We start from the raw sequence: 57671 nt of genomic DNA, 5'->3' as shown, positions 1-57671 counted from the left end.
CTATAGGGCTAAATGGCGCCTTAGCGCCATAAGCGGCCGCCAAGTGTATGTAATTCTCCGATTGACGAGATATAAGCGGGCCGTGAGTTCTTTCGGTGTCTGTGCCCCGCTAGCACACGGCGGGCTTTTCGCGTGCGAACTGCCGGAATTTCCCGGCCAACTAAAAGTCAAACATGAACGACAACGACAAAGTAATATTCGAAGACAATACGGCAACAAGGCTGGAACGATCCAGACACTGGCGACTAAAGAAGCATCACGCTCACTCAGCTCGGCAATCCGCACGTGACCTCACAAGGCGGTACGGCAACTGGGATGTTACACCGGAAAAGTGCGCTGACGCGACCCATTCAAGTCTGGATGGCCGCTATTGCCGTGCGCGTCGCGTTGCAGCTTCATGTTAAAATATCGGCGTGGATTCGCGATGCAGCCTTTCACCCTGCCCCTCTAAACACTTAAGCAGACCAGCTCATGGACCCGCTTGACAGCCCCAATTCCAGGCCAGCGCTGGCAGCGCAGTCATCACCGCAAGGAATTGCGACTGATCTTGTTGCCGTGCTGGTCGCCGTGACCTCGGGTGAGCCTCGTGTTCTCACGATCCAGGATCAGCGCGCCCTGCCCTCCGGGCCTTTCGAACTCGCCCATCGCTCGCTGCAATCGGGGCTGCGTGCCTGGGTCGAACGGCAGACACGGTTGCCGCTCGGTTATGTCGAACAGCTTTACACCTTTGCCGATCGCGATCGCGCTGGCGCCACTGGGCAGCATGTCATCTCGATCAGCTATCTTGGCCTGACACGAGAACAACCGGCGTTCGGCGAACACGAGGCCAGATGGCGCGGCTGGTATGATTATTTCCCCTGGGAGGATCATCGTGACGGCCCACCGCCGCTGATGGAGAAGACCCTGCAGCCAGGGCTCAAAGCCTGGGCTTCTGCAGCATCTGATCGGGCGGCGCAGCGCGCTCGTCGGCAACGCACCGCAATGCTCTTCGGTTTCGAGGAGCACAGCTGGAACGAGGAACTGGTTCTGCAGAGGTACGAACTTTTATATGAGGCGAGACTGATCCCGGAGGCGACACGCGGAAATTCCTCAGCATCCACGTCGACCCGTGCGGCTTCGAACGCGCCGGGTCACCCCATGATCTTGGACCATCGCCGGATTCTGGCCACCGGAATTGCAAGACTTAGGGCCAAGATCAAATACCATCCTGTCGTATTTGAATTGATGCCGGACACATTCACGCTGCTGCAATTGCAACGCTGTGTTGAGGCGCTGGCCGGACGGCAAGTGCACAAGCCGAATTTCCGCCGCCTGATCGAGCAGCAGGAACTCGTTGAGGAAACTGGCGAAACCAGCCAGGACACCGGCGGACGTCCTGCAAAACTCTTCCGCTTCCGCCGTGCCGTCCTTGCGGAACGCGCCATCGCCGGAACCAAACTTCCCGTCTCGGGGGCTTGACAATCCTTATACTCGATTACAGTATAACATATGCTCAACGAGAGTATATATCATGCTGTCGATACCTGAACTGCGTCCTTCGGAACAACTCTATGCGAAAGTGCGCCACGCGATCCCCGCGATCGAATGGTCGATGCTGTCAAAAGATATCGACGCGATCATCGCGTTGAAGAAGAGCCGCAACGCGGTCATCCTTGCCCACAATTATCAGACACCGGACATCTTCCACTGCGTCGCGGACATAGTCGGCGACAGTCTCGCACTGGCGCGTGAAGCAATGCACGTGGAAGCAGACGTCATCGTTCTCGCCGGCGTTCACTTCATGGCCGAGACGGCCAAATTACTCAATCCGTCGAAGACCGTGCTGATTCCCGATCGCGGCGCCGGCTGCTCGCTTGCGGATTCTATCACGCCCGAGGACGTGAGGCTGCTGCGGCAGAATTATCCCGGCGTCCCGATCGTGACCTATGTGAACACCTCGCCAGCGGTGAAAGCCGAGTCGGATATCTGCTGCACCTCGGGCAATGCCAAGGCGGTGATCGAGTCGCTTGGCGTTGAACGCGTGATCATGCTGCCGGACGAATATCTGGCCAGGAATATTGCCGCCGAGACCAAAGTCAAGGTGATTACCTGGACTGGTCATTGCGAGGTGCACGAGCGCTTCAGCGCCGAAGAGGTGCGTCAATTGCGCGAGAACCACCCTGGTGTCGTCGTACTGGCGCACCCGGAATGCCCGCCGGACGTCCTGGCGGAGGCCGATTTCGCCGGCTCGACGGCCGCCATGTCGTCCTACGTCGCAAGCAAGCGACCACCGCGCGTCGTGCTTCTGACGGAATGCTCGATGAGCGACAATGTCGCCATCCAGTATCCGGACCTCGAATTCATTCGTCCGTGCAATCTTTGTCCGCACATGAAGACGATCACGCTCGGCAACATCCGTCACGCGTTGGAGACGATGCAGCACGAGGTCACGATCGACGACAGTGTTGCAGCGCGCGCACGCCTCGCGGTCGAGCGAATGCTGGCCGTCACATGACAGCGTTGCACGATACGGACGGCGCTCCCGTCATCATCGGCGGCGGCATCGCAGGCCTCATGACAGCCCTGGCGCTCGCGCCGCAGCCCGTATTGCTCCTGACCGGCGCGCCGCTGGGCTCGGAATCGTCGAGCGCGCTCGCGCAAGGCGGTATCGCTGCTGGTATCGGGGCAGATGATATTACTTCGCTGCATCTGGCAGACACACTCGCTGCCGGTGATGGCTTGTGCGACGAAGCCATCGCAGCCTCAATCCTCGCCGCAGCGCCCGCCGCAATTGAACAGTTGGCGCGGCTCGGCGTCATTTTCGATCGGGATGCCAGTGGCCAGATCGTCCTCGGCCTCGAGGCCGCGCATTCGCGCCGCCGGATCATCCATGCCGGGGGTGATGCAACAGGCCGGGACGTTATTCGAGCTCTGGTCCGCAGGGTTCGCGAGACGCCTTCGATCACGGTGATCGAGGGAGCCACGGCACAGCGCCTGGTCGTCGAGGACAATGCAGTGGTGGGTCTTCTTGGCCATACCGGCCCGGGACCCGTGCTCTTTGCCGCCGATCGCGTCGTCATCGCGACCGGTGGCATCGGAGGTCTGTTTCTGCATGGGACAAATCCGGCTGGATCCTTTGGCCAGGGCCTCGCGCTCGCAGCACGCGCCGGCGCCGTCATGGCCGATCTTGAATTTATCCAATTCCATCCGACGGCGCTCGACAGCAAGTCCTCTCCACTGAAGCTCATTAGTGAGGCCGTACGCGGAGAAGGCGCGATCCTGGTCGATGGGAATGGCGATCGCTTCATGGCGGGTGTCCCCGGCGCGGAGCTTGCGTCCCGCGATATCGTTGCACGTGCCGTCTGGCGGCACATCGCGGCGGGGCATCGGGTTTTTCTCGACGCAAGGCGCGTGAAGGGAATCGACTTTGCGCAGCGTTTCCCGGCCATCACGGCACTTTGTCGCGATGCAGGAATCGATCCGGTTACGCAGCCAATCCCAGTCCGTCCCGCTGCGCACTACCACATGGGCGGCATACTCGTCGACCGGACCGGGCGGAGCTCCGTCGACGGTCTGTGGGCCTGCGGCGAAGCAGCCTGCACTGGTCTGCACGGCGCAAATCGGCTCGCCAGTAATTCACTCCTCGAGGCGGCCGTGTGTGGCGGCTGGGTTGCCGAGAATATTGCCGCAACGACCTCCACCCGGCGACGTCCGCCAATGTTGCCCGGTGGAGTAACAGACAGCGACCCAAGTTCGGTGCGCCCTATTCTGTCGCGTGCCGCAGGCGTGTTGCGCGATGGCGAAGGCCTGCGTGCCGCCGCCCGCGCGCTCTATCCCCTCGCGATCTCGCAGCAAGCTGCAAGCGATCCCGCAATTGTCGGCCTGATGATCGTGATCGCTGCCTTGCGCCGCCAAGAAAGCCGCGGCGCGCATGCACGCACGGACTTCCCGAAGCACACGAGTCTGGCACAGCGTTCGACGCTGCGCCTTGATGACGCGCTTCAAGCCGCGCGAAACGACATCCCGGAACTCGTCGTCTAACCCAAAGGATCGCCATGACGCCCTCACCGCTCCCCCATGTCATGATCGAGCCATTGGTTCGCATGGCGTTGCTTGAAGATCTCGGGCGAGCCGGCGATCTCACGACCGATGCGATCGTGCCAGCCGGCCGACGCGCCACGACACTTCTTGTTGCGCGCCAGCCCGGCGTGGTGGCCGGGCTCGACCTCGCTCGACTGGCCTTTCAACTGATTGATCCCGCGATCGAGATGCATATCGAGCGCAACGACGGCGCAGTCCTGGCGCCCGGCGACGTGATCGCCACGATCACCGGCCCCGCGCGAGGTATTTTGACCGCTGAACGGGTCGCATTGAATTTCCTGTGCCGCCTGAGCGGAATCGCGACGGCGACTGCCTCTGTGGTTGCAGCGGTCCGAGACTACCAGACGAAAATTGTCTGCACGCGCAAGACAACGCCAGGGCTGCGCGCCATCGAAAAATATGCGATCCGCGTTGGCGGTGGCAGCAATCATCGGTTCGGCCTCGACGATGCCGTGCTCATCAAGGACAATCACGTCGCCATCGCCGGCAGCGTAACCGAGGCGTTGAAGCGGGCGAAAACCGGTGTCGGGCATCTGGTCAAGATCGAACTCGAAGTCGATACGCTCGATCAGCTGCGCGAAGCGCTCGATCACGGTGTAGACGCCGTGCTTCTCGACAATATGGATGCAGCGACGCTCACGGAAGCTGTCGCGATGGTCGCAGGTCGGGCGGTAACCGAAGCCTCCGGCCGCATCACGCCCGCGACAGCGCCACGCATCGCTGCGACCGGCGTCGATCTGATCTCAATCGGATGGCTCACCCATAGCGTCGGCGTTCTCGACATCGGGCTCGATTTCAAACCGGACGATTTGAAGATGTGAGTCAGGCTATTGATGTTGTTGTGATCGAACTCAATATCACCAGAACGCCTCAGCAATTATCCCGATTGCAACTTTTCCCGCTAGCTTCGTCGATCCCGCGCCGCGTGGCCTTCGTCCTCTAGCCAGAGTCTCTCGGGAGACCAAAAGCACCAGATCTTTTCACTGTTCCGCGGTAAAATGCACGTCCGATCGGTAAAGGCATCGTCACGTTCTAACTTCGCGTGGCAATGTTTCTCAACGCCTGAGCATTGAGAAGGACAAGTGTACGATTCTTGACCAGAACCCAGCCGCGATCGGCCCAGGTGGATATGATTTTATTTGCGCGCTCCCGCGAAATGCCCACCATCTCGCTGACGCTCTGTTGCGTCATATTCACCACAAGGGATCCATCCCTTTGCACATTCGGCTCCGCAAATTTTATGACGATATGGGCAAGACGAGCCTCCAGGCCGTGAAGAATTACCTCTTCCAGATGCTCGCTTGTCCATCTCAGGCGGGCGCATAACAAGTCAATGAACTTTGCAGCCAAAGCCGGCTCGGTTCTAACCAGGGGGATCAGATCGCGCCGCGCAATTCCCCAGATCTCACAATCGCTATTCGCGATTGCATCAGTTGTTCGGTCGAGGCCATCCAAAACAGCAATCTCACCAAATGTCTGACCGGCACTGATCAGATTTAACACCGCGCTCTTACCGTCAGGAGAGGATGCACACATCCTCACCGAGCCTTCCACAACTCCGAACAGGCACGTCCCAGGGTCTCCGCGTCGAAAAATGTAGTCTCCCCGTTCGAAGGTCTGGAAAGACGCGCGATGAAACAGCTGGGCAACCGTCTCGGGCGCGAGGTCGCTGAAGATCGCGTTCATGCGCATTGCTGCCTGACGGCTCGCTGAGCTCGCTGCCTTCGTTTTCGACACCGCGATGTCCCCTGTGCTCCGCACCGGTCCAAAATTAAGGTCTGTTTGGACGTCCGCACCGATCGAGCCGGCCAGCCCCAATCCGTACAGCCAATGGTGAGCCGGGACCTGGCGCCTTTGTGTCTCCTGTTTTCGCGATGCGCTGTACGTCCGGACGATCGCAAGCAAGCTGCGCGATCATCAATTCCGAGATCAATCGCGTCACCTGCGGAGCTGCGACACTTGTCCCATTCATCGTCACAACGGATCCGCTACGCGTACCGGCGGCAAGTAGATTCCTGTGCACTGGCGACTCGTCTCCAACTGCCGACACATCGGGGCTTCGGATGGGGGACGTGCCATCTGATGTCGCGCGCCCTCCGGCCCCCGAATACTCGCTGACGGCCTTGTCGCTGCGAAGATATGCACCCACGACGATTGCGTGCGTCCCTGTCGCCAATGCGTTGATTGTACTTTCCCTCCGGACCGGGCTGGAGCCCTTGTCATCTTGCTCCAGTCGCCCGGCAGGATCGAAGCGCACGTAATTCTCGTCTTCAAGCCGAGATTGCCGCCCTGACAACGGATAGCCAAATGGCGTGTCGCCGCGCTGAACCCAGACATCGACTGTCGTGGCTGCTCCCTTGTTTTTGAGTTCGATCAACCACGTCCCGGACGGCGCAGTCAGCGAGGGCATTGCGAGATCAGCCGTGGGCGCCATAGCAAGGAATATCTGCGATCGCTCCCCGACTGCAGTATAGTATTTCCCGAAAAACCGGAGCTGGCCTGATATGCGCCACTGCCAGTTCTGGTTAGCCCCAATCCAAGGACTGCGCTGGTTGGTCGGGGTGGTAATCCTTATGGCGATTTCGGGTTGGGACTTCTCTGTTGCCTGTTTGGGCAGCCAGAGCTCCATAAAGCTGTTGGCCTTATCGTCGGGCTGCACGCGCCACCGCAAGCGCTTGGGCGACTGGCCAGGGACTGATGCCTGAGACAGTTCGACCAAGGCATGACATCGCGCCAGATAGTGATTTCCGGCTGGCAGAACGACCCTGAGCGGTGCGGTGCGTGACGCTATCAACTGATCGATCGCAGCTTCCAGCTGTGACGTGCCATCGTGCGGGCCGGCAATGGTCCCATAACTCAGATTGATGACCACAGGGATCGGACCCGTTCCTTCGGCCACCGAAATCTGATCCGCACGACTGAGTACATAAGAGATGGCGGCGTAGACATTCGGAGTCAGGAATGCGCCCGACGTCTCCTCTGTCACCCACTTCGGCAATTGAACGCCGATGATATAGGGAAGGCTGGGATCTTCGGGAGCCGCATGCTTTGGATCGAGCCCACAGGCGATGTCCATGACGTGTGTACCGTGCTTGGCGCGGCGAGCAGCCAGCTTCTGGCCGGCCAACCGATAGAACTCATCCTCATCCAGCAATCCAGTATGCGTGCAGGACGCCAGAAACTGATTGATCTCGTTCTCCTGCAGCTCCCGCCCCCAGCCGAATCCGGCCGGCCGGCCTGTATTTGTGTGATCGTCCTGGTTCCAGAAATACTTCACCCGCGATCGGCCATCCTGAAAGCGGAATCTCTCATGGGCGAACGCCAATCCGTCATCGATGATCGCGACAATTGCCCGCCGCGACGGACTCGTGGCAAGCAACTGCTGCTCGATCGGTTCAGTCTTCTCGAACAGATTCGTCGTCGGCGTTCCAAGCTCGATTCGATTGATCGAGGACAGCAGGGGCGCAAACTGTTTGGCGTCACCGCGCGATACCTTGCCGGAAACAAATGCGGAAAGAGCCTCACGTCTCGCAATCGCCATACAGCATGTTAGATCGGCACCTCTCAGCGAGGGTGGCGCCTCCTGATAGACCGCGGGAATTCGAATGAACTGATCCAGCCCCGAGCGCACAACGGAACGGGCAAGGGCTTCCACTGGTCCATCAAGCTCCAACAAGACCCAGAACCACTCACCCGGGAGATAAGCGAACTCGGTCAGCACTGCCCATTCGAGATAAGGTGAAATCCGCTTCCGTCCTTCTGCCATAACGCACACCTCGCGAATGCGATTGCCCTACCGTCATGCCCTAGCAGCTAGCTCACCTCTGCAAACGCCGCGTCCCACAGCCACTTCAAAATCGGCGATACAGCCGGTGGCGTGGAGGGGAGCAGATCAACATAGGGCGGATCGATCAGTGGACTCAGCCTTTCCTGCCCGGTTGCAGGATCATAGAAATTGTGAAAATCGAAGTCCTGAGTAGTACCGTATCGGCCGCCGTCGAAACGCCATGCGTCGAAGCTCGGCCCACCTGTCGTCGCCCGCAAAATGAAATAGCGGGCAAGCGACAGTCCGAGCACCTGCCCGGCCGCAGTGTCGACCGGGAAATGGACACCCGCCACTGTGCGGTTCACTGCGATCCGCGCCGCCTGTCGCATCAACTGCTCACCAAGTTTAGGCTCGCGCCCGTACAGCTCCCACAGGATGCGCGCAATCATGTGATTTTCGGTGGAATGACCGCTCGGAAATGTCCCGTGGCCCGGCGTCAGAATGATCGGTTGAACCTGAGACGACAGTTCATACGGTCGCCAGCACGCCAGAGCATGCTTGATGCGCATTTCCACCGCGGTTGCAAACCGAAGAGCAGCATCGAGCAGCTCGATCGTCTTCTTGGTACGATCCGGATGGAGGTTCACGACCGAACTCCAGAACGCATATTGAGGGCCGAGCTGGGTCACGATTTCCGAAACACGATCCTCGCGAAGATCGGAATATTGATCCAGAAAATCCAGCTGGCCTTTGAAAGTCTCGGCCGGCGGGCGGATCAAAGTCGCAATCCGGCTCGATTTCGCTTTGGGAGAGGGATCGGCCGCCGTGGTTTGAACGTGGAATTGCCAGACCGTGACCGAATTTTCGCTCGGCGTCCGGGAGATGTTCTTACCCTGATCCTTGTAGCTGAATGTCTCTGAGTGACTTGTAAAATGGAGGTACGACAGCAGTTCGAAGTCTATGACGGCCGCCCGCACCCATGGCTCCCAAAGCGCCAGGTTCTGCTTGTCGTCCAGCCCACGTGGCGACCGATTGACGGTCTGACCGAGCCAGCTTCCGACGATACCGTCGCGGTGCTTGACGAGTGCATCGGCAACCAGCGGCGACCCGTAACTGCCGTAGGGCCCAACTCCAGCACCGCCCGCGCCTCCGGCACCTCCCGCTCCCCCAGCACCACCGGCGCCGCCTGCGCCCCCCGCGCCTCCTGCACCGCCTTCAGGACCCATCGTGCACATGTTTTTGCTCCCGTTCTGCTAATTCGGTACACCAGCTCCCTGCAATGCGCTCGACCAGATGCGGCCGGTTTCATATCCCCCACTGGGGTGACGCTCGCGATATTTCGCGATCGTCAAGCCCGGCTCGAGTTTCAACAACTCGGTCACCGTCTTCCGCGCCTCTTGCTGAAGGCCGAGCTGCCATTGCGCGATCGCCAGCGCGCGAAACGTGGATGTATGCGTGCGATTGGCGCGCAACGAACGGTTGGCAAGATCGATGGCGCGCTTGTATTGCCCGGCAGAGAGAGCAGCCGTTGCGGCCAGGGAATCGTAGAAGTATCTGTGAGGATCCAGCGGCGACAGTTTCAGCGCGTGCTCGGTGTGCTCGACTGCCGACTTTCCTGCATCCTTGAAGGCGAGAAGCGTTCCCTTTAGCAGCCACGCCATCGCATCGTTGGGATTGACGCGCAGCGCGAGGTCATACTGCTCCTGCGCGACGTCAAATTGTTTCAGCAGATTGGTGTGAGCAAAGCCCATAACCACCAGCGCGAGGGAACAGCGCGGATCGGCACTCAGTGCTCGCCGCCCGCAATCGAGCGCCAGTTGCGTATCCGCACTCCAGTCATCGGTCCATCCCTGCTGGACCCGCAATATGTGCCACTTGGCCATCCATGCCCATGGCACGGCCTGCCGGGGCATACGCTCGGTCAAGACCTGGAGCATCTGGCGCGACCTGTCAAAATCCTGCACCGAAAGGCGATGCATGAGCGCGATCGCCCCCATCAACAGCGTGTAGCTCTCGACGGTCGGGAGTGATTGCGACTGTGCACGTTCAAGCTCGCGCGCCATGATCGCCAAGCTGACCGCCGTCACAATACCCGCGACGGCACCATCCTTTCCGTTGATCAAAGCTGTCGCGCTACAAACGAACGAGTCAGACCAAACGATTGTCAAATTCGACGAAGATGCCAGTTCGAGGTTTACCCGTAGCTTACTTCCGGCCTTGCGGTAAGAGCCCGACAGAACGTAGTTCGCCGTCAAATAGCTACTGATCTCCTCGACCGAATTATCCCGCCCGCGAAAGACAGAAGTCGACAGGCGCGAGATGACGTTCAGTTCCGATGAACGCGAAAGCGCGGATATGATTTCGTCGGCGAGCACTTCGCCAATGACCCGATGTTCCGGACCATCATCCAGCCCAGTAAAAGGCACGACCGCGACAGTGGCGCGCAACTTCGGCATTGATACAGCACCTGGCTCGATCACGGGTCGCGGCCCTGGTGGGCCGACACGATACGCTCGAACGGGTTCATGCACATGTTTAAGGTAACAAGCTCCCAAATCCTCGACGTCGGCATCCAATACAGGCACGAGTTGATCGCGAACATCGGCCGATACAACAATTTCCCCCGGTCCGGCTAAACCTGTGAGCCGGGCTGCAAGGTTAACGTCAGCCCCGTAAACATCGTGCTCGTCAGCAAGAAGATGACCGACGTGAGCTCCTTCACGTACGAGGATATACTGATCTTGCGGAACGCCTTCATTGATAACCGCACACGCATTCTGGACTGCAAAGGCAGCTTTCACTGCGAGGGGAGATTGAGGGAATTCCATCAGGAGCCCATCCCCAAGGCTCTTTACAAGCCGCCCCTCGAACCGCGGCAGGATATCTTCATCTACCGTTTTAACGAGTTTACGCCATCGCTGTACTGTGCTGGCCTCGTTCTCTTCCATCAGTCGCACAGACTCGACCACGTCCACGAAGAGCAGTGTGCGCACCACCCATTCCGGATTCTCGAATGCGAGTGAAGCGCTTGATCTAGCCATCAGCCACGCTAGTCACTGTTCTGATCTGCACTCTTGTGCACTAATGCGCACAAACTCAGTATCACGGGCGGATCGCACTCAATTTTTCCCGCAAGAACTTGTTAGCTAGACTTGAACAACGGCGATTTCAGGACGCCGCACCTGACGGCTAGATTGCAACCACGTCGCCACGCGACTCGACTTTGATACGCCAGCCGTTGTCTTCAATACCTGCCGCCGGACCGAATTGTGCTATCCCGATCATAGACCAGGAGTTCTTCAGCCGGCAACTACGACCTACGCGTAGCGATGGCGCCTCCGCCCCTGGGGATGGATGCATATCGTTAAAGCCTGAAACGATTTGCTTCACGATGGCGGGGACTGCGGCGGTCTGCCCAACCATGATCGCACAGATGAGGACGACGCAAATCACTCCGGCCCTGATCATCAAGCGGTGGTATAATCGACGATAGGATTGCTCCAGTTCATCTTCCGATGCACTCATGATCGCCTCCAGATGAGGCACATAGCCTTACTGCTTCCCGCTGGAGGTGGATGTGACGAGCGTCACATCTCGAGATAATTTTGTCTGATTGCCGATGCTCTTGTCCCGGCCTCGCCGCCCCTTGAACCAAAAGATGGCGTATCAGGCTACGCGTGGCTTCGAGGAAGCGTAGCGTACTCTTGGTCGTAGCTGGCGTAGGATTCCTTGAGCGTCGCCAGATTGAGCAGCATCGTCGCGACCAGCGCGTTCGAGCTATCGAAGACTTCAGTGCGCACCCACAGGCTCTCGGTGCGTTTACTGCCGGACATCGCGACGACCTTGCGGTCTATGCGGTAGTCTTCTCCAACGAACAGCGGACCGCAGAGCAACCGGATTTCCTGATCAGCGAACAGGCCAACTGCCGGCCCCTTGACCGGCAGACGATCCTTCTTGCTGCCGTGCTGAAATAACACGCTGAGCATTTCCATCGGAATGATCGCGCGTCCCCATGGCGAGTTGCCTGCGCTCTCGGGCACGTAATATGGCGACGGCTCGGTGATGACCTTGAGCTTTTGTTCAAGCGAGAATGGATAGAGCTCGCCCATGTTCTGATCGAAATCCATCCGAACCGTCTGCGATGCGGTGGTCATGCCGAGCTTGATGTCGCGCAGGATTACGGCATCACTCAGCGGCTTCAGTTCGGTCAGCCGTATGTCGAGGGCAGAGGCTGGCGCATCGCGGCCAATTGAGGCACTGCCGCGCAACACTTCGGTGCCATCACGCTTCACCATCCTGATCGTGCAATAATGCCCGCCATCAATCGGCTTTTCGACAACGGCCTGTACCTCCTCGCCCTCAAAGGCGGCAGCACGGTAATGCGCCGAGATACAGCCCGTCTCAAACCAGTCCTTGCCCCACAGTCGTTCACAGAGCGGTGCAAACTGGCTGAAATGGGTCGGGCCCTCGATGGTCCCGCCCTTGAAGCCGAGCTTCTGCGCGGTGGCATCGTCGTGGATGGATGCGTGAGAGTCGTAAGTCTGCGCATGGAGCATCTGTCGGGGTTGTCGCCACGGGCCGATCAGTGCATTTCCGGCGTCCTCAATCGCCGTATCGAATGCTTTTGATATCATTGGAAACTCCTCCGGGAATGTGAGCCGTCGGTTCGTTGTGGCTACCAGGTATCGACACAGGGGCGCTTGCGACCCTCGCGTTGCGGCGGCTTCGGCACGGAACGCAGACCCGCCATCACCCAGCGCCGCGTTTCGGCGGGGTCGATGACATTATCGATCTCAAACACCGACGCGATCGAGGTCGCCTTGCCGTTGGCATAGAGCTCAGCGACCTTATTCTTGTAATAGGTCTCGCGCTCCACCGGATCGACGATCGCCTCCATTTCCTTGCGGAAGCCGAGCCGCACGTAGCCTTCCAGCCCCATGCCGCCGAATTCTCCGGTTGGCCACGCCGCCGTGAAGAACGAGGCGTGGAAACCGCCGCCGATCATCGACTGCGCGCCGAGTCCATAGCCCTTGCGCAGCACGATGCCGAACAACGGCACCGTGATGCTCGCGCCGGTGACGAACATGCGCGCGACATGGCGCACGATCGCGGTCTTCTCCGCCTCCGGCCCGACCATGAAGCCCGGCGTATCGCAGAGCGACACGATCGAAATGTCGAATGCATCGCAAAGCTGCAGAAAGCGCGCCGCCTTGTCTCCGGCCGCGGCGTCGATGGCACCACCGAGATGTTTCGGATTATTGGCAATCAGGCCGAATGGCTTGCCCTCGATACGAATGAATGCGGTGATCATGCCGACGCCGAAATCGCGCCGGATTTCGAGCACGGAGTCCTCATCAGCGATCAGATCGATCACCGCGCGGATGTCATAGACGCGCAGCCGGTTCTCCGGGATCGCACGTCGCAGCAGCCGCTGATCGGGCGCACGCCATTCCGCCACAGCACCCTGGAAGTAGGACAGATATTTCTGCGCAGCACGTGTCGCTTCCTCCTCGTCCTCGACCAGAATATCGACGACGCCGTTCGGCGACTGGAACGACACCGGGCCGACTTCGGCCGGATGATAGACGCCGAGGCCCCCGCCTTCTATCATCGCAGGACCACCCATGCCGATCGAGGCGTTCTTCGTGGCGATGATAACGTCACAACAACCGAGCATCGCAGCGTTACCCGCGAAGCAATAGCCGGACACCACACCGACCACCGGGACGAGACCCGAAAGTTTGGCGAATTGCACGAAAGATGGCCCGTCGAGACCCGTCATGCCGAGCCGGTCGGTATCGCCGGGACGACCGCCGCCGCCTTCGGCATAGAACACTAGCGGCATTTTCCACTGCTCGACCAGCGACAGCATGCGGTCGATCTTCTTGTGGTTCATATGACCCTGGGTGCCGGCCAGCACGGTATAGTCATAGGAGATCACCATACAGCGTGCTTCGTGCTCGCCGAACTTCGCAGCATTGACCGTGGCCGTACCGGCGACCAGACCATCGGCCGGCGTGTTCTTGATGAGATCATCGACCGCGCGGCGGCGCCGCTGGCCGGCAATGGCGAGGCTGCCGTATTCCATGAAGGAGCCATCATCGACCAGTTGCGCAATATTCTCGCGCGCGGTGCGCTGATTGGTCTTGCGCCGGCGCTCGACCGACGATGGCCGATTTTCGTCCAACGTGTTGCCCTGACGGGCAATCATTTCAGCGAGGTCCGGCCGGATGTGGTCGAGATCGATCTCCGCTTCCTCGGTCGTGAGGTCGGCCGCCACGTCCTGCGGTTCGATATACAGAATGGGCTCGCCCTGCATCAACGTGACGCCATCGGATGCCGCGATCCGGGTCACGCGACCGCCCTGCTCCGCAGTCACCAGATGCTCCATCTTCATGGATTCGATGATGGCGAGTTGCTGGCCGGGCCTGACAACATCGCCTTCGGCCACCGGAATGGACACGACCGTGCCCTGCAGCGGCGCCGCGACCGGGATCGATCCTTCCGGCGCGGGCTGTACGACGCCGGCGGAGGTCCGTGCATCACCGGTTGATCCGCTGGCGGCGAATAGCGGCTTGCCCGCTGTCAGTGTGGCAGCGACCAGATCGGCGACGTTGCGATCGATGAAGCTGGTGTTGATCCGATTGGCCTGGAAATCGGCGTTGGCCAGGATCGCCCGCATCAACGGGATATTGGTGGCGACGCCCTCGATGCGGAATTCGCGTAACGCCCGCGTGCCCTTGGCTATGGCGTCGGACCATTTCGACGACGGCGTGTGGACGATCACCTTGGCCAGCAACGAGTCGAAGGCCGCACTGGTCTTGTAACCGGCATAACCGAACGTATCGACACGCACACCCGGGCCTGACGGTGGCTCGAAAATCGCGAGCGTGCCGCCGGTCGGCTTGGTGGCGCCGGTGGCATCCATGATCTCCATATTGATGCGGAGCTGCATGGCGAAGCCGCGCGGACTCGGCACCGAGGCCTGATCGAGACCGAGCGACGCCAGCGTGGCGCCACCGGCAACGGCGAGCTGCGACCGCACCAGATCGACCGACAGCACTTCCTCGGTCACGGTGTGTTCGACTTGCAGCCGCGGATTGGCCTCGATAAAGGCGAAGGCGCCGTCGCCCTCGCCGGCTTCGCCATCGACTAGGAATTCGAACGTGCCGAGGCTGTCATACTTCGCCTCCGCCGCAAGATTTTTGGCGGCTTCAACGATGCGGCTGCGCAATTTGTGTGACAGCGACGGACTCGGCGCAACTTCGACCAGCTTCTGATTGCGGCGCTGGATCGTGCATTCACGCTCCCAGAGCTGGCTGATATCGCCGTGACGATCGCCGATGATCTGCACTTCGATATGACGGGCATTGCGAATAAGACGCTCGACATAGACGCCGTCGCTGCCGAAGGCCGCCTTGGCCTCAGACTGACAACGCGCATAGGCGTCGTCGAGATCTGCGGCGCGTTCGACCACGCGCATGCCGCGGCCGCCGCCGCCAGCCATGGCCTTGATCATCACGGCGGCATTGCTCCCGAGCGATGTGAAGAACGCTTTCACCTCATCAAGCGTCGAGGGGCCCGTGGTGCCCGCGATGATCGGCACACCACAGCGCTTGGCGAGTTGCTTGGCCGCAACCTTGTCGCCAAACAGCTGCAATGCCGCGGGTGACGGGCCGACAAAGGTGATGCCCTCTTCGGCGCAGCGGCGGGCCAGATCGGCGTTCTCGCTGAGAAAGCCGTAGCCCGGATGCAGCGCATCACAGCCGGTGGCTTTCGCTGCACCAATCACACCTTCGATGTCGAGATAAGCACGCGCACCACGGCCGGGGATTTCCGTGGACTCGTCGGCGATCCGTACATGCAGCGACAGCGCGTCATCGGCTGGATATATGGCAACGGTGGCAAGGCCAGCGTCCGCCGCGGCGCGCGCGATACGAATGGCGATCTCGCCGCGATTGGCAATCAGCAACTTGCGAAAGGGCATCAAAACTCTCCGTGAACAACAGACGCGATCCGGGGTGGCATCATCCACACCCAGGGCCATGTAACGTTTCGATTTACTGCGGCGCGTTTGCGTCGAGTTCCTGCTTCTTCACCTTGCCGGTGGCAGTCATCGGCAGCGCGTCGATGATGCGAATCTCAGGCACCTTGTAGACGGCCATCCGTTCGGCACACCACGCCTGCAGTTCCGCTGGCGTGATGGTGCCTCTCTCTTCCGGCTTGAGCTGGATGAAGGCGACCGGCACTTGCCCCTTGCTAGCGTCTTCGCGACCGACCACGCCCGATCCGAGAACCTTCGGATGCTGACCGAGCAGCGCCTCGATCTCCGGCGGGAATACGCTCATACCCTTGACCTTCAGCATCTCTTTGCGACGACCGAGGAAATGCAAGAAGCCGTCGGTATCGATGGTGCCGATATCGCCGGTGCGCAGCCAGCCGTCGATCAACGACTCCGCTGTTGCTTCCGGCTTATTCCAGTAGCTCTTCAGCAGCGACGGCGTGCGAACGCGAATCTCGCCCTCGCCGCCGAGCGGCACGAGTTCACCTGTCTCGAAATCGGTGATCTTGAACTCCGCGCCGGGCACCGGGAGCCCAACGAAGATCGGCTGCGACAGCAGATCGAAATCATCATCCTGGAAACCCGCCGTGAGGGTATTGGATGTATGGGTCTCGGTCATTCCCCACGAGGCTTCGGTCAGGATCGTGCCGGTGAGATCCTTCCAGCGCTTGCGATAGGCCGGATTGAGCTTCTTCACGAAGGATACGACACGCACCTGATTAAGCGACGACAGGTCGAATTCCCCGAACCGCGGATGATCCATCAGCTCGACGGCGCCATCCACCGGCATCGCAGTGACATTGACCTTGTAGCGATCGATTGCCGACAGTGCCCCGATCGCATCCCAGCGCGCCAGCAGGACAAGCGTTGCGCCCGTAAACATCGGGAAGATCAGGCCGAAATTCTCGCCGGCAATCCAGAACTCCGGGAAGAACGACAGAAAGACGCTGTCTTCATTGGCCACGACAGAGATGCCGTGATTGGCGGCGGCCGTATAGACCATATCGCGCTGGGTGTGCACGCAGCCCTTCGGCATGCCGGTGGTGCCACCGGTGTAATTCAGCGCAGCGATATCATCGAGCCCGGCGGGCGGCAGCGGCTTTGGCGCGGGCAGCGCAGCCAGCGCCGGCAGCAGATCGGTCGCACCGGATATGGCAATGCGCGGCGCACTGATCGAGTCTGGAACGGGAATGGTCGGCTTGGCCGGAAGCACATCCGCAAAACTGGTAACGATCACCTCGCGCAGCTTGGACTCGCTCCGCACCCGGTCGACCACAGGCGCCAATTGATCCAGCGCCACGATGACCTCGGCGTCGGTATCATTCAACTCGTAGGACAATTCGAACGCGCGTGACAGCGGGCTCACTGGCACATGAATGGCGCCGAGCTTGAGGATGCCGAAGAACACGATATGGAATTGCGGGCAGTTCGGCAGGAACACCGCGACACGGTCACCCTTGCGGACGCCCTTCTCCATCAGCAACGCTGCGAAGCGATCACTCTGCGCGTCGAGTTCGGCATAGGTGGTGACGTGACCATAAAAGATCACCGCAGGCTTTTCAGGATTACGCTTGGCCCACGCGCGCAAATATTCGGTTAGCGCGATTTCGCCATGCAGATATTGCGGCTTGTTCGGCGTGCCCTTCGGCCAGGCCTTAGCCCACAGCTCGTGCAGCTTGGCGAGATATTCAGTTTCTTTGGCGTTTGCGGTCATCACCGTCTTCCTTGTTCTTGGTCTTGGTCAGTTGCGTTTCATCGTCGGATCGAGCGCGACGCGCAGCGATTCACCCAGCGTGTTGAAGGCCAGTGCGGTGAACAGGATCGCGAGGCCGGGCGGATACATCTGCTCGGGCGCGATTTCCATGTTCTGATAGGCGCGCGCCAGCATCGAACCCCAGCTCGGATCCGGCGGCTGGATGCCAAGGCCGAGGAAGCTGAGGCTCGCTTCCGCCAGGAGCGCCGCGGCCAGCAACAGCGTGACCTGCACGATGACGGGCTGGATCGCGTTCGGCAGCACGTGACGCCACAGGATCCGTGGCGTTGATCCACCGAAGCAACGCGCGGCATCGACATAAAGCTCATTACGCACCACCAGCGTGCGCGCACGGACGAGGCGCGCAAGCTGCGGCGAAAACACGATGCCAACCGAGATCATGCCGTTGGTGAGGCCGATGCCGAGCGCACCTGTCACGGCGATCGCCAGCACGATGGCCGGGAACGACAGGAAGCTGTCGATAACACGGCTGATCACCGTATCGACCCAGCCGCCAAGATAGCCGGCGAGAATGCCGACCGGCACGCCGATCAGAACGGCGATTGTGACCGCAAGGAAGCTCGCATAGAGCGACGCCATACCGCCATAGATCAGGCGGCTGAGCGTATCGCGACCGAGATCGTCGGCGCCCAGCCAATGTTGAGTCGACATGGTCGCCAGCGCCGCGTCGAGATCCTGTGCGGCCGGCGCGTATGGCGAGATCCACGGGCCGAGGACCGAGATCACGAACAGCGCGACGAGGAAAGTCAGGCTGAAAGCACCGCGTAGATCACTGACGAACCAGCGTACAAAACCCGAGAAAGGTCCCGGCCGACGCTCGGGAGCCATCACAGCATCCGTCATGATGAAATCCTCGGATCGAGGACGCTGTACAGAATGTCTGTGAGCAGATTGAGCATGACGACAATCAGGACCATGGTGAACACCACGCCCTGCACCACCGGGAAATCGCGGTTCATCGCGCCGTTGACGATCAACCCGCCCATGCCGGGAATCGCGAACACGGCCTCGACCACGACGGTCGCCGCGAGCAAGCGGTTCGCGAGCAGGCTGACGACGGTGAGCAGATTGACGCTGACATTCTTCAAACCATGACGCCACAGGATCGACGATGGCGGCAAACCCTTGGCGTGCAGCGTGCGAACCTGTTGCGACGACAGTATCTCGACGAGTGACGACCGCAATTGCCGCGCCACCTCGGCAATGCCGCCGGACGCGAGCGCCACCGCCGGCAGGATGGCATGACTGAGCGACGCCCACGGATCTTTCATGAGCGATACCGCACCCGTGGCCGGCAGCCAATTGAGCTGCAGCGAGAAGAACGCCACCAGCAGCATGCCGAGCCAGAAATTCGGCACGGCGACACCGAGCGAGGCAATCGCCATGACGAAGCCGTCGATCCACGAGCCGGGCTTGGTTGCCGCGGCAATGCCCAAGGGGATACCGACCAACATCGCCATGAACAGCGCGAGTGCGACGATCAGCAGCGTATGCGGCAGGCAGCGCTGGATCGAGGTCAGCACCGCTTCGTTGGAAATCAGCGAGCTGGAGAGATCGCCATGCGCTGCCTTCCAGAGCCATGAGCCATATTGCAGCAGGAACGGCTGGTTCAGGCCATAGAGCTCGCGGATTTCGGCGATCCGCTGCTCCGACGCATTGTCGCCAGCAAGCGTCACCGCAACATCGCCCGGCACCAGCTTGAGCAGGCCGAACACGATGAAGGTCGACAGCACCACCACCGGGATTGCCTGCAGCAGGCGACGACCGATGATGCGGAGACGTCCGGAATTCAACATGCGCAATTCACACCAGTTAAGGGCGCCGCGATCACCGCGGCGCCGGTTGCTGTGTCCGATGGATTAGCCGAGCGAGATGTTTTCGAATTTCGGCTTGCCGAGCAGATTGGGCTTGAAGCCCTTCACCTTGGCGGACAGCGCATCGAGTTCAAACTGGAATGCGAGCGGTGCCGACAGGGCGTTCTCCACCGTAAATTTCTGGATCTTGGCGAACACATCGGCGCGCTTGGCGAGATCTTCGCTGACACGGCTCTCCTGGATCAACTTCGACAACTCCGGCTCGCCGCTACGGCCCGCATTGTAATAGGCGCCTTTGTCAAAGCTCAGCCCGTAGGTCATGCTCGGATCAGGACGCCCGGTCCATGCCGAGACAAGAAGGTCGAACTTCTTCTCGGTGGCGAAGAACTGCGCGCTGATTTCGGCAATGGTGCCGCGGGTGAATTTCAGGCGGATGCCAGCCTTGCCGAGCTGATCCTGGATCACCTCGCCACGCCGCACGGAATCCTGATCCATATAGCCGCCTATGGTCAGTTCGAGACCATCCTTGTAGCCGGCCTCGGCGAGCAGCTGCTTCGCTTTCTCCGTGTTGGTGGGATACATCCCCGCGACGTCCTTGTTGAACGCCCAGTGCGAGCTCGGCAGCGTCATGCGCGCCGGTTCGCCAAGGCCGTTGAGCGCCGCCTTGACGAAAGCATCGCGGTCGAGCGCGAAGTTGATCGCCTGACGGACCTTCACGTTGTCGAGCGGTGCGCGGCCGTAATTGAAGTAGACCTGAATACAATACAACGTCGGCGAGCTGACGGTTTCCAGATTCTTGGCGCGCTCGATCACCGGCTTCAATCGCGCCGGCAGCTGGAACGCCATATCGTTCTGGCCAGCGACGACCGAACGCAAGGCGGTAGCATTTTCCGGGATGATGTTGAATTCGATGCCGTCCAGATAGGGCCGCCCCTGGCGCCAGTACTGATCATGGCGGGTGACGACGATGATCTCGTTGTCGTTCCAGCGTACGAATTTCCACGGCCCGGCGCCGACCGGCTTGCGGTCGGTCTCATTGCCGAGCGCCTTGATATTGGTCGGCGAAACCATCATGCCAGCACGGTCCGACAGAATGGCCGGCAGCGCGGTGTCGGGATTCTTCAGCTTCAGCGTCACCTGCAGCGGACCGGTGACCTCGACCGCATCCACACTGGATAGATCGGGCTTGACGTTGGAGCGCTGGTCGGTGCGGTTGCGCTCGAGGTTGAATTTGACGGCCTCAGCATCCATCGGTGTGCCATCGTGGAATTTGATGCCGGCGCTGATGTCGAGCACCATGGTCTTCGGATCGGAGAACGCCCATTTCGCCATCCCCGGCTTCGGTTTCAGAGTCTCGTAGTCCCACTCCACCAGCGTGTCATACATGGTCCAGAGGATGCTGTGGTCGGAGCCGGCGCCGCCGGTGGCGGGATCGAGCGACGACGGATTGGCCGGCGCGGCGACCTTCAGCACGCCGCCCTTCTTGGCCTCTAGCGCCCAGGCCGGCAGGCCGAGCGCGCCGGTGGCTGCAGCGCCGCCCATCAGCGCCAGCATGTCACGGCGGCGCAATGTTTTCTCGCCCAGATCAATTGTCTTCATTTGAAAATCCTCCCGATGATTATGATGCGCGTTGCGCTTTTTGATTGTCTGGTGGTGGCCCGTCCGCCGTGGCGAAATGACAGGCCACGCGGTGTCCCGGCTTGACGTCGCGCCAGGCTGGCACTTCTTTGGCGCAACGCGGTTGCACCGACGGGCAGCGCGTGCGGAAGCGGCAACCCGATGGCGGCGCCACCGGGCTCGGAATTTCACCTTCGAGAATGATGCGGCGGTCGACCCGCAAATGCGACGGCAACGGCAACGGCTCGGCCGACAACAGCGCACGCGTATAGGGATGCAGTGGCCGCTCGACCACATCCTCGGCCGGACCGAGCTCCATCAGCTTGCCGAGATAGGTGACGGCGATGCGGTCGGAGATGTGCGAGACCACCGAGATGTCATGGGTGATGAACACATAAGTCAGACCGAATTCGCGCTGCAGATCGGCAAACAGATTGAGCACGTCGCCGCGGATGGAGACGTCGAGCGCCGCCACCACCTCGTCGCAAACGATGACCTTGGGCCGTAACGTCAGCACGCGCGCGATGTTAACGCGCTGCTTCTGGCCGCCGGACAGCTGATGCGGATAGCGATCGGCGGCTTCGGCGGCGAGGCCGACGCGCTCCAGCACCTCGATGCCACGACGGTGGCGCGAGGCATGATCGCCCTCGCCCATGATCTCCAGCGGCTCGACCACGCTGTCGATGATGGTCATGCGCGGATTAAGCGCGGCATTCGGATCCTGGAAGATGATCTGGTAATCGCGGCGGTGCTTACGGAATGCGCTGGTGCTGAGGGCAGCCAGATCGGTGCCGTCATGCAGGATCTGGCCATGACTCGGCGGCAGCAGCGACACCAGCGCACGGCCGAGTGTGGTCTTGCCCGAGCCGGACTCACCGATAATGCCGAAGGTCTCGCCAGCGCGAACCTCGAAATTCATGCCGTCGATCGCCTTGACGGTGTCGCGGCTATCGCGGGTCGGAAACAGGATCCGCAAGTCGCGCACTGCGAGAATGCCGCTGTCGCTATTATGGTTCTGCGCGGAAGACATCAATTCACCGCCCCCGGCAGCACGAGTTCGGGAGCACGCCAGCAGCGTGCAGTACGACCGCTTTTGATCTCGATCATCGGCTGACTCCGCTCGCAGCCCGCCACGGCATGCGTGCAACGTGATCGGAAGCGGCAGCCGGCCGGCATCGCATTGGGCGACGGTACGCGGCCGGGGATCGAGGCCAGCACACCGCGGCGCGGGCTGAGGCTAGGCAGCGAGCGCAGCAGTCCGGATGTATAGGGATGACGCGGCCGCGTCAGCACGTCGTCCACCGGCGCGTCCTCGACGACCTCACCGGCATACATGGTGATCATGCGGGTGCAGGTTTCGGCGACGACGCCGAGATCATGGGTAATGAAGATCAATGCCGTGCCGGTGCGCTCGCTCAACGAACGCAAAAGATCGGTGATCTGCGCCTGCACCGTGACATCGAGCGCCGTGGTCGGCTCGTCGGCGACCAGCAGCTTCGGCTTGCAGATCAACGCCATCGCGATCATCACGCGCTGGCGCATACCGCCCGAGAGTTGATGCGGATATTCGTCGCAGCGGCGTTCCGGCGCGGGGATACCGACTTCACGCAACGCAGCGATGGCGCGCTCGCGCCCCTCCGCGCGACTGACCGGAAAATGGATGCGATAAGCTTCGCTGATCTGGTCGCCAACCGTGAAGACAGGATCAAGCGCGCTCATAGGCTCCTGGAAGATCATCGCGATCTCACGGCCGCGCACGGCCCGCATGCGACGCGGCGACAGCGTGGCCAGGTTGGTCCCGTTGAACAGGATATCCCCCTGGATTCGCGCCGATTGCGGCGGCAGCAGGCGCAGCAGCGACAAACCAGTGACGGTCTTGCCGCATCCGCTCTCACCAACCAAACCAACGCGCTCGCCCGGCGCTATGGCGAAATTTACGTTCCGGGTGATCGGCAATGCGCCGCGCGCCGTCGCGAATGACAGCGAGAGATCGCGTACTTCCAGCAGCGGTTGTGGCGAAACGCCCGCATCGAGCATTCCGGCAACGCGTGCTGACGTGGGAGAGGAGATGTCGATCGCACCCGTCATCGCGCTTCGCCAGCCAGCACACAACCAATGACGCCGCGCATCATCCACTGCTGCAGGGTTTTCCGGTGCTGCACTTGCACATACGGATGAAAGCCGCAGACGCGTGTCTGTTGGGGTGTTGTCAGTCGGACATGCGCCGACGCGAACAGAGCCGCCATGTTCACCTCCCTTGCCCCTGTTCTGCAGATCTTGCATCGGGACGTTCCATCGCGGTCCGGCTTGTGCCGGTATGTATTGAAGCGACAGTAACCAATGAAAGGTCATCGACTGTCAATTGTCAACAATTGACTTCTGCGGTAGACAGGACCGTATGACGCGGCAAGCGTGCATCGACAGGAGGCGGCCATGGCAGCGACACTTCGCAAGCCATTCAATGATAACCAGCACGACGTCGAACGGAGATTTGCGCCGCGTACGATCCCCGATCAGGTTGCGGAGGAACTCGGTGCCGAAATCGTCTCCGGCCGCCGCAAAGCGGGCGAGCGTCTTGTCGAACTCGACCTGGCGCGCGATTTCGGCGTCAGCCGTGGCCCGATCCGTGAAGCGATCCGCATTCTCGAGCGCCGCCGCCTGGTCGACATCTTTCCGCGGCGCGGCGCCTATATCAGGCCGCTGTCGCTCAAATCGGTGGCTGACCTGTTTAATGTCCGCACCGCACTGTCAATGCTGGCAGTGCGCACCATGGCGACCACGCCGGTCGAAAGCTTCATCGAGACATTGGCGCGCCGCTGCGACGAGTTGAGAGTCGCAGTCGAGATCGATGACCCAATGGCTTTCGCACACACCACGACGCGCGCGGTAAAGACCATTGCGCGCGGCTCGGGCAACGAACTGCTCGTCGAACTGCTCACCGACCTCGCCAACCAGACCGTATGGGAAACCATATGGAAGACGCCGCTGGACTATCAGACCCGTGACATCCGCCGACTCAGCGCCGACCTGATGGCGTCGACATTGAAGGCGATCCGGCAGCGCAAGCCGAATGCCGCTGTCACACATCTCGGTCAGCTTCTGGAAAGTGATCGCGACCGCGCCTTGTCCACCCTATCGCGCATTCGCGGAGAGACATTCGACCTGAGTGCGCTAACACATAGCGATGGGCATGATATTATGCCGGCGGACATTGCGCCCGCTCCGCGCGGGTGAAATTCGACGGGGCGGCAGGCTCAGACGGCAGCGACCGCAATTCATCAACGCAAAACGTAACAGGCAATCGGAGAAGGGCTGGTGCTCGCCGTCAAGCTGAAGGCGCCGCTTTCGCCGAAGATCGTCGCCGCGGCCAGGTATTTGCGGGGATATCACGAGGGCCCGAGACCGAAGCAGATCGAAGAGCTGCGCAGGGAGCTCCGTACTGTCGTCAAGGTGTTCGGCAAGATGCAATCCGCCTTGCGTCGCAGGCAACTGGGTGACGATCAGATCCCTACCGACTGCACAACTGGCAACGACGAGCCGACAATGACGATGACGATGACGATGAAGGCCGCCTGACGGCCCAATCCACTGCTCTTGCTGCTCCACTGAACCCGAGCCGCGCTATCTGCGACTAATCGGTATGCCACATGCCCTGACACGCGCCTGGACGAGATTGATGGACTGGATCGAGAATGCCGTCCACTTCGTGGACTGGCTGACGGACGACCCATCCCCGACCAACAAATTTCTGGAAGAGCCGCCAATTAAGGAACGAGCCACACCGGACAAACGCTCGACACGCTAGCGCGCGACGTCACACGGATTTCAGTTGACCGAGACCGATCGCCGGCCACGGGAGCCGCGCCAGCTTGCTGGCGCATAGGGCAGCGCCGTATATGCCGATGAGCGCCTCCCCGCTGCGGCGCCACGCGACACGCGGTTCTTCGGCGCAAACATCCATCCGATCAGGCCAAGCGTCGTTTTGCACGCCGTCGCGGGCGTCGACGCTGCAATCGATGTCGCTTTCAATCCAAATTGTCTGGGCATTCAAACCTCCATCCCGGAATTCCGATTACGCCAAAAGGGCGCTCCGAATCCCAGCCGAGATTGAATTTATACACCGCGAATCTTGTGGCGCACTTGCGCTGCATCAAGTCACCAATCAGTGCAGAACGGCGTGCGCCATCTGCTCATCGAACGGCCGTGCGGCCATCTGCGCACGCAGCTCGGCCAGTTCGGTCTCGAGTTGCTGATTGACGAGAATGAGCGCTGCCACGGTACCGCGGGTGTCGCCATGGCAGGCGGCGATGAGATCGTCGACTTCCGCGTCTAACTTGGTCATTGAAAAAATCTCCTGCCGCGCTTTCGGTTGCCTTCAATAATCGGCTGAGCGTTGCATCAATATTAAACGATACCGGAGTCGTTGGCGTCATCGCCAACGTGCATGAATACCGGTTAAGAGCGCCTTTCCGGGCTCAAAGAATCCACAAGCGACTTTCTGCAATCGGTTTAAGCGACCCGTTTCAATCACCGCGCTGCAACCGCGCGTTGATCGCAAAATCACCTGTTTCTGATTAGTCATAGTCCGCCGAAGCGGCTACCGCCGTCAGGCCGATCACGATGCAAATTCAAGGACATGCCAATGATGAACGATGGTCGCCCGTTCGGGCTTTATATTAATGGCCGGTTTCAGCCAGCCTCGACCGGCCGCACCATCAAGGTCGAGAACCCGAAGGACTGCAGCCATCTGGCCGATGTCGCCGAGGGGGACGAAAAGGATATCGATCTGGCCATCGACGCCGCCGAACGCGCCGGCAAAATCTGGGCGGCGACACCGGGCGCGGTACGCGGCGACATCATGCACCGGGCCGGCGAATTGCTGGCCAAAAAGCTCCCCGAACTGGTGACCATCGAGGTCGACCAGATCGGCCGCGCCCGCCGCGAAATGACTGCCCAGCTAGGCCGGCTGCCGGAATGGTTTCGCTATTTCGGCGCTCTGGCGCGCACCCATGAGGACACCGTCCCGCCCTTCGGCGGCAATTTCCTGAATTATACCCGCCGGGTGCCACTCGGCGTCGTCGGCCATGTGACGCCATGGAATCATCCGCTTCTGATCCTCACCAAGAAGATCGCGCCGTCGATGGCGGCCGGCAATACGATGGTGGTGAAGCCGAGCGAATTGGCGCCGATCACACCTCTGCTGCTCGGCGATATCTTCAAGGAAGCCGGCGTGCCCGACGGCGTCTACAATGTCGTCCCCGGCTACGGTGCCACCGCCGGCAAGGCGCTCACCTCAAGCAAGCGCATCAAGAAGATCGACCTCACGGGCGGCACCGAGACCGGCAAGATGGTGGCTTCACTGGCCGGTGCCAACCTCACCAAGGTGGCCGCCGAGCTCGGCGGCAAGGCTGCGGTCATCCTGTTCGATGATACACCCATCGAGCGCGGCGTCGCGGCGGCCTTGTTCGCCTCGTTCATCGCAACCGGCCAGACCTGCGTGCAAGGTGCTCGGCTGTTGGTGCAACGCTCCGTGCATGACGCCGTCGTCACCGAGCTGGTGAAGCGCACCAATGCGATCCGGATCGGCGATCCGCAGGACATGGCGACGCAGATGGGTCCCCTCGTCTCGGCCAAACAACGCGAACTCACCGAGCGGTACGTCAAGATCGGTCTGGAAGAAGGCGCGACGCTTGCCGCCGGCGGCAAACGTCCGGACGGCAAGGCCTTCGAGAGCGGCTACTATCATCAGCCGACCATCTTCACTGGCGTGACCGGCAGCATGCGCATTGCGCAGGAAGAGATCTTCGGACCAGTCGTCGTCGTGATCCCGTTCGACACCGAAGAGGAAGCCATCGCGCTGTCCAACGGCACTGAATTCGGCCTGGCCACCTCGATCTGGACCCGCGACGTCACCCGCGCCCATCGCGTTGCGCATCGGCTGGAGAGTGGCATCGTCTGGATCAACGACCACCACCGCATCGATCCCTGCTCGCCCTGGGGCGGCTTCAAGATGAGCGGTATCGGCCGCGAGAACGGCATTGTCGCCTATGAGGAATACACCCAGATCCAGAACGTGATCGTCAATCTCTCGGACGAGCCGTTCGACTGGTATGCGGACGATGGGCAGGAGAAGCGGTATAGCTGAGACGAACGTCGTTTTAGTCGAACACTCCGTCCTCATCCTGACGAGCGCGTACTTCGCGCGCGCCTTGAAGGATGCACGACATACTCATGGTTCGAGACGCGCGCCAAGCGGCGCGCTCCTCACCATGAGGACAGTGAATGGGCGCTAACCAAACCCAGCCACGGCATGCGGCACATACGGCGCTTCAAGCGATGCGACCTCCTCACTCGTCAGCTTCAACAACAGCGCCGCCACCGCATCGGTGAGATGCGCCGGCTTCGACGCGCCGATGATCGGCGATGTGATCCCTTTCTTCTGCAACAGCCAAGCCATCGCGACCTGCGCCTGCGGTACTCCGCGCGCCTTGGCGACCGCGGCAACCTGCTCGACGATCTTGCGATCGGACTCCTCGGACTGCACATAGAGCGTCTTGCCGAACTCATCACTCTGCTGGCGTTCGCTGGTCTGGTCCCAGGCGCGTGTCAGACGCCCGCGCGCCAACGGGCTCCACGGCATGACCGCGATCTTCTGGTCGGCGCAGAGCGGCAGCATCTCGCGCTCTTCCTCGCGGTTCAGAAGATTCACATGGTTCTGCATGCTGACAAATTCAGTCCAGCCGTTCAGCCGCGACGTATACAGCGCCTTGGAGAACTGCCACGCATACATGCTGGACGCGCCGATATAGCGGACCTTGCCGGCTTTCACGACGTCGTGCAGCGCTTCAAGCGTCTCCTCGAGGGGCGTGTTCTTGTCGAGGCGATGGATCTGGTAGAGATCGATATAATCGGTGCCGAGCCGGCGCAGGCTGTGATCGACCTCGGTCATGATCGCTTTGCGCGACAGGCCTGCCCCGTTCGGTCCCGGCCGCATCCGGTTGAAGACCTTGGTCGCCAGCACCACATCGTCACGGCGCGTGAAGTCCTTCAGCGCGCGACCGACGATCTCTTCCGAGGTGCCATCCGAATAGACATTCGCCGTGTCGAAGAAATTGATGCCGAGTTCGATCGCCTGCTTGATCAGCGACCTGCTTTTCTCTTCATCCAGCGTCCACGCATGCGCGCCGCGATCGGAGATGCCATAGGTCATGCAGCCCAGACACAGACGTGAGACATCGAGACCGGTATTTCCAAATTTGATGTAGTCCACCGCGTTTCTCCCTTGTCGTTCTATTTGGTTTTCTATTTGCGTTTGACGAAGTCTGCGAAGGCATCGGCATAATCGGGGTGCCAGCGCGACAGAGCCGGTCTGTTCTCGACGACGTCGCCGATGGCCCACAACATGCGGCGCTCGTCGAGCGCGCGCGGCACATCGTTGTCTGGGCAGAGAATGTAGAAGTCGCTGGCTTCGAGCCGTTGCATCATGAAGTCCACGGTCTGCTCGGCTGTCCACGCTGCATCCGGCTTCTCGCTACGCCCGCCAGCCGCGAGCGGCGTGAAGACAAAGCCGGGGATCAGCAGATGTGCGGAGACCTGACATCCCTCGGTGTTGCGCAGCTCGTGCGCCAGCGCTTCGGTATAGGCTTTCACGCCGGCCTTGGAGACATTGTAGGCGGGATTGCCGGGCGGCGTTGTGATGCCCTGCTTGGAGCCCGTATTGATGATCAGGCCCGGCCGCTTGCGCGCGATCATGTCCACAGCGAAGGCCTGACAACCATTGACGATGCCCCACAGATTGACGCCGAGCAGCCGCTCCCAATTCTCGCGCGGACCGAGCGCCGAGGTCGGCACCTGAATGCCGGCATTGTTCATCAGCACATCGCAGCCGCCGAAGCGGGCCTGCACATCGGCTGCGAGTCTGGTCATCGCGCCGACGTCACTGACATCGACAGCGGCCGTCATCACATCGTCACGCCCGCCGCGCGCCACACCGGCTATCTTGCCAACCGCCTCAGCCAAACGATCCTCGCCAAGATCCACGATGCAGATGCGCATTCCCAGTCGCGCAAAGGCCGTCGCTGCGGCCAAGCCGATGCCTGACGCACCGCCAGTAATGACGGCAACAGAGCCTGCGGACAGAGCGGGATGGGACATGATGTTCTCCAGAACTGGGAGGTTTGCGCAAATGCGTATAGCATCAACGCGCGCCTTGGCATCTCACAACAGCGCCAACGCATGGACCGGCGTCCGTTCGCGCATGGCTATGACTTCTTCCCGTGAAACACCTCGTTCACGGTCTTGATCGCGCCGGTATCGGACGCGGCATAGCCCGGCAGCTTCACCAATGCGTCACGGAACTCGGCGCCGCGCAGCACCGCGAGAATGTGCTGCATCGGGGCCTGATCGAGCAGCGTCTCGCGGCACACGAAATAGTAGTCCTCGGTCAGCAGCCGCACGAAATCCAGCCCAAATTGCCGCGCCGCAGCCTCGACGCCAAAGGCGACGTCGGCCATGTCGCTGGCGACATAAGCGGCGACTGCCGCATGAGTGAACTCCACCTGCTGATAACCATTGATCTGCTCGGGATCGATCTTGTGTTGACGAAGCAGCTGATCGAACAGCAACCCCGTGCCGGAATCCTGATCGCGATTGACGAAGCGGATCGCGGGATTGATCAGCGCTTCCATCGATGTGATGCGCAGCGGATTGCCGGGCTTCACCATGAGGCCCATTTCGCGGGTCGCGAAACCGACGACGCGATGGACGCGGTTGTCGACCCACTCCTTGCAGGCATTGACGCTGCGCTTGCGCAGTTCGCCGCGCGGCAGATGCACGCCGGCGAGATCGCAGGTGTTATGCGCCAGCGACACCAGCGAGGTCTGGTTGCTGACATAGCGCAGATCGATGCCCGTGCCCGCCGTGGTGTTCAGCATCTCGCGCAGTTTCGACACGGCAAAACCGTGACTGGCATGAACGCGGATGACCGCAGGATGGTTGGGCAGCAGCTCCTTGAGTTCGGTCGCCAGTTCCTGCGCCAGATTGTCGAGCTGCGGTCCGAGCCGCGCTTCCAGCCGTTCGCCGGCCCAGACCAGTTTCTCGCCAAATGCCGTCAGCTTGGTGCCCTTGCCCTTGCTGCGCTCGACCACCGGCACGCCGAAGAAGGCCGACCAGTCATTCACCAGGCTCCACGCATGGCGGTAGGACAGCTGGTTGCGGCTGGCCGCGAGCGTCAGCTTGCCGGTTTCGTTGATGTCCTTGAGAAAGCCGAGCAGCTGGCGCGAACCCGGCTTGCGGAATCGCCAGATGGTTTCGATATCGATGCGCATCGTGCTTCCTATCGCCCTGCCACCTATGTTCGCGATTGCATATGTGCCGCCGCGCCGTGACTCACGTTCTCATATTTACTGTCGATGCCCCTCCTGATCCGATCGTCGAAACATCGGGAGGTATACACTATGCCAGAGATCTCACATGCTGATCTTGCCATTTCTGCATTGTCGAAACTGACGCGCAAACGGCTCCTCATCGACGGCCAGCAGGTCGAGCCGTTGTCCGGCCGATATTTCGATGTCCTCAATCCCGCGACGGGCGAGATCATCGCCGTTGTCGCCGAAGCCGATGCCAGCGACATCGACCGTGCCGTCCGCGCGGCGCGCAAGGCGCTTGAGGGTCCGTGGGGCCGCATGCGCGCGGCCGATCGCGGTCTCGTGCTGCAGCGTTTCGCACAACTGCTGGAAGATCGCGCGCAGGAACTGATCGCGCTGGAAAGTCTGGACACCGGCAAGCCGCTCGCCGCCGTGCAGCGCCAGGACCTGCCTGCCGCCATCGACACGCTGCGCTACTATGCGGGCTGGGCCGACAAGATCAACGGACAGGTGATCCCGGCGCGCCATGACGCGCTGACCTATACGGTGCGCGAACCGATCGGCGTCGTCGGCGCCATCGTGCCGTGGAATTTCCCGCTGATGATCGGAATGTGGAAGATCGCGCCGGCGCTGGCCTGCGGCTGCACCGTCGTGCTGAAGCCTGCGGAGATCACGCCGCTGTCGGCGCTGCGGATCGGTGAACTGGCACTGGAAGCCGGCCTGCCGCCCGGCACGCTGAATATCGTGCCTGGATTTGGCAAGACCGCCGGCCGCGCCATGGTCGATCACCCCGACATCGACAAGATCACCTTCACGGGATCGCCAACCGTCGGCCGCGAAATCCTCGCCGGCGCCGCCGGCAATCTGAAGCGCGTCACGCTCGAACTCGGGGGCAAATCGGCCAATGTGATCTTCGACGACGCCGATCTGGATTCCGCCACCAAGGCCGCCGCCTCCGGCATCTTCTTCAATTCCGGCCAGGTCTGCTCGGCCGGTTCGCGCATTCTCGCGCATGCGTCCGTCCATGACGAGGTCGTGGAGCGCATGACGGCCCGTGCCAAGGCCATCCGCGTCGGCGATCCCACGCAGTCCGGCACGACAATGGGACCTATCGTCTCCGAACTGCAGATGAAGCGGGTGCTGGAATATGTCGATATCGGCACCAAGGAAGGCGCGACTGTGACGACCGGCGGCACCCGGATCGGCGACCGCGGCTATTTCGTCGCGCCTACGGTATTCGCCAATGTCGACCACGAAATGCGTGTCTCGCAGGAGGAGATCTTCGGCCCGGTCGTCAGCATTGTCCGGTTCTTCGACGAGGCCGACGCCATCAGCAAGGCCAATGGCACGAAATACAGCCTTGCGGCCGGCGTCTGGAGCTCGGACATCGGCCGCGTGCAGCGCTTCGCCAAACAGGTGAAGGCCGGCACGGTCTGGATCAACACTTATGGTTATACGGATGTCCGGCTCCCCTGGGGCGGCTCGCGCGATTCCGGCTTCGGCCGCGAGCATGGCGATGCGGCGCTGGAGAACTTTACCGAGCCCAAGGCCGTCTGGATGAATCTCAACGTCTGAGGCAACCAGCGGCGTAGTGCGTCGCGCAATTGGTTGTTGATCGTTATATTCTTATGGATATAACGATTGCCGGTCAATTGCGCGTGAGCCTTTCTTCATGAACCGTCACCGGCGTTCTGCCGTCGCCCTGCGTCATGTCGCTTTCGAGGACTGGGCCTGCTGTCGTCGGTACTGGATCGCGAAGGCTGGGACGTCTCGTTCTGCGATGCCGCCATCGATGACGTCTCCCACCTCTCCATCGTGGATGCCGACCTGCTCGTCGTCCTCGGCGGACCCATCGGCGTCTATGAGGCCGACGCCTACCCGTTCCTGACACGTGAGATCGCCCTGCTGGAACGGCGCCTCGCGCAGGGACGCCCTACGCTCGGCATCTGCCTTGGCGCACAATTGATGGCCCGCGCGCTCGGCGCCCGCGTTTATGCCGGCGGCATCAAGGAGATCGGCTGGGGCCAGGTATCCCCGACCAAGCAGGGCGCGGCCTCATGCCTTGCACCACTGGCGGAGGATGGCGCCAGCGTTCTGCACTGGCACGGCGACACGGCAGCTCGAGGAATGGTATGTCGGTCACGCGGTCGAACTGGCCGCCGCCGGCATTCCCATCGCGCAGCTGCGTTCAAGCACCGCTGCCGTCGCCAACCGAGTTCAGGCCGATCGCATTTTCACGCGCTGGATCCACGAGATCAGTTGAACGATTCCAAGCATCAATTCACGATCATGAATTGGTCGCGAAGACCTCCCATGCAAGTCGTTTCGGGTTCGGCGCCTTTACCCGTTTCGCGAAAACGATATATTCCGCGCGCTACAACGACACTTCAATCAAACGTCCGGGAGGATCACATTATGGGCTTGATGCAGCCAATCTCTGCCACCGCGCACCCTTACGCGAACGGCTCCTACAAGCAGATGCTGATCGACGGCAAATGGCAGGACGCCCAATCCGGCAAGAGTTTCGAAACGCATAATCCCGCCACCGGCGAACTGCTTGCCACCGTCGCCGAAGGCGATGCCAAGGATATCGACCTCGCGGTTGCCGCCGCCCGCCGCGCCTTCGAAGGCCCATGGAGCAAGGCCAAGCCCTACGAGCGCCAGGCGCTGCTGCTGAAATTCGCCGAGCTCGTCGAGAAGCATTTCGATGAACTCGCTCTGCTCGATACGCTCGATATGGGCGCGCCGGTCATGCGCACTTTCGCCGGCAAGCAGCGCATCCTCGGCATGCTGCGCTTCTATGCCGGCCAGGCCACGCTGATCTACGGCGAAACCATCGAGAATTCGCTGCCGGGCGAGATTTTCTCCTACACGCTGAAGGAGCCCGTCGGCGTCGTCGGCGCAATCATTCCGTGGAACTCGCCGCTGTCAGCCAGCATCTGGAAGATCGGCCCAGCCATCGCCACCGGCTGCACCATTGTGTTGAAGCCGGCGGAAGAAGCCCCGCTGACCTCGCTATGCCTCGGTGAGCTGGCGTTGGAAGCCGGCTTCCCGGCGGGCGTCATCAACGTCGTGCCGGGCTACGGCGAAACCGCCGGCGCCGCGCTGGCCTCGCATATGGACGTCAACAAGGTCGCCTTCACCGGTTCCCACTTCACCGGCCAGTCGATCATCCGCGCCTCGGCCGGCAACCTCAAGCGCGTGTCGCTCGAGCTTGGCGGCAAATCGCCAAACATCGTGTTTTCGGATGCCGATCTCGATGCGGCTGTTCCTGGCGCTGCCATGGCGGTGTTCGCGAATTCGGGCCAGATCTGCAGCGCCGGCACCCGCCTGTTCGTCGAAAAGAAGATCTACGACGAATTCGTCGGCCGCGTCGCCGAATTCGCCAAGAAGCTGAAGGTCGGTAACGGTGCCAACCCCGACACCCAGCTCGGACCATTGGTCTCCAAGGAACAGCTCGACCGCGTCACCGGCTATCTCACCACCGGAAGCGGCGAAGGCGCCAAGGCGCTGTCCGGCGGTGGCCGCCTGATGGACGGCGAACTGTCGAAGGGCTTCTTCGTGCAGCCGACCGTGTTCGCCAACGTCCAGGACACCATGAAGATCGCGCGGGAAGAGATCTTCGGCCCGGTGATTTCAGCGATCTCTTTCACCGACATGGACGAACTGGTGCAGCGCGCCAACAACACCACCTTCGGCCTCGGCAGCGGCGTCTGGACCAGGGATGTCAGCAAGGCTCACCGCCTCGCGAAGTCCCTGCAGGCCGGCTCGGTCTGGATCAATTGCTATCAGGCGATGGATCCTGCCGTGCCGTTCGGCGGCTACAAGATGAGTGGCTACGGACGCGAGTCCGGCGTCCACCACGTCGACGAATATCTCAACATCAAGGCGGTCTGGATCAACACCTGATCGCCGCTGTCATCGAAAGAGAAAAGGCGCCGAGCAACGAGTTCGGCGCCTTTTTGCGCCGTCATTGCAAGGAGCCCTTGCGACGACCATTGGCGATTAAGCAGCCGGCGCGGCACCGTATCGATCGCGCAGCTTGCGCTTGAAGATCTTACCGGTCGACTCGCGCGGCAACGCCGCGTGGAAGTGGATTTCTTTCGGCACCTTGAAGTTGGCAAGCCGCTGCTTGAGATAGGCCTGGATCTCGGACGAGGAGAGCTGCGCATCATCTTCGAGTTCGACGCAGCCGACCAGCCGTTCGCCGAACTCGTCATCCGGCACGCCGAAGACTGCGCAGTCGCGCACGCCGTCCATGCCAATCAGCGTGTTCTCGATCTCGGCGGGATAGATGTTGACGCCGCCGGAGATGACCATGTCGCGCTTGCGATCACACATGAAGAGATAGCCGTCCTCGTCGAGATAGCCGACGTCACCGACGCTGATAAGGCCCTCGCGGCCGGCTTCGGCCCGTGCGTCGGGGCGGCCCTGATAGTCGAAATCCGGCACCGAGGTCTGCCGCATAAAGATTTCACCGGGCACATTGACCGGACATTCCTTGCCGTCCACATCGAAGATCTTGACCACGCCCCCCTCGATGGTGCGACCGACAGTGCCCGGCTTCCTCAGCGCCTCCTCCGACGAATGCCAGATCGGCACCCCGGTTTCGGTGGAGCCGAGATATTCGTTAATCACCGGTCCCCACCACGCAATCATCGCCTGCTTCACATGGATCGGGCACGGCGCTGCGCCATGGATGATGAAGCGTAGCGACGACAGGTCGTAGCGCGACTTCACCTCGTCCGGCAGACGCAGCAGCCGCACGAACATAGTCGGCACCATATGCATGTTGGTGATGCGGTGCTTCTCGGTGAGCTGCAGCAGATCCTCGGGATCGAAACGCGGTTCGAGCACGATCGTGCTGCCATGACGGAATGCCATCAGCCCGTAGGAGCTTGGCGCCGAGTGATACATCGGCCCGTTCATCAGGATGATCTGATCCTCGTTGGGCTTCAGCCCATAGGCAATGCCGCCGACGCGCTCGGATGCCGCAGCCTGTTCCGGCGTCATGGCCGCGCGGGTCACGCCCTTGGGACGGCCCGTGGTGCCCGACGTGTAGAACATGGTCAGCGCGCGCTTGGGAACGTTCTCCATCGGCACCTGCTGCTCGCGCCAGATATCGAAGTCGGTACAGCCGGCACGCACTTCGGTCGCGGCCTCGGGAATGCCATATGCGGCTGAGATTTCCCGCGGCGTGCGGACGACCAGAAGCGGCACCCCCTTTGGCAGGTTCTCCGCGATCTGCGGCAACAAGTCGGCGTGGCAGACCAGCAGCTTCGCGCCACTGTCAGCAAGAATATAGCTGACCTCTTCACCTTTCAGATGCCAGTTGATCGGGACCACACGCGCGCCGAGCGCACCTGCGCCGAACGCAGTCTCGAACAGCGCGAAATCGTTGCGCAGCATCATGCCGACCGGCGCATCGGCGCCTGCGCCGAGGCTCTTGAACCCGGTCGCCACCTTGGCGATGCGCTGCATGATGTCCGGATAGCTGATCGCCCGGTCGCCGCTGATAATCATTGTCCGCCCTTATATTGTTCTTGAATCGATCGAAGCCATCGCTGGCTTCGATCCTTGTTCTGCCGATGTGATCGGTACAGATGCTCACTGGTCGTCGAGCAATTCACCAAAGCCTTCCCAGTTTTTGCCGTTGAAACGGCGCAGCCGCAGTTGCTGGAACGAAAGATAGTCATCCTTGTCGGTATTGACCGTGACGCCCGACAGCAACAGCGGCAGCTTGACGTTCTTCATCGACGTCGCCTGACGCAGGATATTCTCCCGGCTGACGTCATCGCCGCACGCTTTCAGGATATGCGTGATGAGATGCGCATTCAGGAAGCCGGTCGCATAATTGGTGTTGCGCGGATCGGCCGACGGCAGGCTCTCTTTCATGAAAGCGAAATAGGCCTTCACGTCCTCGTCGTTGGCCCATGACGCGTCGTTGATGTCTTTCTGATAACTCGACGTGATCAGGCCAGTGGCGTTGTCCAGACCTGCCGGCTCCAGAAAGGTGATCGACGAAGCGGACGTGGGGACGAACATCAGGTCCGGCTTCCAGCCGATTTCCGCAACGCCCTTGATCATCTGCGACGAGAATTTGCCGACCACCGCGCCAAACAGCACATTCGCGCCGGACGATTTGAGCGCCGCAAGCTGCGACGAGATCGTCGGCGCACTGGTCTCATAGGTCGCCTCGGATACGATCATACTGGCGGCCTTGTCGCCCAGCGCACGTTTAAAGCCAGCCACATAGTCTTTGCCGAGATCGTCGTTCTGCGCGAGAATGGCGATCTTGGCATCCGGCTTGGTCTTCAACACGTGCTTGGCGTAGACGACGCCTTCCGATTCATAGGCGGCCATGCCCGGCATGGTCCACGGAAAACCCTTCGGATCCGCCCATTTGGTCGCGCCTGATAGCACGAACAGCTGCGGGATTTTCTTGCTGTTCAAATAGCGATGCACCGCGTTGTTGGTCGCGGTGCCGAGCGTCCCGAACATCATCAGAACCTCATCCTGCTCCACCAGTTTGCGGGTCTGCTCCACGGTCTTCGGCGGCGAATAGGCGTCATCGAGACTGATGAACTTGATCTTGCGCCCGTTGATGCCGCCTTCGGCGTTGAGCTTGGCAAAATAGGCTTCCTGCGCGCGGCCGATCACGCCGAAGCCCGAGAGCGGACCGCTATAGGGAAGCGTCTGCCCGATCTTGATCTCTTCCTTGTTGTTGGCCGCGGCTTGCGTCGGCGCATTCACGCAGACGGCAAAAGCGAACAGCCCAAGCGTCCTCAGCATGACTGATGTCATGATTGTCTTCTCCCCGTTATATTTTTATCGGGCCGCGCTTATGCGCTTGCCCGTCTCGCAAAGTCTCCGGTCGCTTCCGCATATTCGCGCTTCAGGCGATCCACGAGTTCTGCCACCGGGGGAGCATCAACGATCTGGCCGATACCCTGGCCGCAACCCCAGATGTCCTTCCAGGCCTTGACCTTCATGTTACCGCCGGAGCCGAAGTTCATCTTGGTCTTGTCAGCCACCGGAAGATTGTCGGGATCGAGGCCGGCGGCTGCGATGGACGGGCCGAGATAGTTGCCGTGAATACCGGTGAACAGGTTGGTGTAGACCGTGTCATGCGCGGCGAATTCGGTCAGCGCCTTCTTGTAGGCCGGGTCGGCATTGGCTTCTTCGGTCGCAATGAAGCGCGTGCCCATATAAGCGAGGTCTGCGCCGAGCGCGAGCGCCGACGCAATCCCGTAACCGTCAGAGATTGCACCAGATACCAGCACAGTCCCCTTGAACCACTGCTTCACTTCGCGCACCAGCGCAAAGGGCGACAGCGTGCCGGCATGGCCACCCGCACCGGCGCAGACCAGGATCAGTCCATCGACGCCCTGCTCGGCTGCCTTGCGCGCATGCTTGACGTTGATAACGTCATGAAACACGACGCCGCCATAGGAATGCGCGGCCTCGACGATCTCCGAGGGCGGGCGCAACGAGGTGATGATGATCGGAACCTTGTGCTTCACACAGGTTTCCATGTCCTTCATCAACCGGTCGTTGGACGCGTGGCAGATCTGGTTCACCGCATAGGGCGCGACCTTCTTGCCGGGATTCTTCGCTTTGTATTCGCCGAGCTCATCCTCGATGCGCGTCAGCCACTGATCGAGCACTTCCACCGGCCGCGCATTCAGCGCTGGAAACGAACCGACGATACCGGCCTTGCATTGCGCAATGACGAGTTCAGGACCGGAGACGATGAACAGCGGGGAACCGAGCACAGGCAGCTCGAGGGTGCCATCGAGAGCTTTGGGGAGCGACATAAGCGTTTCCTTATATTTTTATAATCGAACTATAGGGGTTGACCGCCCGCGCGTGTTGTTCGAATTTGAACAATACGCCTTCCGGATTTGATCACATGGACTGGGATCTCTGTCGCACCTTCAATGCCGTGGTCGACGCCGGAAGCTATCTCGGCGCGTCCAGGCAGTTGCGCACCAGCCACCCGACCGTCAGCCGCGAGGTCGCGGCGCTGGAGAAGCAACTTGGCACCAAGCTGTTCGTGCGCTCCGACGAAGGGCTGGTGCTGACGGCGCGTGGCCGGCGCTTTCATGAGAGCACCAAAGCGATGGCCGAGGCCGCGCTGAAAGCGGAAGCCGCCGCCGGCGCGTCGGGCCAGAGCGCACGCGGCGTGGTCAAGGTGTCCATCGGGCCGACGCTCGCGAATTTCTGGCTGATGCCGCATATCGGCGCCTTCATCCGCCAGCATCCGCATGTCGAGATCCAGCTGGTGACGCATCCCTTCCCGGTCAGCGTGCGCAAGCGCGAGGCCGACATCGTGCTCCGGCTGTATCAGACCGGCGACGAAAATCTCACCGGGCGGAAAATTGCCAAGCTCGGCGTTGGCTTCTACGCCTCGCGCGATTACGCAGCGCGATGCCCGCTGCCCGAACAGCGGGCCGCTTGGAAGGACCACACTGTCATCGGCTTCGCCGACAAATCGTCGAATTCCGAACTCGGACGCTGGAGCGACCACATCACCAAGGACGCCACCGTCGCCATCCGCTGCTCGTCGCAGGCCGACATGCTCGCAGCGGTCCGCGCAGGGATCGGCATCTGCGTGCTGTCATGCATCGTCGGCGACGCCCATCCGGATCTGGTCCGCGTCGCACCGCAGAAGCTGGCCAGCCTCTCAGACATCTGGCTGCTGGCCCATCCGGACCTCGTCGATCAGCCGTCGGTGCGCGCCGTGCTGGAATTCATCACGGCCTGCGCGCGCGACGATCGTGCGTTGCTGCGCGGCCGTTGATGCCGTCCTTGCCGGAGGAATGGCGGACGGCAATCGCGAAAGCGGCCATTGCCGAAAATTCGCCGGCGAGTGACATCAGTCACAAGATGCGACAAGCTCAGGCTGCGTCAAATTATTGCTTCCGACTGCCACTCAACTGTGCGCCACACGCCTGCAAAACGTGCTTGGGGCATCGAGCGCGATGGTCCAAACAGGGACGAAGGACCGCCTCGCGGTTCACAGGTTGATCGATGAAGATTCTCGTTTTTGGCGGCACCGGCTTTGTCGGATTGAATATCGCAGAAGCCCTGTTGAAGCGCGGCCATGTGGTGACCCTGTTCGACCGTTCGGGCCTGCCACCGGCGGCCCAACGTGCCTTCGCTGACTATGGAGATAGGCTTTCGGTGATCATCGGCGATGTGCTCGACCGGACATTGATCGACAGTGTCATCGCGGCCGGCTTCGATGCCATTGTTCTCGGCGCTGCGATCACGGCAAGCACAGAGCGCGATGCCGCCGACCCGGAAAACGTCCTGCAAGTCAACCTGATGGCGCAAACGCCGATCCTCGCGGCAGCACGCCGCAATGGCGTCAAACGCGTGATCAATCTGTCGTCCGCCGGCGCCTACGGCGCCTCGGCGTTTAAATATCCCCTGCTCGATGAAGAACTGCCCTGCGATCCCGTCTCGCTCTACGCGATCACCAAATTTGCATCGGAAAAAGTCGCCGCGCGCCTCGCCGCGCTCTGGCAGACCGATTTCATCAGCGTGCGGCTCAGCGCCGTGTTTGGACCATGGGAGCGTGCAACAGGCGTACGGGATACGCTCAGCCCGCTGATGCAGATTTTCACGGCGCACGCGAAGCAGAGCGCCGCCATTCTGGTCCGTTCCGGCGTGCGGGACTGGATCTATGCGCCTGATGTCGCCGATGCCATGACTTTGCTGATCGAGGCGCCGAAGACGCAGCATCGCCTCTACAACATCTCAACCGCCACGCCGTGGTCAGCGCTGGAATGGGGCCAACAATTGGCAGAATCCAATCCGGGCTTTGTTTGCCGCCTGGCCAGCGTCGGCGAAACCCCAACCATCGATCTGCACAGTGACAGCGACAGGGCACCGCTATCGGTCGCGCGATTGGAGCAGGAATTCGGATGGCGCGCCAAATTCGGCTGCGCCGACTCAGCCGCGGATCTGATCGACTGGTCGGCGCGGCACAGCATAGGGTGATGACATGAGACTTCAGGGACGTACAGCAATCATCACCGGCGGGGGCTCCGGCATCGGCCAGGCCAGTGCCGTGCTGTTCGCACAGGAAGGCGCGTTTGTCGCACTGGTCGATCGCGACGAGGCCGGCCTGAAAGAAACACTGGCGATGCTGCCTAATGCAAACGAGGCATCGATGCATGTCGGCGATGTCGGCGACGGCGATTTTGCGCAGACCGTGGTCGGGGAGATCGTCGCGCGGCGCGGTCAGCTCGACGTGTTGATGACCTCGGCCGGCTTTTCCTGCGGCGGCACCGTGGTGACCACAGCGCCAGAAGATTGGGACGCCGTGTTTCGCACCAATGTCGGCGGCACCTGGCTATGGGCGCGCGCGGCCATTCCGCAGATGCAAAAGCAGGGCAAGGGATCGATCATCACGCTGGCCTCGCAATTGGCCATTGCCGGCGGCAAGGGCAATAGCGCCTATATCGCGGCGAAAGGCGCGATCATCAGCCTGACGCGCACCATGGCGGTGGATTTCGCGACTGATGGCATTCGCGTCAATGCGATCGCGCCGGGCGCTATCGACACGCCGCTGCTGCGCCGCAGTTTCGCGCGCCATGCGGACCCCGCCCCCGTGCGCGATGCTTCGCGCAATCGTCACGCCATGAAGCGGTTCGGTCTGGCCGAGGAAGTCGCGCAGACCGCGCTGCATCTGGCGAGCGATGCATCCTCGTTCACGACCGGCACGGTCATGCCGGTCGATGGCGGATGGCTCGCAGCATGAGCGACGCTCTCGCAGCGCTGGAAGCGCAGGTCCGCGCCGATCTCCACAAGATCGCCCATCCGAACATGCCGTGGCTGCAGCCGAAATCCGCGCCGGACGGCACAGCCGCGCTGGACGTGCTGATCGTCGGCGCCGGCCAGGGCGGCGTCACAGCGGCCTTTGGCCTGCTACGATCGCAGGTCACCAATATACTCGTTGTCGACAAAAGCGCAGAAGGCCGCGAAGGCCCCTGGCTCACCTACGCCCGCATGCCGACGCTGCGCAGTCCCAAACACTTCACCGGCCCTGATCTCGATATCCCCGCTCTCACCTATCAGTCATGGCACGAAGCCATGTTCGGGAAGGATCACTGGCAGGCGCTCGATCGCATCCTGCGCGGACACTGGGCGGACTATCTGCTGTGGTTCAGGCGCATTACCGGCGTGCCTGTACGCAATGGCTGCGAGGTCCTGGACATTGGGCCTGCCGCCAACGGCTTGCTTGCAGCAACCGTACAAAGCGCCGGCGGCATCGAAACCATCCATGCGCGCAAGGTGCTGCTGGCGACCGGACAGGAAGGCATGGGCGACTGGATGATCCCGGAGCAACTCCAGCACCTGCCATCATCGCTTTGCGTGAATGCATCCGCGGATATCGATTTCGAAGCTCTGCGCGGCAAGACCGTCGCCGTGATCGGCGCCGGCGCATCCGCCTTCGACAATGCGGCAACCGCGCTCGAAGCCGGCGCTGAGGTGCACCTGTTGTGCCGCCGCGCGGAAATCCAGATCGTGCAGCCCTACCACTGGCTAACCTTCCGCGGGTTGCTGCGTCACTTCAGCGAACTCGACGATGCCTGGCGCTGGCGCTTCATGCGCCGGCTCATGGATTTGCGCGAAGGCTTCCCACAGCCGACCTGGGATCGCTGTGCACGGCATGCCGGCTTCCATCTCCACGAAAACGCGCCCATTCAGTCGGCACAAAAAATAGGCAACCAAGTTACATTGCAGACGCCACAGGGTACCTTCACTGCAGACTTCGTGATCTGCGGAACCGGAATCGACATGGATTTCGCAGGCCGTCGTGAGCTACAGAGCTGCGCCGGCAATATCGCGATCTGGTCTGATCGCCACCAGCCGCCGGATACCGAGTTCAGCCCGCGCCTCGGCCGTTTTCCATATCTCGGCGATGATTACGCGCTGATGGAACGCGTTCCCGGCACCACGCCGTGGATCGCCGACATCCATCTTTTCGCAATTGCGTCCACCATGAGCTTCGGCCCGTCGGGGTCATCGATCAATGCGATGACCACCGCGATCCCGAAACTGGTGCATGGCCTGACGCGCGGCTTGTTCCGCGCGGATATCGAGCGATACTGGACCGCGTTCGAGGCTTACGACGTTCCACAAGTGACCATTGCAAGGGCGACGGAAGCTGCGGCAAAAAGCTAATGGACCAAATTATCCCGACGGGGAAGTTCTCCGCTTGGCACCTATCGACCATCTTTTGGCGCGTTCCTTGCTTCAGTGGATGCGTCGCTCGACAGGTCAGGCACTGACGGGTCCGTTCAGAGTTTCCGTCGAATTCAGAGGATAGGGTTATGGGACTGATCTATTCCAAGCAGATGCTCGGCGCCGCCGCAGCGCTGGCATTTTTCACCGCTGCCGTTCCTGCCAAGGCGCAGACCCGCGCCGAGACGCTGCGTTACGTGACCGGCGCCGCCGTCAACACGCTCGATCCCAATATTCCCGGCTCGACCCGCGAAGCCTTCGCTGTCAGCCTCTCGACCTATGATCGTCTGGTGTCGTTCGGCCGCAAGCAGCTGAATGGCAAATGGGTGTTTGATCTCGACACCATCCGCGGCGAACTCGCGGAGTCCTACACGGTCAGCCCGGATGGCCTGAAGATCACCTTCAAGCTACGCAGCGATGCGAAATTCCAGGACGGCTCGCCGGTCACGGCCGAGGACGTGAAGTGGTCGCTCGACCGCGCCGTCACCGCCAAGATCCTCGGCAAGGCGCAGCTACTGACCGGTTCGCTCACCGATGCCAGCCAGTTCAAGGTGATCGATCCCACGACATTCGAAGTAACACTGCCGAAGCCGGACAAACTGGCGCTGCCAAACCTCGCAACCGTCTATCCGATCATCATCAATTCGAAACTCGCCAAGGCCCACGCCACCGAGGAAGATCCGTGGGCACAGGCCTGGCTCAAGGAAAACACCGCCGGATCCGGCGCCTATATCGTCGAGACCTTCAAGCCCGGCGAGCAGGTCATCCTCAAGCGCAACGACGCCTGGAATCGTGCCGCCGGCGACAAGCAGGCCTTCTTCAAGCGCCTGATCATCCAGTCGGTGCCGGAACCGGCAACGCGCGCCAACCTGGTTGAAAAAGGTGACGCCGATATCGTCATCGATCTGCAGGCCAGCGACGCGCAGGCATTAGAGGCCAAGGGCAAGCTGCAGGTGATCTCGACGCCGCAGTATAACGCCATCACCTTCATCTCGATGAACAACCAGATGGCTCCCTTCGACAAGCCGGACGTGCGTCGCGCCGTGGCCTATGCGCTGCCTTATGACGACATGTTCAAGGCGGCACTCTTCAGCCGCGGGGATTTGCTGGCCGGCGCGACATGGGCCGATGGCAAGCCGCCGAGCGGTGCATTTCCGATCAAGCAACCGATCAAGCTCGACCTCGAAAAGGCCAAGGCCTATCTGAAGGCCGCAGGCTATCCGGACGGTTTCTCGACCACGTTCAGCTTCAATGTCGGCCAGTCGGCCACGGCTGAGCCGATGGCTGCACTGCTGAAGGAATCGCTCGCCAAGATCGGCATCAAGGTCGATATCCAGAAGCTGCCGGATGCGCAGATGTCGACTCAGATCACCGAGAAGAAGCTGCCCTTCTTCACCGAGGGCATCGTCGCCTGGCTGCCGTCGACCGACTACTTCTACCGCAACTTCTACACCGGCAATCAACGCTGGAACTACAGTTCTATCGACAATGCCGAGCTGACCGCGGTCGCGCAGAAGGCTCGTTTCGAGGCTGACAAGGCCAAGTACGAAGCCGACGGCAAGGTGCTGAACGCGATGAACTTCGACCTGATGCCCCAGATTCCGCTGTGGCAGCCGAGCCAGGACGCGGTGATGGCCTCGAACCTGACGGGCTACACCTATCAGTTCCATCGCCAGGTCGATTACCGCGACCTCAGCCGGAAGTGATTTTCCGAGCACCATGCGAGCGAATCCCGAAGCGCCCCTCAGCGGCGCTTTGGATCTACGCAGCTTGCGACCTTAACTGCAGCGAGCTGCCCTTGGCTTCGAGTAACCGATCATGACGACACTGGGCGCAACGGCTATCCGCGCAGCGCGACGCTTCGCATCCTCTTTGCCTGCGTTGTTCGGCGTGCTGATCTTCACCTTCCTGCTGATGCGCGTCTTGCCGGGCGATCCCGCCGTGTTCTTTGCCTCGGGACCCAACTCCGGCAAGGAAGAGATCGAGACCATCCGCAAACAGATGGGTCTCGACAAGCCCGTGCCACAGCAACTGTTCCTTTATCTGTATGATGTCGGCCGCGGCAATCTTGGCCGTTCGCTGATGACAGGCCAGAACGTCACAAAGGACTTGCGTGAGCGCCTGCCGGCCTCCCTCGAACTCACCTTCTCGGCACTTCTGATCGCACTTGTTCTTGCAATCCCGCTGGGTGTCCTTGCAGCGCTGAAACCAGGATCGCTGGTCGATCACGGCGTGAGGCTCTTCTGCGCGCTCGGGGTCTGTGTCCCGACCTTCGTGTCGGGCCTGCTGCTGATCTATATCTTCTATTATCTGTTCGGCGTGTCGCCCGATCCGACCGGGCGCGTCGATATCTTCACGACGCTGCCGCCAGCACATACCGGCTTCCTGTTGATCGACTTTGCGCTCGCCGGCGACTTCGATGGCTGGTGGGCCGCGTTCAAGCAATTGATCCTGCCGGCCTGCACCATGGCGCTGTTTGTGATCGCCCCGTTGGCGCGTATCACCCGCGCCTCGATGCTGGCCTCGCTCGGCAGCGACTTCGTTCGCACCGCGCGTTCTGTCGGCCTGTCATGGTGGCGCATCATCGTCACCTATGCGCTGCGTAATGCGATCCTGCCTGTCATCACCATTGCCGGCATCGTGTTCTCGACCATGCTCGGCGCCAATGTGCTGGTGGAGAAAGTGTTTTCCTGGCCCGGCGTCGCCTCCTACGCGCTCGATGCGCTGCTGTCGTCGGACTACGCACCGGTGCAGGGTTTCGTGCTGTTGATGGCCTCGGTCTTCGTTATCGTCAATCTCGTCGTCGATGTGCTCTATGGCATCGCCGATCCCAGGATTTCCATCGGATGAGCAGCGCAACACTTCAACACGCCGCGTTCATCCTCCGCGGCAACCCCATCACCGGCATCGCCGCCATAGGCGCATCGCTGCTAATCTTTGTCGGCATCTTCGGTCCGTGGATCGTGCCCTATGATCCCATCGCGTCAAACGTTCAGAACGCCCTGATGCCGCCGAGTGCTGCGCATTGGGCCGGCACCGATCAGCTTGGCCGCGATGTGTTCAGCCGCATCATCGTCGCCGCACAACTCGATCTAGCTATTGCAGTCTCCGCCGTTGGCATCTCCTTCGCGCTGGGCGCTGTCATCGGCGCCCTCTGCGGCTATTCAGGCGGCAAGCTCGATCGCGCCGTCGGCCGTTTCGTCGATGTGCTGATGGCGTTCCCGCTCTTCGTACTGGCCATGGCGATGGTCGCCGCACTCGGCAACCGCGTCGAGAACATTGTCATCGCCACCGCCATCATCAACCTGCCGTTCTACATTCGCTTTGCACGTGCCGAAGTGAACGTCCGCCGCAACCTGGGCTGGGTCGAGGCCGCTCGCGCTTGCGGCGACAGCCATGTCTCGGTGGTGCTGCGCTTTCTGTTGCCCAATGTGCTGCCTGCGATGGTAGTGCAGATGTCGCTCAATCTCGGCTGGGCCATCATCAATGCTGCCGGCCTCTCGTTCATCGGGCTCGGCGTCAAGCCGCCGACGCCTGAATGGGGCATTATGGTCGCTGAAGGCGCGCGTTTCATCTCCACCGGCAAATGGTGGCTGGTCGCGTTTCCCGGCCTGGCGCTGATGCTGGCTGTGCTGTGCTTCAATCTGCTCGGCGACGGGCTGCGTGATATTCTTGATCCGAGACAGCGAACGTGATGACGACACCAAAACCGCTGCTCGATATCGAGAATCTTCAGGTCACCTTTTCAACACGCCGCGGTCCGGTCGAGGCTGTGCGCGGAATCTCGCTCTCGCTTGCCGAGGGCGAGACACTGGGCATCGTCGGCGAGAGTGGCTCCGGTAAATCCGTGACAGGATTTGCGACAACGCGCCTGCTCGACGCCTCCGGCAAGATCACGGGCGGACGCATCACCTTCCGTGATCGCGAGATCACCAAGATGAGCAGTGCCGGCCTACGCGAGATGCACGGCGCCGCCATGGCGATGATCTTCCAGAATCCGCGCGGGGCGCTCAATCCGATCCGCGCGATCGGCCAGCAGATCGCCGATGCCATTCTGGCACATCGCAAGATCTCCGCATGGGAGGCCCGCGCAGAATCGCTCGAACTGCTGCGCGCCGTGAAAATCCGCGATCCCGAAAAGCGGATGAACGCCTATCCGCACGAACTCTCGGGCGGCATGTGCCAACGGGTCATGATCGCCATGGCGATATCCAGCAATCCGGCACTACTAATTGCCGACGAACCGACCACCGGCCTCGACGTCACCACGCAGAAGGTGGTGATGGATCTCCTCGCCAGCATCGCCGCCGAGCGGGGCATGGCGACGATCCTCATCACCCACGATCTCGGCCTCGCCGCCCGCTATTGCCGCCGCGTCGTGGTGATGGAACAGGGCAGACTGGTTGAGGAGGCCGACGCCTTGACGCTGTTCCGGTCGCCGCAGCATCCCTACACCAAGCGGCTCGTCGCAGCGTCGCCAACCGCGACCTCGCGGGTCGAGGATCTCGTGACCGACGACGAGAAGTTGCTGGTACCGGCCGTCCCCCTCGCTCCGCCGCCAAAGCCGGCGCATGGCGCGCCGCCGCTGCTGGAAGTTCTCGATCTCGTCAAACGTTTCGACGACGGCACTGTTGGTGTCGCAAATTTCTCGATGGCGATTGCGCCTGGCGAAAGCGTTGGACTTGTCGGCGAATCCGGCTCCGGCAAGAGCACGACCTCGCGCATGATCTGCCGTTTGCTCGATCAGACCGAAGGCATCATCAATTTCAATGGGCAGTCAATCAGCCATATTCCCGCGCGCGAATTCCACCGGGCGCCGCAGCGCCGCGAGATCCAGATCGTCTTCCAGGACCCGAACGACAGCCTTAATCCGCGTTTCAACGCCTTCGACTGTATCGCGCATCCGCTGATCCGCTTGCTCGGCATGCGCAATGGAGCGGCGTTGCGCCAGCGCGTCGGCGAATGCGCTCACCGCGTCGGCCTGCCTGCCAATCTGCTGGAACGGTTTCCGCACCAGCTGTCGGGCGGCCAGAAAGCCCGCATCGGCATCGCGCGCGCGATTGCCTGCCGGCCGAAGCTTCTGGTGCTGGACGAGCCGACGGCCGCGCTCGACGTCTCCGTTCAGGCCGTGGTGTTGCAGCTCCTTGACCGGTTGCGCCGCGAAGACAATCTCGCCTTCCTGTTCGTCAGCCACGATCTCAACGTCGTGCGCATGATGTGTCAGCGGACCATCGTGCTGCGCAACGGCGCCATCGTCGAAGAAGGCGAGAGTCATCAGCTGTTCGACAGCCCGAAAACCTCCTATACCCGCGAGCTCGTCGATGCAGTTCCGCATATCGAGATGATCGCCGCGGAAAAAATGGCCGCCGGCGCCTAGCCGCGGGTGGCCAGCGGCGAAAGGCCCCAACTGTCGGCCTTGTCCGGTTCCATTGGCGTAACCATACCGACTATAGTGTGAGTTGTACCGGCGCCGGATACCTTGCATCCGTGCCTTATCTCGCAGAACATAAGACCAAGCGTCCCCAATGACGCAATAAAATCGGGAGGATTCCGTGCGGATCAAAGCCGTTCACGTTGCCTTGCTTGCCGTCATGGCGAGCTGTTCTGCGATCACGACCGGCGCGCACGCCCAGTGGCCGCAGAAACAAGTCACCTTCATCGTTCCCTTCGCTGCCGGCGGCGGCACCGATGCCTTTGCGCGGCCGCTGGCGGCGCAGCTCGACACCCAGCTCGGCAAGCGCGTCATCATCGAAAACCGCGCCGGTGCCGGGGGCACGGTAGGCGCTTCGGCGGCTGCCAAGGCGGCGCCTGACGGCTACACCTTCTTCATGGGCGCCGCGCATCACGCGATCGCCCCGTCGCTCTATCCCACCCTCGATTATGACATCGAGAAAGACTTCATCCCGGTGGCGCTGATCGCACGACCACCGCAGGTTATCGTGGTCAATCCAGACAAGGTCGCCGCCAAGACACTGGGTGAATTCATCGCCTATGCGAAGGCCAACCCGGACAAGCTCTCTTATGGTTCGGCCGGCGCCGGCACGACGCATCACCTCGCCGGCGAGCTGTTCAAGATCCTGACCCAGACCAAGATCCAGCACGTGCCCTATCGCGGCGCCGGACCGGCCATGCAGGACCTCATCGCGGGTCACGTGCCGGTGGTGTTCGATGGTCTTGGCTCATCGGCTGCGCCAATCCGCGCCGGCCAACTGCGCGCGCTGGCGATCGCAGCTCCGAAGCGCGTGGCAGCCTTCCCCGATCTGCCGACCGCGGCGGAAGCCGGTTTGCCAAACTATGAAGTCGCCACCTGGTACGGGCTGTTCGCCCCCAAGGGCACGCCGCCCGACGTGGTCGAGCGCATGGCGAAGGAATTGAAAGCTGCATTGCAAGTGCCGGCGATCAAGGAAGCGTGGGAACGCAACGGCTCCGATGTGCCCGATGTGGCCGGTGCCGACTTCGGCAAGATGGTGTCGGCCGAGGTGGCGCGCTGGCGCAAGGTCGTGACCGAAGCCAATGTGAAGCTGGACTGATCTGAGCGGATTGACGAAAGCCCGCCAGACGCAGATGACCTGCGTCTGGCGGGCTCTTTTTATGCGGAAGCGACTTCCGCCTGCCTGGCGCCTGGACCGGCGAACATCGCTCGGCCGGGGATCGCATCCAGCAGCGCGCGCGTATAGGCGTCGCTCGGGTTCTGGAAAATCTTCTGCGTTTCGCCCTGTTCAACGATCTCGCCGCGGCGCATCACCACGATGCGGTCGGCGATTTCAGCGGCGACGCGCAAGTCATGGGTGATGAAGATCATGGCGAGGTTCATCTCCTCGCGCAGTTCGGCGAGAAGCTGCAGCACCTGCGCCTGCACCGACACGTCGAGCGCCGAGACGGCTTCATCCGCGACCAGAACCGAAGGCTTCAGGGCCAGCGCACGGGCGATACAGATGCGCTGGCGCTGACCGCCGGAGAATTCGTGCGGATAGCGATTGGCCGCGCTCTCCTGCAGGCCAACGCGAGCCAACAGACGCTTGGCATCGGCCATGGCTTCCTTCGAGGGCGTGCCATAGGCAATCGGGCCGCCGGCAATCGCGTCGCCGACCTTCTGCCGCGGATCGAGCGCAGCGAAGGGATCCTGGAACACAATCTGAATCTTGCGGCGCATCTGACGCAGCCGCTCGCCGCGCTGTGACAGCAGATCCTTGCCATCGAAATGAACCGAGCCCGTGTCAGGCTCGATCAGCCGCATGATCAGCCGACCCAGCGTTGACTTGCCCGAGCCGGACTCGCCGACGATGGCCACCGTCTCGCGCGCCTTCAGGCCGAGCGAGATATTCTGTACTGCATCGGTCCGGCGCGGCGGCAGGAACATGCCCTGCTTGGTGATGAAAGTCTTGTTCAGCCCGACCGCATCGAGCAACGGCTCACCGGTGATCTTGCGATCGGCTTTAGTCAGCGAGCGCGCGCCGGGGACGGCGGCGATCAGGCTCTTGGTGTAATCGTCCTTCGGATTACGCAGCACCTCGTCGACGGTGCCCTGCTCAACGACACGGCCGTTGCGCATGACCACGACGCGATCAGCGACATCGGCAACGACGCCAAAATCGTGGGTGATCAGCAGCACGCCCATGCCGCGCTCCGACTGCAGCTTCTTCACCAGCGCGAGAATCTGCTTCTGTGTGGTGACGTCGAGCGCCGTGGTCGGCTCGTCGGCCAGGAGCAACGCCGGATTGTTGGCCATCGCCATGGCGATCATGATGCGCTGGCGCTGGCCACCCGAGAGCTGGAACGGAAAGCTGCGCGCAAGCGCCACCGGATCCGGCAGGCCGACGTCGCGGATCAGTTCCTGCACGCGCGCATCCACCGCCTCCTTGGACGGCATCGGCTTGGTGTGTGTGATGATCGATTCCGCAATCTGCTGGCCGACACGGGCCAGCGGATTGAGCGCGCTGAGCGGCTCCTGGAAGATCATCGAAATGGCGCCGCCGCGTAGCTTGCGCATCGTGGGCTCATCGGCCTTGGCGATGTCATTGTCGTTGAAGCTGATGCTGCCCTGCGCAACCCCCGTCCGGTCCGGCAGCAGTCGCAGGATCGCATGTGCGGTCATCGACTTGCCGGAGCCGGACTCGCCGACGAGACAGACGATTTCGTTGCGGTTGACGGTGAGCGACACGTCTTCGATTGCGAAAGGACGATCAGCACCCGGCGGCAGGCTGATGGAGACGTTCTCAATGGCAAGCAGTGTTTTGTCGGTCATGAATACTATCGCTTGCGTGAGATGCGGGGGTTCAGCGTGTCGTTTAGGCCTTCACCCACGAGATTGATGGCGAGCACCGTGAGCAGGATGGCGAGACCGGGAAACACGCTCATCCACCACGCCTGCCGGATCACGGTGCGCGCGGCGCCGATCATGAAGCCCCACGACATCAGATTGGGATCGCCGAGACCCATGAAGCTCAAGGCGCTCTCGATCAGGATGGCGCTAGCGACCGCAAGCGATCCGGTGACGATAATCGGCGAGATCGCGTTCGGCAGGATGCGGCGCAGCACCACGGTCAGCGGACGCTGGCCCTGGCAGACCGCAGCCTGAACGAACTCACGCCCGCGCAGCCGCATGAACTCGGCGCGCGTCAGGCGTGCCAGCGGCGGCCAGCTGACAATGCCGATGGCAAAGATGATATTAGAGATCCTCGGCCCGATGGTCGCGACCAGCAAGATGGCGAGAATGAAGCCCGGGATGGTCTGGAACAGCTCGGTGATACGCATCATCACCTCATCGACCTTGCCGCCGAAATAGCCGGCGGTTGCGCCGATGGTGACGCCGATGACCAGCGAGGTCAGTGTCGAGATGACGCCGATGATCAACGAGATGCGCGCACCATACGCGATGCCGGCAGCGACGTCACGGCCGAGCATATCGGAGCCGAGCCAGAGCCCTTCGCTGAACGGCGGCTGGAACGGCGCGCCGACCATGTCCCAGGGATCGTCAGGAAACAGCCACGGAGCCGTCACCGCGAGGAGGACCACCGCGAGGAGGACGATCAGACCAATCATCCCGGTGGGATGACGGAGAAACGATTTGAGCGTAGACATCATATAATCCCGTTCACGATGCCGCACGCACGGAGACGCGTGGATCGATCACCCGGTAGATCGCATCGGTGAGAAGATTGAGCGCAATCACGATCACCGACATCACCAGGAACACGCCCAGCAACACCGGATAGTCGCGCTGCAACAGCGCGTCATAGATGAGACGGCCGAGACCCGGCCAGGCGAACACGGTCTCGATCACCACCGCACCGCCAACCAGCGCACCGGCCTGCATGCCAGCGACGGTGACAATCGGCAGCATCGCATTGCGCAGGATGTGGCGAATGATGATACGGCCCTGCTTCAGGCCTTTGGCCTTGGCGGTCTTGATAAAGTCCTGATGGGTTACGTCCAGCACCGACGAGCGCATCAGGCGGGTGTAGATCGCGAGATAGACGGCCGCGAGTGACACCGCCGGCAGGATCAAATGCCAACCGATGTCGACCATGCGCTGCAGGGCGGTCATCGGCACACCGATGGTCACGTAACCAAACGCCGGCAACCAGTCAAGCTGCACCGAAAACAGCAAAACCAGCATCAGGCCAAGCCAGAACACCGGCGTTGCATAAAGCAGCAACGACACGACGGTCAGCACCGTGTCAGACCACTTGCCGGCGCGGACACCGGCCAGCGTGCCGAGAATGATGCCTGACAGAAGCGCGAGGCTGAAAGCCGTCGCCGTCAGCAGCAGTGTTGCCGGCAGACGCTCGAGAATGAGCGATGCGACGGTCCGCTGCTGCCGATAGGAATAACCAAGGTCGAGCGTCACGACGCGCTTCAGATAGGTGGCGAGCTGAATCGGATAGGGCTTGTCGAGCCCATATTCAGCGCGCAGCTGCTCCAGAAGCTTTTCATCCGATGCGCCGCTCTGGCCGGCGATGACCTGCGCGGGATCGCCAGGTGCGGCATGAACGAGAATGAAGTTGAAGGTCGCAATGACCAGAACGACCGCGACGAATTTGACAATCCATCCCGCGAGCGCGAGGGCGACCGCGAAAACGCGACCGCCTTTTGCATCGACCGACACCGCCGTCATCCGAAGCTCACGTCGCTGAACGATTCATGCACGCCGATCGCTGTTGTAGTCACGTTCTTGAGGCGCTTGTCGATGAAGGTGGGATAAGCCTGCTCGAACATCCAGACCACCGGGACGTCCTCGACCAGGATCTTCTGCACCTGGCTGTAGAGCTCCTGACGCTTGGCCTCGGAGGTCGAGGTTGCAGCCTCTTCGAACAGACGGTCGACTTCCGGATTGGAATAGCCTGCCGTATTCGAGAACAGGATGCCCTTCTTGATGTTCGACGAGATGTAGGTGCGCGACACGCCGAGCGCGGGATCGCCGAACTGATAGACCAGATTGCCGGTCATCTCGTAGTCCCAGTTGCTGAACTTCTCCGCCCAGCCACCGACGTCGGTGTTCTCGATCTGCACATCGATGCCGACGCGGCCGAGCGACTGACGAATGAACTCGGCCGCGCGCTGATAGATTTCACCATAGGGTGGGGTGAGATACTTGATGGTGACGCGTTTGCCGCCGGCACCCGGCTTGAGCCCCATCTCGTCGAGCAGCGTCTTCGCCTTGTCCAGCGAGTAATCGTAACGCTTGACGTCCTTCTCGTAGAACCTGGTCGCCGACGACACCGGACCGGTCGCAACCTTGGGCAGACCGAAGTAAACGCGCTGTGCCATCGATTTCAGATCGAGCGCATAGGCAATGGCCTGACGGAAACGCTTGTCGTCCATTGGCTTAATGCGGTTGTTGAGCTCGAGCCACTGATGCGGTGCGAAATATTCGTAGCCCTTGGTGGTCATCTCAAAATTCGGCAGCTTCGACAGCCGCGCCACATCGAACATTTCGATGTCGTTCCACTGCGTCAGCTGAATCTTGCCCTGCTCCAGCGCAACGGCGCGTGACGCCGAGTCGGGAATGATGCGGTAGATGATTTCGTCGAGATACGGCTGATCCTTGCGGTAGTAGCCTTCGTGTTTGACGAGATGAACGTGCGAGCCCTTCACCCATTCCTTGAGCTTGAACGGGCCTGAGCCGATCGCCTGTGCATTGGCCGGGTTCTTGCGATATTCCGTGCCGTCATAGATATGCTTCGGCACGATCGGACCCGTCGTGCAGTCGAGCGCGGTCAGGAACGGGGCAAAGGTCGACTTCAGCTTGAACACCACGGTGAGCGGATCCGGCGCATCGGCCTTTTCGATGCGCGAGTAAATGCCGCGCGCCCGTGCATGAGTCTCCGGCAGCAGCTTGGTCATCGAGAAGATGACGTCGTCAGCCGTCAGCGGCTTGCCGTCATGAAAGGTAATGCCGGGGAACAGTTTGAATGTATAAGTCAGGCCGTCCGGCGACACTTCCCACGACTGTGCGAGACCCGGCATCGGCTTGAGGTCAGGGCTGTAGCGCAGCAGGCTCTCATAAATCTTGCCGCCCAGTGTCAGCGTCGGCTGCTGCTGGTTCAGTGCCGTGACGAGGATCGGAGGCTCTGGCTGAATGATCGTGTTCAGCGTGCCGCCCTTGGTCTGGCCAGCGGCACGGGTGATGCCGAGGGGGATACCCGAGAGCGCAACCGCGCTCACGCCCATCAGCTTCGCGAATTCACGTCTATTCATAGCCTCTTCCTTTAAACATTGACGCCTGACAGTGGCTGTAGCCGGACGCTTGCACGTCCGGCTACAGCCAAGCCATCAAGTGACTATCAGTAACTTCGGCTTCAACCGAGCGTCACGGCTCCAAAAGTCTCGTGCACACCGATGCCGGTGGTGATGACGTTCTTCAACCGCTTGTCGATGAAGTTGGGGAAGTCTTGCTCGACCATCCATGCGATCGGGACTTCTTCTACGACAATTTTCTGCACGGCCGTGTAGAGTTCCTGACGTTTTGCGTCAGAGGTCGCCACGGCGGCTTCCTCGAATAGCCGGTCTACTTCCGGATTGGAATAGCCCGCGATATTTGAGAACAGAATACCCTTGCGGATATTCGCCGTGATGTAACTGCGCGACACGCCCAGTGCCGGATCGCCGAACTGGTAAAGCAGATTACAGGTCATCTCGTAATTCCAGTTGCTGGTGCGCTCGGCCCAGCCGGCGAGATCGAGATTTTCCAGTTGCAGATCGATGCCGACACGACCGAGCGATTGCTTGAAGAATTCGGCCGAGCGCTGCCAGATTTCGCCATAGGGCGGAACCAGGAATTTGATGCTGACGCGCTTGCCGTCGGCTCCGGGCTTCAGGCCCATCTCGTCGAGCAGGGCTTTCGCCTTGTCCAGCGAGTAGTCGTACTGCTTAACATCTTTTTCGTAGAACCGGGTCTTCGACGAAACGGGTCCGGTCGCCACCTTCCCGAGATTGAAGAACACGCGTTGCAGCAGCGCCTTGCGATCGACCGCGAACATGACCGCCTGACGAAAACGCTTGTCGTCCATCGGCTTGACGCGAAGATTGAACTCCAGCCAGAAATGCGGCGCGAAGAACTCGTAGCCCTTGGTGGTCATTTCGACATTGGGCAGCTTCGATAGACGCGCGACGTCGAACAGTTCGACGTCAGTCCACTGCGTCAACTGGACCTTGCCCTGTTCGAGCGCGACGGCGCGCGATGCGCCGTCCGGAATCACGCGATAGATGATCTCGTCGAGATGCGGCTCGCCCTTGCGGTAATAGCCCTCGTGTTTGACGAGATGGACATGCGAGCCCTTGACCCATTCCTTGAGCTTGAACGGGCCCGAGCCGATCGCCTGCGCATTGGCAGGGTTCTTACGGAAATCGGTGCCGTCATAGATGTGTTTCGGCACGATCGGCGCGGTGGTGCAATCGAACGAATTGAGGAACGGCGCGAACGGCGCCTTCAGCGTGAACACCACTGTGAGTGGATCGGGCGCTTCGGCCTTGTCGATGCGCAGGAAGGTGCCGCGCGCACGCGCATGCGTTTCGACGAGGACCTTGGTCACCGAGAACACCACGTCTTCCGAGGTCAGCGGCTTGCCGTCATGGAAGGTGATGCCTGGAAACAGCTTGAACGTATAGACGAGGCCATCGGGTGAAACGGTCCAGGACTCAGCGAGACCAGGCAGCGGCTTGAGATCGGAGCCATAGCGGAGCAGGCTCTCATAGATCTTGCCGCCCAGCGTCAGTGTCGGCTGCTGCTGGTTAAGCGCCGTCACCAGGATCGGCGGCTCGGGCTGGATGATCGTATTGAGCGTGCCGCCCTTGGTCTGACCGACGGCGCGGGTGACGCCGAGAGGAATTCCCGAAAGCGCAGTCGCACTCAAACCCAATAGCTTCGCGAATTCACGTCTGTTCATCTTAATTCCTTTGTAGCAAAGATATTTAAAGCGTTCAACGTCATCCGAAGCTCACCGCCCCGAACGTCTCGTGCACCCCGATCGCCGTCGACAACACGTTCTTCAGCCGCTTGTCGATGAAGTTCGGATAGTCCTGCTCGAACGTCCAGACCACTGGAACGTCCTCAACGAGAATTCTCTGGACCTGGCTATAGAGCTCCTGCCGCTTGTCATCGGATGTCGCCACAGCTGCTTCTTCGAACAGGCGATCAACTTCCGGATTGGAATAGCCGGCGGTGTTCGAGAACAGGATGCCCTTCTTGATGTTCGACGAGATGTAGGTGCGCGCCACACCGAGCGCGGGATCGCCGAACTGGTAAACCAGGTTGGCGGTCATATCGTAATCCCAATCGGCGAACTTTTGTGCCCAGCCGGCGATATCGGTGGTCTGCAGCTGCAGATCGATGCCGACGCGCCCGAGCGACTGGCGCAGGAATTCGGCGGCCCGCGTATTGGCCTCGCTGACCGGCGAAATCAGAAAGCGCAGCGTGACGCGCTTGCCATCCGGACCCGGCTTCAGCCCCATCTCGTCGAGCAGCGCCTTCGCCTTATCGACAGAGTAGTCATAGGTCTTGACGTTCTTGTCGTAGAACCGTGTCTTCGACGAGATCGGGCCGGTCGCCAGCTTGCCAAGCCCGAAATAGATTCGCTGCAGCATCGCCTTGCGGTCGATCGCATGCATCACGGCCTGACGAAAACGCTTGTCGTCCATCGGCTTGATGCGATTATTGAGTTCGATCCATTGATGCGGCGCAAAGAACTCGTAGCCCTTGGTGGACACCTCGTAATTCGGCAATTTCGACAGCCGCGGCACCTCGAAGAATTCGATATCGCCCCACTGCGTCAGCTGCACCTTGCCCTGCTCGACCGCCACGGTACGCGACGCACCATCGGGGATCGCGCGGTAGATGATTTCGTCGAGATAGGGCTCGCCCGGCCGATGATAACCTTCGTGCCGGACAAAATGAATGTGCGATCCCTTGACCCATTCCTTGAGCTTGAACGGACCGCAGCCGATCGCCTGCGCATTGGCCGGGTTCTTGCGATAGTCGGTACCTTCATAGATGTGCTTCGGCAGGATCGGCGCCGTGGTGCAATCCAGCGACGTCAGGAACGGCGCGAAGGGCGACTTCAGCGTGAAGATCACCGTCAGTGGATCCGGCGCTTCCGCTTTTGCGATGCGCGCAAATGTCACGCGACCGCGCGCATGGGTTTCCATCAGCACCTTGGTCATGGTGAAGATCACGTCTTCCGACGTGAGCGGCTTGCCGTCGTGAAACGTGATGTTCGGGAACAGCTTGAACGTGTAGGTCAGCCCGTCCGGCGAAACCTCCCATGATTTGGCGAGGCCGGGAATCGGCTTGAGATCAAAATCGTAACGCAGCAGGCTCTCGTAGAGTTTGCCGCCGACGGTGAGGGTCGGCTGTTGCTGATTGATCGCCGTGACCAGGATCGGCGGTTCGGGCTGAATGATCGTATTGAGCGTACCGCCTCTGGTCTGCCCCGTG

Annotated in this window: 47 protein-coding genes and 1 pseudogene (1 of these 48 running past the window's edge); 20 read left to right on the top strand and 28 right to left on the bottom strand. The window is 61.2% G+C overall.

The window, feature by feature from the left end:
- Nucleotides 1-471: 471 nt before the first annotated feature.
- The 4 genes from AB8B20_RS28960 to nadC are packed head-to-tail and all read left to right on the top strand — an operon-like array spanning nucleotide 472 to nucleotide 4901.
- Complete coding sequence (locus AB8B20_RS28960) at nucleotides 472-1458, top strand: NUDIX hydrolase (protein WP_439070619.1); 987 nt, start codon at nucleotides 472-474, stop codon at nucleotides 1456-1458.
- A 52-nt stretch (nucleotides 1459-1510) separates the two neighbouring features.
- Nucleotides 1511-2494 carry a quinolinate synthase NadA gene (gene nadA / locus AB8B20_RS28955; RefSeq protein WP_439070618.1) on the top strand — a complete coding sequence of 328 codons (984 nt, stop codon included), beginning with the start codon at nucleotides 1511-1513 and terminating at the stop codon, nucleotides 2492-2494.
- A complete protein-coding gene (locus AB8B20_RS28950; RefSeq protein WP_439070617.1) occupies nucleotides 2491-4020 on the top strand; it encodes an L-aspartate oxidase in 1530 nt (509 codons plus the stop codon). The genes nadA and AB8B20_RS28950 overlap by 4 nt, the downstream gene beginning before the upstream one ends.
- 14 nt (nucleotides 4021-4034) lie before the next feature.
- Complete coding sequence (gene nadC / locus AB8B20_RS28945; protein ID WP_439070616.1) at nucleotides 4035-4901, top strand: carboxylating nicotinate-nucleotide diphosphorylase; 867 nt, start codon at nucleotides 4035-4037, stop codon at nucleotides 4899-4901.
- A gap of 211 nt (nucleotides 4902-5112) precedes the next feature.
- Here the strand turns inward: nadC and AB8B20_RS28940 are convergent, their stop codons facing one another.
- The 14 genes from AB8B20_RS28940 to AB8B20_RS28875 all read right to left on the bottom strand — a co-directional run bounded on the left by AB8B20_RS28940 (nucleotide 5113) and on the right by AB8B20_RS28875 (nucleotide 23359).
- Nucleotides 5113-5766, bottom strand: a complete 654-nt coding sequence (locus AB8B20_RS28940; RefSeq protein ID WP_439070615.1) for a Crp/Fnr family transcriptional regulator — start codon at nucleotides 5764-5766, stop codon at nucleotides 5113-5115.
- A gap of 85 nt (nucleotides 5767-5851) precedes the next feature.
- A complete protein-coding gene (locus AB8B20_RS28935; protein WP_439070614.1) occupies nucleotides 5852-7846 on the bottom strand; it encodes a S8 family serine peptidase in 1995 nt (664 codons plus the stop codon).
- A 47-nt stretch (nucleotides 7847-7893) separates the two neighbouring features.
- Nucleotides 7894-9081: a phosphatase PAP2 family protein gene (locus AB8B20_RS28930; protein ID WP_439070613.1), complete on the bottom strand. Its 1188-nt coding sequence runs from the start codon at nucleotides 9079-9081 to the stop codon at nucleotides 7894-7896.
- Between the two features lie 18 nt (nucleotides 9082-9099).
- Nucleotides 9100-10839, bottom strand: a complete 1740-nt coding sequence (locus AB8B20_RS28925; protein WP_439070612.1) for an adenylate/guanylate cyclase domain-containing protein — start codon at nucleotides 10837-10839, stop codon at nucleotides 9100-9102.
- A gap of 196 nt (nucleotides 10840-11035) precedes the next feature.
- Nucleotides 11036-11371 carry a hypothetical protein gene (locus AB8B20_RS28920; protein WP_175368192.1) on the bottom strand — a complete coding sequence of 112 codons (336 nt, stop codon included), beginning with the start codon at nucleotides 11369-11371 and terminating at the stop codon, nucleotides 11036-11038.
- Between the two features lie 146 nt (nucleotides 11372-11517).
- Complete coding sequence (locus AB8B20_RS28915; RefSeq protein WP_439070611.1) at nucleotides 11518-12480, bottom strand: hypothetical protein; 963 nt, start codon at nucleotides 12478-12480, stop codon at nucleotides 11518-11520.
- 41 nt (nucleotides 12481-12521) lie between these two features.
- Nucleotides 12522-15833, bottom strand: a complete 3312-nt coding sequence (locus AB8B20_RS28910; protein ID WP_439070610.1) for a carboxyl transferase domain-containing protein — start codon at nucleotides 15831-15833, stop codon at nucleotides 12522-12524.
- Nucleotides 15834-15906: 73 nt separating this feature from the next.
- Nucleotides 15907-17622 carry an AMP-binding protein gene (locus AB8B20_RS28905; RefSeq protein ID WP_439070609.1) on the bottom strand — a complete coding sequence of 572 codons (1716 nt, stop codon included), beginning with the start codon at nucleotides 17620-17622 and terminating at the stop codon, nucleotides 15907-15909.
- Between the two features lie 27 nt (nucleotides 17623-17649).
- Nucleotides 17650-18525 carry an ABC transporter permease gene (locus tag AB8B20_RS28900; protein WP_089267992.1) on the bottom strand — a complete coding sequence of 292 codons (876 nt, stop codon included), beginning with the start codon at nucleotides 18523-18525 and terminating at the stop codon, nucleotides 17650-17652.
- The gene (locus tag AB8B20_RS28895) at nucleotides 18522-19478 is read right to left on the bottom strand and encodes an ABC transporter permease (RefSeq protein ID WP_439070608.1); all 957 of its coding nucleotides are present in this window, start codon (nucleotides 19476-19478) and stop codon (nucleotides 18522-18524) included. Before AB8B20_RS28895 ends, AB8B20_RS28900 begins: the two co-directional genes overlap by 4 nt.
- Nucleotides 19479-19541: 63 nt before the next feature.
- A complete protein-coding gene (locus tag AB8B20_RS28890) occupies nucleotides 19542-21095 on the bottom strand; it encodes an ABC transporter substrate-binding protein (protein ID WP_439070607.1) in 1554 nt (517 codons plus the stop codon).
- Nucleotides 21096-21114: 19 nt separating this feature from the next.
- Entirely contained in the window at nucleotides 21115-22143 is a 1029-nt protein-coding gene (locus tag AB8B20_RS28885; RefSeq protein WP_439070606.1) for an ABC transporter ATP-binding protein, read from the bottom strand.
- Complete coding sequence (locus AB8B20_RS28880; RefSeq protein WP_439070605.1) at nucleotides 22143-23201, bottom strand: ABC transporter ATP-binding protein; 1059 nt, start codon at nucleotides 23199-23201, stop codon at nucleotides 22143-22145. The genes AB8B20_RS28885 and AB8B20_RS28880 overlap by 1 nt, the downstream gene beginning before the upstream one ends.
- The gene (locus tag AB8B20_RS28875) at nucleotides 23198-23359 is read right to left on the bottom strand and encodes a hypothetical protein (RefSeq protein ID WP_439070604.1); all 162 of its coding nucleotides are present in this window, start codon (nucleotides 23357-23359) and stop codon (nucleotides 23198-23200) included. The genes AB8B20_RS28880 and AB8B20_RS28875 overlap by 4 nt, the downstream gene beginning before the upstream one ends.
- A gap of 187 nt (nucleotides 23360-23546) precedes the next feature.
- Here AB8B20_RS28875 and AB8B20_RS28870 point away from each other — a divergent pair, with 187 nt between their 5' ends.
- Nucleotides 23547-24347, top strand: a complete 801-nt coding sequence (locus AB8B20_RS28870; RefSeq protein WP_439070603.1) for a GntR family transcriptional regulator — start codon at nucleotides 23547-23549, stop codon at nucleotides 24345-24347.
- 81 nt (nucleotides 24348-24428) lie between these two features.
- Nucleotides 24429-24689, top strand: a complete 261-nt coding sequence (locus tag AB8B20_RS28865; RefSeq protein WP_439070602.1) for a hypothetical protein — start codon at nucleotides 24429-24431, stop codon at nucleotides 24687-24689.
- Between the two features lie 249 nt (nucleotides 24690-24938).
- Here the strand turns inward: AB8B20_RS28865 and AB8B20_RS28860 are convergent, their stop codons facing one another.
- A complete protein-coding gene (locus tag AB8B20_RS28860) occupies nucleotides 24939-25160 on the bottom strand; it encodes a hypothetical protein (protein ID WP_439070601.1) in 222 nt (73 codons plus the stop codon).
- A gap of 115 nt (nucleotides 25161-25275) precedes the next feature.
- Complete coding sequence (locus AB8B20_RS28855) at nucleotides 25276-25455, bottom strand: hypothetical protein (RefSeq protein ID WP_089268001.1); 180 nt, start codon at nucleotides 25453-25455, stop codon at nucleotides 25276-25278.
- Nucleotides 25456-25755: 300 nt separating this feature from the next.
- On the opposite strand from AB8B20_RS28855, the gene AB8B20_RS28850 reads away from it, so the two are divergent.
- Complete coding sequence (locus tag AB8B20_RS28850; RefSeq protein WP_439070600.1) at nucleotides 25756-27258, top strand: aldehyde dehydrogenase; 1503 nt, start codon at nucleotides 25756-25758, stop codon at nucleotides 27256-27258.
- Between the two features lie 144 nt (nucleotides 27259-27402).
- Here the strand turns inward: AB8B20_RS28850 and AB8B20_RS28845 are convergent, their stop codons facing one another.
- The 3 genes from AB8B20_RS28845 to AB8B20_RS28835 all read right to left on the bottom strand — a co-directional run bounded on the left by AB8B20_RS28845 (nucleotide 27403) and on the right by AB8B20_RS28835 (nucleotide 30439).
- Nucleotides 27403-28383 (bottom strand): aldo/keto reductase, encoded by a 981-nt coding sequence (locus AB8B20_RS28845; RefSeq protein ID WP_439070599.1) that lies wholly within the window; start codon nucleotides 28381-28383, stop codon nucleotides 27403-27405.
- Between the two features lie 32 nt (nucleotides 28384-28415).
- Complete coding sequence (locus AB8B20_RS28840) at nucleotides 28416-29267, bottom strand: SDR family NAD(P)-dependent oxidoreductase (RefSeq protein ID WP_439070598.1); 852 nt, start codon at nucleotides 29265-29267, stop codon at nucleotides 28416-28418.
- Nucleotides 29268-29374: 107 nt separating this feature from the next.
- Nucleotides 29375-30439, bottom strand: coding sequence for a substrate-binding domain-containing protein (locus AB8B20_RS28835; RefSeq protein ID WP_439070597.1), 1065 nt, complete (start codon nucleotides 30437-30439; stop codon nucleotides 29375-29377).
- 129 nt (nucleotides 30440-30568) lie between these two features.
- Here AB8B20_RS28835 and AB8B20_RS28830 point away from each other — a divergent pair, with 129 nt between their 5' ends.
- The 4 genes and pseudogenes from AB8B20_RS28830 (at nucleotide 30569) to AB8B20_RS28815 (ending at nucleotide 34387) form a co-directional block, all read left to right on the top strand.
- Nucleotides 30569-32053: an aldehyde dehydrogenase family protein gene (locus AB8B20_RS28830; protein ID WP_439070596.1), complete on the top strand. Its 1485-nt coding sequence runs from the start codon at nucleotides 30569-30571 to the stop codon at nucleotides 32051-32053.
- 240 nt (nucleotides 32054-32293) lie between these two features.
- Nucleotides 32294-32536 (top strand): annotated as a pseudogene (locus AB8B20_RS28825) (glutamine amidotransferase-related protein); the annotation flags it as partial.
- A gap of 22 nt (nucleotides 32537-32558) precedes the next feature.
- Nucleotides 32559-32741 carry a hypothetical protein gene (locus AB8B20_RS28820; RefSeq protein ID WP_439073080.1) on the top strand — a complete coding sequence of 61 codons (183 nt, stop codon included), beginning with the start codon at nucleotides 32559-32561 and terminating at the stop codon, nucleotides 32739-32741.
- 152 nt (nucleotides 32742-32893) lie between these two features.
- Nucleotides 32894-34387 carry an aldehyde dehydrogenase family protein gene (locus AB8B20_RS28815; protein ID WP_439072972.1) on the top strand — a complete coding sequence of 498 codons (1494 nt, stop codon included), beginning with the start codon at nucleotides 32894-32896 and terminating at the stop codon, nucleotides 34385-34387.
- A gap of 96 nt (nucleotides 34388-34483) precedes the next feature.
- On the opposite strand, the gene AB8B20_RS28810 is transcribed toward AB8B20_RS28815, so the two are convergent.
- The 3 genes from AB8B20_RS28810 to AB8B20_RS28800 all read right to left on the bottom strand — a co-directional run bounded on the left by AB8B20_RS28810 (nucleotide 34484) and on the right by AB8B20_RS28800 (nucleotide 38295).
- Nucleotides 34484-36001 (bottom strand): acyl-CoA synthetase, encoded by a 1518-nt coding sequence (locus AB8B20_RS28810; RefSeq protein ID WP_439070595.1) that lies wholly within the window; start codon nucleotides 35999-36001, stop codon nucleotides 34484-34486.
- 84 nt (nucleotides 36002-36085) lie between these two features.
- On the bottom strand, nucleotides 36086-37270 hold the full coding sequence (locus AB8B20_RS28805; protein ID WP_439072971.1) for an ABC transporter substrate-binding protein: 1185 nt from the start codon (nucleotides 37268-37270) through the stop codon (nucleotides 36086-36088).
- Between the two features lie 50 nt (nucleotides 37271-37320).
- On the bottom strand, nucleotides 37321-38295 hold the full coding sequence (locus AB8B20_RS28800; RefSeq protein ID WP_439070594.1) for an NAD(P)H-dependent flavin oxidoreductase: 975 nt from the start codon (nucleotides 38293-38295) through the stop codon (nucleotides 37321-37323).
- 95 nt (nucleotides 38296-38390) lie between these two features.
- Here AB8B20_RS28800 and AB8B20_RS28795 point away from each other — a divergent pair, with 95 nt between their 5' ends.
- The 9 genes from AB8B20_RS28795 to AB8B20_RS28755 all read left to right on the top strand — a co-directional run bounded on the left by AB8B20_RS28795 (nucleotide 38391) and on the right by AB8B20_RS28755 (nucleotide 49266).
- Entirely contained in the window at nucleotides 38391-39281 is an 891-nt protein-coding gene (locus tag AB8B20_RS28795; RefSeq protein ID WP_092149293.1) for a LysR family transcriptional regulator, read from the top strand.
- Nucleotides 39282-39511: 230 nt separating this feature from the next.
- The gene (locus AB8B20_RS28790) at nucleotides 39512-40486 is read left to right on the top strand and encodes an NAD-dependent epimerase/dehydratase family protein (protein ID WP_439070593.1); all 975 of its coding nucleotides are present in this window, start codon (nucleotides 39512-39514) and stop codon (nucleotides 40484-40486) included.
- Between the two features lie 4 nt (nucleotides 40487-40490).
- Nucleotides 40491-41249 (top strand): SDR family oxidoreductase, encoded by a 759-nt coding sequence (locus AB8B20_RS28785; protein ID WP_439070592.1) that lies wholly within the window; start codon nucleotides 40491-40493, stop codon nucleotides 41247-41249.
- Nucleotides 41246-42676, top strand: a complete 1431-nt coding sequence (locus AB8B20_RS28780; RefSeq protein ID WP_439070591.1) for an NAD(P)-binding domain-containing protein — start codon at nucleotides 41246-41248, stop codon at nucleotides 42674-42676. Before AB8B20_RS28785 ends, AB8B20_RS28780 begins: the two co-directional genes overlap by 4 nt.
- A 149-nt stretch (nucleotides 42677-42825) precedes the next feature.
- Complete coding sequence (locus AB8B20_RS28775) at nucleotides 42826-44442, top strand: ABC transporter substrate-binding protein (protein ID WP_439070590.1); 1617 nt, start codon at nucleotides 42826-42828, stop codon at nucleotides 44440-44442.
- Between the two features lie 112 nt (nucleotides 44443-44554).
- On the top strand, nucleotides 44555-45586 hold the full coding sequence (locus tag AB8B20_RS28770; RefSeq protein ID WP_170849808.1) for an ABC transporter permease: 1032 nt from the start codon (nucleotides 44555-44557) through the stop codon (nucleotides 45584-45586).
- Nucleotides 45583-46431: an ABC transporter permease gene (locus AB8B20_RS28765; RefSeq protein ID WP_089268018.1), complete on the top strand. Its 849-nt coding sequence runs from the start codon at nucleotides 45583-45585 to the stop codon at nucleotides 46429-46431. The genes AB8B20_RS28770 and AB8B20_RS28765 overlap by 4 nt, the downstream gene beginning before the upstream one ends.
- Nucleotides 46431-48113 (top strand): nickel ABC transporter ATP-binding protein NikE, encoded by a 1683-nt coding sequence (nikE, locus tag AB8B20_RS28760; protein WP_439070589.1) that lies wholly within the window; start codon nucleotides 46431-46433, stop codon nucleotides 48111-48113. Before AB8B20_RS28765 ends, nikE begins: the two co-directional genes overlap by 1 nt.
- A 175-nt stretch (nucleotides 48114-48288) precedes the next feature.
- Nucleotides 48289-49266 carry a Bug family tripartite tricarboxylate transporter substrate binding protein gene (locus tag AB8B20_RS28755; RefSeq protein WP_231077759.1) on the top strand — a complete coding sequence of 326 codons (978 nt, stop codon included), beginning with the start codon at nucleotides 48289-48291 and terminating at the stop codon, nucleotides 49264-49266.
- A gap of 59 nt (nucleotides 49267-49325) precedes the next feature.
- Here AB8B20_RS28755 and AB8B20_RS28750 read toward each other — a convergent pair whose 3' ends face one another.
- From AB8B20_RS28750 to AB8B20_RS28725, 6 genes are all read right to left on the bottom strand, one after another.
- Nucleotides 49326-50981: a dipeptide ABC transporter ATP-binding protein gene (locus AB8B20_RS28750; protein ID WP_439070588.1), complete on the bottom strand. Its 1656-nt coding sequence runs from the start codon at nucleotides 50979-50981 to the stop codon at nucleotides 49326-49328.
- Nucleotides 50982-50986: 5 nt separating this feature from the next.
- Nucleotides 50987-51817 carry an ABC transporter permease gene (locus tag AB8B20_RS28745; protein WP_439070587.1) on the bottom strand — a complete coding sequence of 277 codons (831 nt, stop codon included), beginning with the start codon at nucleotides 51815-51817 and terminating at the stop codon, nucleotides 50987-50989.
- Between the two features lie 13 nt (nucleotides 51818-51830).
- Nucleotides 51831-52853 carry an ABC transporter permease gene (locus AB8B20_RS28740; protein WP_439070586.1) on the bottom strand — a complete coding sequence of 341 codons (1023 nt, stop codon included), beginning with the start codon at nucleotides 52851-52853 and terminating at the stop codon, nucleotides 51831-51833.
- Complete coding sequence (locus AB8B20_RS28735; RefSeq protein ID WP_439070585.1) at nucleotides 52850-54436, bottom strand: ABC transporter substrate-binding protein; 1587 nt, start codon at nucleotides 54434-54436, stop codon at nucleotides 52850-52852. The genes AB8B20_RS28740 and AB8B20_RS28735 overlap by 4 nt, the downstream gene beginning before the upstream one ends.
- Nucleotides 54437-54537: 101 nt before the next feature.
- Nucleotides 54538-56124, bottom strand: coding sequence for an ABC transporter substrate-binding protein (locus AB8B20_RS28730; protein ID WP_439070584.1), 1587 nt, complete (start codon nucleotides 56122-56124; stop codon nucleotides 54538-54540).
- A gap of 40 nt (nucleotides 56125-56164) precedes the next feature.
- Nucleotides 56165-57671, bottom strand: the 3' portion of a protein-coding gene (locus AB8B20_RS28725; protein ID WP_439070583.1) for an ABC transporter substrate-binding protein. Its footprint extends 80 nt past the window's final position; only the last 1507 of its 1587 coding nucleotides appear in the window; the start codon falls outside the window, past its right edge; the stop codon is at nucleotides 56165-56167.

Source organism: Tardiphaga sp. 866_E4_N1_4, from assembly GCF_052076075.1.
Taxonomy (GTDB): Bacteria; Pseudomonadota; Alphaproteobacteria; order Rhizobiales; family Xanthobacteraceae; genus Tardiphaga; species Tardiphaga robiniae.
The sequence above is the reverse complement of the archived record's forward strand: the minus strand, read 5'-3'. Positions and strand labels throughout refer to the sequence as shown.

What these genes read in the sequence shown, in the direction of transcription:
- AB8B20_RS28960 (WP_439070619.1), top strand. Translation starts at nt 472, where the DNA reads ATGGACCCGCTTGACAGCCCCAATTCCAGGCCAGCGCTGGCAGCGCAG.
- nadA (WP_439070618.1), top strand. Translation starts at nt 1,511, where the DNA reads ATGCTGTCGATACCTGAACTGCGTCCTTCGGAACAACTCTATGCGAAA.
- AB8B20_RS28950 (WP_439070617.1), top strand. Translation starts at nt 2,491, where the DNA reads ATGACAGCGTTGCACGATACGGACGGCGCTCCCGTCATCATCGGCGGC.
- nadC (WP_439070616.1), top strand. Translation starts at nt 4,035, where the DNA reads ATGACGCCCTCACCGCTCCCCCATGTCATGATCGAGCCATTGGTTCGC.
- AB8B20_RS28940 (WP_439070615.1), bottom strand. Translation starts at nt 5,766, where the DNA reads ATGAACGCGATCTTCAGCGACCTCGCGCCCGAGACGGTTGCCCAGCTG.
- AB8B20_RS28935 (WP_439070614.1), bottom strand. Translation starts at nt 7,846, where the DNA reads ATGGCAGAAGGACGGAAGCGGATTTCACCTTATCTCGAATGGGCAGTG.
- AB8B20_RS28930 (WP_439070613.1), bottom strand. Translation starts at nt 9,081, where the DNA reads ATGTGCACGATGGGTCCTGAAGGCGGTGCAGGAGGCGCGGGGGGCGCA.
- AB8B20_RS28920 (WP_175368192.1), bottom strand. Translation starts at nt 11,371, where the DNA reads ATGAGTGCATCGGAAGATGAACTGGAGCAATCCTATCGTCGATTATAC.
- AB8B20_RS28915 (WP_439070611.1), bottom strand. Translation starts at nt 12,480, where the DNA reads ATGATATCAAAAGCATTCGATACGGCGATTGAGGACGCCGGAAATGCA.
- AB8B20_RS28910 (WP_439070610.1), bottom strand. Translation starts at nt 15,833, where the DNA reads ATGCCCTTTCGCAAGTTGCTGATTGCCAATCGCGGCGAGATCGCCATT.
- AB8B20_RS28905 (WP_439070609.1), bottom strand. Translation starts at nt 17,622, where the DNA reads ATGACCGCAAACGCCAAAGAAACTGAATATCTCGCCAAGCTGCACGAG.
- AB8B20_RS28900 (WP_089267992.1), bottom strand. Translation starts at nt 18,525, where the DNA reads ATGACGGATGCTGTGATGGCTCCCGAGCGTCGGCCGGGACCTTTCTCG.
- AB8B20_RS28895 (WP_439070608.1), bottom strand. Translation starts at nt 19,478, where the DNA reads ATGTTGAATTCCGGACGTCTCCGCATCATCGGTCGTCGCCTGCTGCAG.
- AB8B20_RS28890 (WP_439070607.1), bottom strand. Translation starts at nt 21,095, where the DNA reads ATGAAGACAATTGATCTGGGCGAGAAAACATTGCGCCGCCGTGACATG.
- AB8B20_RS28885 (WP_439070606.1), bottom strand. Translation starts at nt 22,143, where the DNA reads ATGTCTTCCGCGCAGAACCATAATAGCGACAGCGGCATTCTCGCAGTG.
- AB8B20_RS28880 (WP_439070605.1), bottom strand. Translation starts at nt 23,201, where the DNA reads ATGACGGGTGCGATCGACATCTCCTCTCCCACGTCAGCACGCGTTGCC.
- AB8B20_RS28875 (WP_439070604.1), bottom strand. Translation starts at nt 23,359, where the DNA reads ATGGCGGCTCTGTTCGCGTCGGCGCATGTCCGACTGACAACACCCCAA.
- AB8B20_RS28870 (WP_439070603.1), top strand. Translation starts at nt 23,547, where the DNA reads ATGGCAGCGACACTTCGCAAGCCATTCAATGATAACCAGCACGACGTC.
- AB8B20_RS28860 (WP_439070601.1), bottom strand. Translation starts at nt 25,160, where the DNA reads ATGCCCAGACAATTTGGATTGAAAGCGACATCGATTGCAGCGTCGACG.
- AB8B20_RS28855 (WP_089268001.1), bottom strand. Translation starts at nt 25,455, where the DNA reads ATGACCAAGTTAGACGCGGAAGTCGACGATCTCATCGCCGCCTGCCAT.
- AB8B20_RS28850 (WP_439070600.1), top strand. Translation starts at nt 25,756, where the DNA reads ATGATGAACGATGGTCGCCCGTTCGGGCTTTATATTAATGGCCGGTTT.
- AB8B20_RS28840 (WP_439070598.1), bottom strand. Translation starts at nt 29,267, where the DNA reads ATGTCCCATCCCGCTCTGTCCGCAGGCTCTGTTGCCGTCATTACTGGC.
- AB8B20_RS28835 (WP_439070597.1), bottom strand. Translation starts at nt 30,439, where the DNA reads ATGCGCATCGATATCGAAACCATCTGGCGATTCCGCAAGCCGGGTTCG.
- AB8B20_RS28830 (WP_439070596.1), top strand. Translation starts at nt 30,569, where the DNA reads ATGCCAGAGATCTCACATGCTGATCTTGCCATTTCTGCATTGTCGAAA.
- AB8B20_RS28820 (WP_439073080.1), top strand. Translation starts at nt 32,559, where the DNA reads ATGGCGCCAGCGTTCTGCACTGGCACGGCGACACGGCAGCTCGAGGAA.
- AB8B20_RS28815 (WP_439072972.1), top strand. Translation starts at nt 32,894, where the DNA reads ATGGGCTTGATGCAGCCAATCTCTGCCACCGCGCACCCTTACGCGAAC.
- AB8B20_RS28810 (WP_439070595.1), bottom strand. Translation starts at nt 36,001, where the DNA reads ATGATTATCAGCGGCGACCGGGCGATCAGCTATCCGGACATCATGCAG.
- AB8B20_RS28805 (WP_439072971.1), bottom strand. Translation starts at nt 37,270, where the DNA reads ATGCTGAGGACGCTTGGGCTGTTCGCTTTTGCCGTCTGCGTGAATGCG.
- AB8B20_RS28800 (WP_439070594.1), bottom strand. Translation starts at nt 38,295, where the DNA reads ATGTCGCTCCCCAAAGCTCTCGATGGCACCCTCGAGCTGCCTGTGCTC.
- AB8B20_RS28795 (WP_092149293.1), top strand. Translation starts at nt 38,391, where the DNA reads ATGGACTGGGATCTCTGTCGCACCTTCAATGCCGTGGTCGACGCCGGA.
- AB8B20_RS28790 (WP_439070593.1), top strand. Translation starts at nt 39,512, where the DNA reads ATGAAGATTCTCGTTTTTGGCGGCACCGGCTTTGTCGGATTGAATATC.
- AB8B20_RS28785 (WP_439070592.1), top strand. Translation starts at nt 40,491, where the DNA reads ATGAGACTTCAGGGACGTACAGCAATCATCACCGGCGGGGGCTCCGGC.
- AB8B20_RS28780 (WP_439070591.1), top strand. Translation starts at nt 41,246, where the DNA reads ATGAGCGACGCTCTCGCAGCGCTGGAAGCGCAGGTCCGCGCCGATCTC.
- AB8B20_RS28775 (WP_439070590.1), top strand. Translation starts at nt 42,826, where the DNA reads ATGGGACTGATCTATTCCAAGCAGATGCTCGGCGCCGCCGCAGCGCTG.
- AB8B20_RS28770 (WP_170849808.1), top strand. Translation starts at nt 44,555, where the DNA reads ATGACGACACTGGGCGCAACGGCTATCCGCGCAGCGCGACGCTTCGCA.
- AB8B20_RS28765 (WP_089268018.1), top strand. Translation starts at nt 45,583, where the DNA reads ATGAGCAGCGCAACACTTCAACACGCCGCGTTCATCCTCCGCGGCAAC.
- nikE (WP_439070589.1), top strand. Translation starts at nt 46,431, where the DNA reads ATGACGACACCAAAACCGCTGCTCGATATCGAGAATCTTCAGGTCACC.
- AB8B20_RS28750 (WP_439070588.1), bottom strand. Translation starts at nt 50,981, where the DNA reads ATGACCGACAAAACACTGCTTGCCATTGAGAACGTCTCCATCAGCCTG.
- AB8B20_RS28745 (WP_439070587.1), bottom strand. Translation starts at nt 51,817, where the DNA reads ATGTCTACGCTCAAATCGTTTCTCCGTCATCCCACCGGGATGATTGGT.
- AB8B20_RS28740 (WP_439070586.1), bottom strand. Translation starts at nt 52,853, where the DNA reads ATGACGGCGGTGTCGGTCGATGCAAAAGGCGGTCGCGTTTTCGCGGTC.
- AB8B20_RS28735 (WP_439070585.1), bottom strand. Translation starts at nt 54,436, where the DNA reads ATGAATAGACGTGAATTCGCGAAGCTGATGGGCGTGAGCGCGGTTGCG.
- AB8B20_RS28730 (WP_439070584.1), bottom strand. Translation starts at nt 56,124, where the DNA reads ATGAACAGACGTGAATTCGCGAAGCTATTGGGTTTGAGTGCGACTGCG.